General features: G+C 27.6%; 57 protein-coding genes and 1 pseudogene (1 of these 58 running past the window's edge). 41 read left to right on the plus strand and 17 right to left on the minus strand.

Annotated features, from left to right (window positions below; genetic code table 11):
• From X275_RS00305 to ruvC, 8 genes are all read right to left on the minus strand, one after another.
• On the minus strand, positions 1–1446 hold a 1446-nt coding region (locus tag X275_RS00305; protein WP_047267001.1), incomplete at its 3' end, for an AAA family ATPase.
• A 134-nt stretch (positions 1447–1580) separates the two neighbouring features.
• Positions 1581–2213, minus strand: a complete 633-nt coding sequence (locus X275_RS10920) for an HAD family hydrolase (protein WP_052913448.1) — start codon at positions 2211–2213, stop codon at positions 1581–1583.
• Between the two features lie 10 nt (positions 2214–2223).
• A complete protein-coding gene (locus tag X275_RS00315) occupies positions 2224–3426 on the minus strand; it encodes a hypothetical protein (protein ID WP_047267002.1) in 1203 nt (400 codons plus the stop codon).
• A gap of 21 nt (positions 3427–3447) precedes the next feature.
• The gene (locus X275_RS00320) at positions 3448–5178 is read right to left on the minus strand and encodes a penicillin-binding transpeptidase domain-containing protein (RefSeq protein ID WP_047267003.1); all 1731 of its coding nucleotides are present in this window, start codon (positions 5176–5178) and stop codon (positions 3448–3450) included.
• Positions 5159–5569: a hypothetical protein gene (locus X275_RS00325; RefSeq protein ID WP_047267004.1), complete on the minus strand. Its 411-nt coding sequence runs from the start codon at positions 5567–5569 to the stop codon at positions 5159–5161. Before X275_RS00325 ends, X275_RS00320 begins: the two co-directional genes overlap by 20 nt.
• Positions 5569–6249, minus strand: a complete 681-nt coding sequence (locus X275_RS00330; protein WP_047267005.1) for a hypothetical protein — start codon at positions 6247–6249, stop codon at positions 5569–5571. The genes X275_RS00325 and X275_RS00330 overlap by 1 nt, the downstream gene beginning before the upstream one ends.
• Position 6250: 1 nt before the next feature.
• Complete coding sequence (locus tag X275_RS00335; protein ID WP_047267006.1) at positions 6251–7261, minus strand: rod shape-determining protein; 1011 nt, start codon at positions 7259–7261, stop codon at positions 6251–6253.
• A gap of 74 nt (positions 7262–7335) precedes the next feature.
• A complete protein-coding gene (gene ruvC, locus X275_RS00340) occupies positions 7336–7812 on the minus strand; it encodes a crossover junction endodeoxyribonuclease RuvC (protein ID WP_047267007.1) in 477 nt (158 codons plus the stop codon).
• A 162-nt stretch (positions 7813–7974) separates the two neighbouring features.
• Between ruvC and X275_RS00345 the strand changes: the two genes are divergently transcribed.
• From X275_RS00345 to X275_RS00460, 24 genes are all read left to right on the plus strand, one after another.
• Positions 7975–9063, plus strand: coding sequence for an ABC transporter substrate-binding protein (locus X275_RS00345; RefSeq protein ID WP_047267008.1), 1089 nt, complete (start codon positions 7975–7977; stop codon positions 9061–9063).
• 5 nt (positions 9064–9068) lie between these two features.
• Positions 9069–11144: an ATP-binding response regulator gene (locus X275_RS00350; protein WP_047267009.1), complete on the plus strand. Its 2076-nt coding sequence runs from the start codon at positions 9069–9071 to the stop codon at positions 11142–11144.
• A 70-nt stretch (positions 11145–11214) separates the two neighbouring features.
• Complete coding sequence (locus X275_RS00355; protein ID WP_047267010.1) at positions 11215–12246, plus strand: HD-GYP domain-containing protein; 1032 nt, start codon at positions 11215–11217, stop codon at positions 12244–12246.
• A gap of 17 nt (positions 12247–12263) precedes the next feature.
• A complete protein-coding gene (locus X275_RS00360; RefSeq protein ID WP_047267011.1) occupies positions 12264–13640 on the plus strand; it encodes a fibronectin type III domain-containing protein in 1377 nt (458 codons plus the stop codon).
• Between the two features lie 191 nt (positions 13641–13831).
• Positions 13832–15265: an NAD(P)/FAD-dependent oxidoreductase gene (locus X275_RS00365; RefSeq protein WP_231588268.1), complete on the plus strand. Its 1434-nt coding sequence runs from the start codon at positions 13832–13834 to the stop codon at positions 15263–15265.
• Positions 15262–16482: an NAD(P)/FAD-dependent oxidoreductase gene (locus tag X275_RS00370; protein ID WP_047267013.1), complete on the plus strand. Its 1221-nt coding sequence runs from the start codon at positions 15262–15264 to the stop codon at positions 16480–16482. The genes X275_RS00365 and X275_RS00370 overlap by 4 nt, the downstream gene beginning before the upstream one ends.
• The gene (locus X275_RS00375; RefSeq protein ID WP_156168613.1) at positions 16457–16840 is read left to right on the plus strand and encodes a DUF1667 domain-containing protein; all 384 of its coding nucleotides are present in this window, start codon (positions 16457–16459) and stop codon (positions 16838–16840) included. The genes X275_RS00370 and X275_RS00375 overlap by 26 nt, the downstream gene beginning before the upstream one ends.
• A 3-nt stretch (positions 16841–16843) precedes the next feature.
• On the plus strand, positions 16844–18325 hold the full coding sequence (locus tag X275_RS00380; RefSeq protein ID WP_052913450.1) for a sensor histidine kinase: 1482 nt from the start codon (positions 16844–16846) through the stop codon (positions 18323–18325).
• An 8-nt stretch (positions 18326–18333) separates the two neighbouring features.
• Positions 18334–19239 (plus strand): HDOD domain-containing protein, encoded by a 906-nt coding sequence (locus tag X275_RS00385; protein WP_052913453.1) that lies wholly within the window; start codon positions 18334–18336, stop codon positions 19237–19239.
• A complete protein-coding gene (rbfA, locus tag X275_RS00390) occupies positions 19232–19600 on the plus strand; it encodes a 30S ribosome-binding factor RbfA (RefSeq protein WP_047267014.1) in 369 nt (122 codons plus the stop codon). Before X275_RS00385 ends, rbfA begins: the two co-directional genes overlap by 8 nt.
• Entirely contained in the window at positions 19593–20555 is a 963-nt protein-coding gene (gene truB / locus X275_RS00395) for a tRNA pseudouridine(55) synthase TruB (RefSeq protein WP_047267061.1), read from the plus strand. Before rbfA ends, truB begins: the two co-directional genes overlap by 8 nt.
• A 175-nt stretch (positions 20556–20730) precedes the next feature.
• Positions 20731–21249, plus strand: coding sequence for an AmmeMemoRadiSam system protein A (gene amrA / locus X275_RS00400; protein ID WP_047267015.1), 519 nt, complete (start codon positions 20731–20733; stop codon positions 21247–21249).
• 59 nt (positions 21250–21308) lie between these two features.
• A complete protein-coding gene (amrS, locus tag X275_RS00405) occupies positions 21309–22316 on the plus strand; it encodes an AmmeMemoRadiSam system radical SAM enzyme (RefSeq protein ID WP_047267016.1) in 1008 nt (335 codons plus the stop codon).
• Positions 22286–23326, plus strand: coding sequence for an FAD:protein FMN transferase (locus X275_RS00410; RefSeq protein ID WP_047267017.1), 1041 nt, complete (start codon positions 22286–22288; stop codon positions 23324–23326). The genes amrS and X275_RS00410 overlap by 31 nt, the downstream gene beginning before the upstream one ends.
• 16 nt (positions 23327–23342) lie before the next feature.
• Entirely contained in the window at positions 23343–23705 is a 363-nt protein-coding gene (locus X275_RS00415) for a NusG domain II-containing protein (RefSeq protein WP_047267018.1), read from the plus strand.
• Complete coding sequence (locus X275_RS00420; protein ID WP_047267019.1) at positions 23699–24196, plus strand: Gx transporter family protein; 498 nt, start codon at positions 23699–23701, stop codon at positions 24194–24196. The genes X275_RS00415 and X275_RS00420 overlap by 7 nt, the downstream gene beginning before the upstream one ends.
• Entirely contained in the window at positions 24193–24771 is a 579-nt protein-coding gene (locus X275_RS00425) for a nucleoside triphosphate pyrophosphatase (RefSeq protein WP_047267020.1), read from the plus strand. The genes X275_RS00420 and X275_RS00425 overlap by 4 nt, the downstream gene beginning before the upstream one ends.
• Entirely contained in the window at positions 24761–25429 is a 669-nt protein-coding gene (gene radC, locus X275_RS00430; RefSeq protein ID WP_047267021.1) for a RadC family protein, read from the plus strand. The genes X275_RS00425 and radC overlap by 11 nt, the downstream gene beginning before the upstream one ends.
• Positions 25422–26636, plus strand: a complete 1215-nt coding sequence (locus X275_RS00435) for a hypothetical protein (RefSeq protein WP_047267022.1) — start codon at positions 25422–25424, stop codon at positions 26634–26636. The genes radC and X275_RS00435 overlap by 8 nt, the downstream gene beginning before the upstream one ends.
• Positions 26633–27175 carry an HD domain-containing protein gene (locus X275_RS00440; RefSeq protein WP_047267023.1) on the plus strand — a complete coding sequence of 181 codons (543 nt, stop codon included), beginning with the start codon at positions 26633–26635 and terminating at the stop codon, positions 27173–27175. Before X275_RS00435 ends, X275_RS00440 begins: the two co-directional genes overlap by 4 nt.
• 84 nt (positions 27176–27259) lie before the next feature.
• The gene (locus X275_RS00445; protein ID WP_047267024.1) at positions 27260–27475 is read left to right on the plus strand and encodes a hypothetical protein; all 216 of its coding nucleotides are present in this window, start codon (positions 27260–27262) and stop codon (positions 27473–27475) included.
• Positions 27476–27519: 44 nt separating this feature from the next.
• Positions 27520–28344, plus strand: coding sequence for a PHP domain-containing protein (locus tag X275_RS00450; RefSeq protein WP_047267025.1), 825 nt, complete (start codon positions 27520–27522; stop codon positions 28342–28344).
• A 10-nt stretch (positions 28345–28354) separates the two neighbouring features.
• Positions 28355–29296: a cation diffusion facilitator family transporter gene (locus X275_RS00455; protein WP_052913457.1), complete on the plus strand. Its 942-nt coding sequence runs from the start codon at positions 28355–28357 to the stop codon at positions 29294–29296.
• On the plus strand, positions 29293–30366 hold the full coding sequence (locus X275_RS00460) for an alanine/ornithine racemase family PLP-dependent enzyme (RefSeq protein ID WP_047267026.1): 1074 nt from the start codon (positions 29293–29295) through the stop codon (positions 30364–30366). Before X275_RS00455 ends, X275_RS00460 begins: the two co-directional genes overlap by 4 nt.
• Before the next feature lie 30 nt (positions 30367–30396).
• Here the strand turns inward: X275_RS00460 and X275_RS00465 are convergent, their stop codons facing one another.
• The 6 genes and pseudogenes from X275_RS00465 to X275_RS00490 form a co-directional block, all read right to left on the minus strand.
• Positions 30397–30594 carry a cold-shock protein gene (locus X275_RS00465; RefSeq protein ID WP_047267027.1) on the minus strand — a complete coding sequence of 66 codons (198 nt, stop codon included), beginning with the start codon at positions 30592–30594 and terminating at the stop codon, positions 30397–30399.
• A gap of 144 nt (positions 30595–30738) precedes the next feature.
• Entirely contained in the window at positions 30739–30936 is a 198-nt protein-coding gene (locus X275_RS00470) for a cold shock domain-containing protein (RefSeq protein WP_047266801.1), read from the minus strand.
• A gap of 187 nt (positions 30937–31123) precedes the next feature.
• Positions 31124–32674 (minus strand): 5'-nucleotidase C-terminal domain-containing protein, encoded by a 1551-nt coding sequence (locus tag X275_RS00475; RefSeq protein WP_047267028.1) that lies wholly within the window; start codon positions 32672–32674, stop codon positions 31124–31126.
• Positions 32675–32702: 28 nt separating this feature from the next.
• On the minus strand, positions 32703–33590 hold the full coding sequence (locus X275_RS00480; protein ID WP_047267029.1) for a damage-control phosphatase ARMT1 family protein: 888 nt from the start codon (positions 33588–33590) through the stop codon (positions 32703–32705).
• A 95-nt stretch (positions 33591–33685) separates the two neighbouring features.
• A pseudogene (locus X275_RS11855) lies at positions 33686–34035 on the minus strand (RtcB family protein).
• A gap of 292 nt (positions 34036–34327) precedes the next feature.
• The gene (locus tag X275_RS00490) at positions 34328–34900 is read right to left on the minus strand and encodes an acetate uptake transporter (protein WP_047266797.1); all 573 of its coding nucleotides are present in this window, start codon (positions 34898–34900) and stop codon (positions 34328–34330) included.
• Between the two features lie 512 nt (positions 34901–35412).
• Between X275_RS00490 and deoC the strand changes: the two genes are divergently transcribed.
• From deoC to era, 14 genes are all read left to right on the plus strand, one after another.
• Positions 35413–36162 (plus strand): deoxyribose-phosphate aldolase, encoded by a 750-nt coding sequence (gene deoC, locus X275_RS00495; RefSeq protein WP_047267031.1) that lies wholly within the window; start codon positions 35413–35415, stop codon positions 36160–36162.
• Between the two features lie 100 nt (positions 36163–36262).
• The gene (locus X275_RS00500; RefSeq protein WP_047267032.1) at positions 36263–37384 is read left to right on the plus strand and encodes a type II secretion system F family protein; all 1122 of its coding nucleotides are present in this window, start codon (positions 36263–36265) and stop codon (positions 37382–37384) included.
• Positions 37381–37773 carry a hypothetical protein gene (locus X275_RS00505; RefSeq protein ID WP_047267033.1) on the plus strand — a complete coding sequence of 131 codons (393 nt, stop codon included), beginning with the start codon at positions 37381–37383 and terminating at the stop codon, positions 37771–37773. Before X275_RS00500 ends, X275_RS00505 begins: the two co-directional genes overlap by 4 nt.
• Positions 37767–38267, plus strand: a complete 501-nt coding sequence (locus tag X275_RS00510) for a hypothetical protein (protein ID WP_047267034.1) — start codon at positions 37767–37769, stop codon at positions 38265–38267. The genes X275_RS00505 and X275_RS00510 overlap by 7 nt, the downstream gene beginning before the upstream one ends.
• Positions 38261–38671, plus strand: a complete 411-nt coding sequence (locus tag X275_RS00515; protein WP_047267035.1) for a hypothetical protein — start codon at positions 38261–38263, stop codon at positions 38669–38671. Before X275_RS00510 ends, X275_RS00515 begins: the two co-directional genes overlap by 7 nt.
• Entirely contained in the window at positions 38668–39246 is a 579-nt protein-coding gene (locus X275_RS00520; protein ID WP_047267036.1) for a hypothetical protein, read from the plus strand. The genes X275_RS00515 and X275_RS00520 overlap by 4 nt, the downstream gene beginning before the upstream one ends.
• On the plus strand, positions 39243–41855 hold the full coding sequence (locus X275_RS00525) for a hypothetical protein (protein ID WP_047267037.1): 2613 nt from the start codon (positions 39243–39245) through the stop codon (positions 41853–41855). The genes X275_RS00520 and X275_RS00525 overlap by 4 nt, the downstream gene beginning before the upstream one ends.
• A 1-nt stretch (position 41856) precedes the next feature.
• Entirely contained in the window at positions 41857–42672 is an 816-nt protein-coding gene (amrB, locus tag X275_RS00530) for an AmmeMemoRadiSam system protein B (protein WP_047267038.1), read from the plus strand.
• 16 nt (positions 42673–42688) lie between these two features.
• Positions 42689–43030 carry an Asp23/Gls24 family envelope stress response protein gene (locus tag X275_RS00535; protein ID WP_047267039.1) on the plus strand — a complete coding sequence of 114 codons (342 nt, stop codon included), beginning with the start codon at positions 42689–42691 and terminating at the stop codon, positions 43028–43030.
• A gap of 13 nt (positions 43031–43043) precedes the next feature.
• Positions 43044–44696 (plus strand): DAK2 domain-containing protein, encoded by a 1653-nt coding sequence (locus X275_RS00540; protein WP_047267040.1) that lies wholly within the window; start codon positions 43044–43046, stop codon positions 44694–44696.
• A 12-nt stretch (positions 44697–44708) separates the two neighbouring features.
• A complete protein-coding gene (locus tag X275_RS00545) occupies positions 44709–45566 on the plus strand; it encodes a glycine--tRNA ligase subunit alpha (RefSeq protein WP_047267041.1) in 858 nt (285 codons plus the stop codon).
• Positions 45559–47592, plus strand: coding sequence for a glycine--tRNA ligase subunit beta (glyS, locus tag X275_RS00550; protein ID WP_047267042.1), 2034 nt, complete (start codon positions 45559–45561; stop codon positions 47590–47592). Before X275_RS00545 ends, glyS begins: the two co-directional genes overlap by 8 nt.
• A gap of 631 nt (positions 47593–48223) precedes the next feature.
• Entirely contained in the window at positions 48224–49345 is a 1122-nt protein-coding gene (locus X275_RS00555) for a TM0106 family RecB-like putative nuclease (RefSeq protein ID WP_047267043.1), read from the plus strand.
• Positions 49342–50244 carry a GTPase Era gene (gene era / locus X275_RS00560; protein WP_047266783.1) on the plus strand — a complete coding sequence of 301 codons (903 nt, stop codon included), beginning with the start codon at positions 49342–49344 and terminating at the stop codon, positions 50242–50244. Before X275_RS00555 ends, era begins: the two co-directional genes overlap by 4 nt.
• Before the next feature lie 284 nt (positions 50245–50528).
• Here era and X275_RS00565 read toward each other — a convergent pair whose 3' ends face one another.
• The 3 genes from X275_RS00565 to X275_RS10925 form a co-directional block, all read right to left on the minus strand.
• Positions 50529–51458, minus strand: a complete 930-nt coding sequence (locus X275_RS00565; protein ID WP_047266782.1) for a tyrosine-type recombinase/integrase — start codon at positions 51456–51458, stop codon at positions 50529–50531.
• Positions 51449–53812: a Lon protease family protein gene (locus X275_RS00570; protein ID WP_197072558.1), complete on the minus strand. Its 2364-nt coding sequence runs from the start codon at positions 53810–53812 to the stop codon at positions 51449–51451. Before X275_RS00570 ends, X275_RS00565 begins: the two co-directional genes overlap by 10 nt.
• A gap of 355 nt (positions 53813–54167) precedes the next feature.
• On the minus strand, positions 54168–54602 hold the full coding sequence (locus X275_RS10925; protein ID WP_052913459.1) for a type II secretion system protein: 435 nt from the start codon (positions 54600–54602) through the stop codon (positions 54168–54170).
• 408 nt (positions 54603–55010) lie between these two features.
• On the opposite strand from X275_RS10925, the gene galE reads away from it, so the two are divergent.
• From galE to X275_RS00590, 3 genes are all read left to right on the plus strand, one after another.
• Positions 55011–56021: a UDP-glucose 4-epimerase GalE gene (gene galE, locus X275_RS00580; protein WP_047267045.1), complete on the plus strand. Its 1011-nt coding sequence runs from the start codon at positions 55011–55013 to the stop codon at positions 56019–56021.
• Between the two features lie 121 nt (positions 56022–56142).
• Positions 56143–57396, plus strand: coding sequence for an exopolysaccharide biosynthesis polyprenyl glycosylphosphotransferase (locus tag X275_RS00585; RefSeq protein ID WP_197072559.1), 1254 nt, complete (start codon positions 56143–56145; stop codon positions 57394–57396).
• Positions 57397–57400: 4 nt separating this feature from the next.
• Positions 57401–57671 carry the beginning of a glycosyltransferase gene (locus X275_RS00590; RefSeq protein WP_047267046.1) on the plus strand. It continues 839 nt past the right edge of the window, so only the first 271 of its 1110 coding nucleotides appear in the window; it begins with the start codon at positions 57401–57403; the stop codon falls past the right edge of the window.

Below are 57671 nucleotides of genomic sequence, written 5' to 3' on the forward strand. Positions count from 1 at the left end.
ACTATACATTATCGCTTTTATGTATTTTTCATCTAATCCCATGAATATTCTGTTGTCCATTTTGCTCAATAGGTTTTCTATTTCTTTGGCAAAGCTTTTTATTTCTCCATCTGATAGTATTTTTCTTACTGCTATTTCTATTGGCTCTGGGTCTATGTATTCTGTTAGTTTTTCTTCTATGTATTCTGTGAAGTATTCTGAGAATATTTTTTTCATTGAGTAATTTGGTATTTTTAGATATGTTATTATTCCTTTTTTTTCAAATGTCATGAACCCAAGATAGAATAATAATGATTTTATATCTTTTATTTCTATCCTTTTCCCTGGATTGAACATTGTTGTGAGTTCTGTTAATTCTGTTTTTCCTGTTAATAGTATTTCATTTAATAGTTGCCCTATTATTTTTTTTGATGTTGTTTTTTCTCTTTCTTCTTGGGTTTCTTCTTTGTCTATTTTTACTCCAAGCAATTCTCCTAAGCTAAATAGATTCTGTACTTTTTTGTAATCACTCATTATGTTGTCATCTATTATTTTTTCTGGTGGTTTTTTTGTTCTTCCATATTGTATTATAAAATAAAATACCATGTCTGGGTTATATACTTTTGCTTTTACTTCTTTATTAAATCTATATCCATTATAATTTTCCTGCATTTCTTTTAATAATTTTTCTGAATATATGTCATAATATTCCAATAATTCTTTTACTTCTTCTTCTTTGAATCCAAGCATTTCATTGAATTCTGGTGCTAATGTTATATTCATTGTTACGTTAAATCCACTGGTTAATGAGTCCAGCATTATTGGACTTACACCTGTCATGAATAGTCTTTCTATTATTGTTTCTGTTCCTTTTTTTATTTCTTCGTAGAATTTTCTTACAAATCCATGTTTTATTACGCTATCTTTGAATAAATCAAGGTTAAAACTCAATAGTTCATTTGCAAAGTGATCATATTCGTCTATTAATAAGTATATTGGTTTATTTAATTTTTCTTTAGCGTCTGTTAAAAATGCCCTTATTATATCTGCAGGTTCTGTGTATTCTTTTTCTATTTTTAGTTTTATTTCATATCTGGTGTTGAAGTCATCCAGTGAAGATATTACATTATTTTTAAAACTACTTATTAATTTTTCTTTATTTTCTGTTTGTATTCCAGAAAAATTCATTTTTAAAATATAATAACTGTTTTTTAATGGTGTTGGATTTTTTCCTATGTATAAGTCTTTAAATAATTCTTCAAATTTCTCTGCATAATTGATATCATAATACTTTGAAAGTGTATCTAAAAACAATGTTTTTCCAAATTTTCTTGGCCTTAAAAACACTATATTTTTTTCATTTAATGATTCTAATTTTTCTATATATTGTGTTCTATCTATGTAATAATAATTCTGCATTATTACTCTTTCAAAGTTTTGTTCTCCATATGGTATTTTTTTTCTCATGGCTCACCTCCACATGACATACCTCCGGTAGGGCTTAGGATAAAATCATTTTATTTTAAAAAATAAATTCTTAAAATATTTGCAAAGCAAATATTTTCGCCTACGGCGGGTTATAGGATAAAGAATTAGGTATATTATTTTAGATTATCAATAATTGGAAGTATCTCTTTAATATTATGAACGATATAATCCGCATTTTTAACTTCTTCATCGCCAAAACCATAGGCACATCCTATAGAAATAAAACCATTCTCTTTTGCTGCTTCAATATCCTTGTGTCTATCACCAACCATTATAAAATTCTTATTACCATTTGAAATTAAGTTCAAAACATAATCTTTTTCTGCCCAATCATACATTTCAGCACAATGAGGAGAATCGATATATTTATTCAACCCTTTTTCAAGTAGGGCTGTCATATATTTTATATTACAATTAGAAAGGATGAATAATTTATGATTATCTTTTTTTAATGTTTCCAGAACCCCGAAAACACCATCGAAAAAAATAGTCTCTATATTTTCCTTTTTAATTATATCAATTTCATATAAATCGAGTAATTTAATGGCTTTATTTATAATATTTTTATCTTTAGTTTTTAAAAGTCCTTCAAAAATATCATCAATTGTATAACCAATATATTTTAATATTTCTTTTTTATTTATCTTATAGTTATAACCTAAATCTTTTAATACGTTTCTAATGGCAGGTAAGGCAATATTTTCAGTTTTTACGAGTGTTCCATCAAGATCAAAAACTATATTCATATTCTCCTCCTTATTTTTTGCTTCTGATAGTAATTTCAATTATTTGATTTCCCTGAATATAAATTGAAAGTCTATCTGAGTTTAGTGTTTTTTTAATTATATTTCCCGAAATTTTAATTATATTTAAAGATTGACCTGTTATATTTATTTTAGTTTTTTTATCTGAATTTATAGTTATCCTAAAAGTTCTTTCAGTGTATTTTTTGTTTCTAATGTCATTTAATATTTCAAGAGAAGCAGTTGAATTCCATGATTGTCCCAAATTTATATCAACATATTCATTTTCTTTAGTTTTTGGAAATTTTGAAGATTTATATATGTATTCATTATTATTTTTTTTGGTATATAAATAAACATTTCCCTGAATTAAAGGAATACCTAGGCCATTTTCCTTTGAGTTTTTAAATTCTCTGACGATATCAATATATCTGGATTCAAAAGAAGAAGAATAAAAATTCAGGTTTAAGTAATTAATATCTTCATAATTTTTTATAGTTCCTAATCTTTTGACTTTCGAAAAAACGCCGTCAAAAGAATTTATTTTTCCCAGATTAATAATTGCACTTTCACTTATTATTTCCGGAATATAACTTGAGGATTCAAGAGACAGAGATTTATACACTCTATTTTGTTGTTGCTGGGTGTTAAATTTATCATCGATTAAAAAAACATTATAATCATTTTCTAAAGTTTTTAAAGATCCATTTATATTATATGTAACAAATAAATCACCATTGGATTTAAGACTATAAGATAAATTCCAACTTAATGGCCTGGAAATTAAAACGGAACCTTTAATATTTTTAGCATATAATTCTTTATTATTTAATAGTAAGCTCAAGTTATCTTTATCCGTTTTGCACCACAGGTTAATATATTCATTGAAAAAATATATAAAACTAGGATTTAAAGCATCTTTTAAAATTAATGGTTTGGTATTAAGAATGGAAACTCTACTTCCAATAGAATTTTTTAGATCTTCATTTGTTCCTATAATTTTAAATTTAATATTTTCAATATTTAAAGGTACTATTTTATAAAATTCTGCATTTTCAACAAATATTACATTTTCTTTATCCTCTAAAGGTATGGTTAATTCATCAGTCCATGGATATTCAAGATGCATTATACCAATATTTCTGAAAATATAGAAATTTTGAGAGAAACTCATAATAAATAATATCATAAAAACAACAATAAAAAATTTTTTCATACCATCCCTCCAGTTTTTATGTTATTTCTTAGAAGGTTTATTTTTTTCTCCTAAATCTTTTTCAAACAAATATCTTTCAAGAGCTTTTCTTGCAATTGGTGCAGCAACCTCAGAACCATAACCGCCATTTTCAACAAAAGCAACAATGGATACTTCAGGATTATTTGCCGGCATAAATCCTGCAAACCATGAATGGGGAGATTTTCCACCAGTAACCTCTGCAGTTCCAGTTTTTCCTGCCACCAATCCTTTAAAATCCTTAAAAACATGGTATGCAGTTCCACCGTTCGAGCTATTGCCAGGAAATGTAGTAACTTCAATAAGTCCTTTTAAAATATTAAAATAATAAACAGGATTAATATTGTACGTAAAATTTAGTTTTTTTTCATAAACAACAGGTTTTTCATATATATTTTTTACATATTTATTTAGAACATGAAATTTATAATATTTTCCTTTAGTTGAAAGAATATTGTATAAACGCAAAATTCCAATAGGTGTGAATTGCATATATCCCTGTCCAATTGAAGTTAAAACTGTCTCACCTATAAACCAATCCTTTCCAAATGTCTCTTTTTTCCATATTCTATCTGGAAAAACAGAATTAATTTCTCCAGTTAAATCTATTCCAGTTTTATCATTTAATCTGAATAGTTTAGCATAAGAACTCATTGTATCTATTCCGAGATTTAGTCCAAGGTTATAATAATATAAATTACACGAAACTCTTAATGATTTTACAAGATCAGTAACACCATGACCAAAAATATTCCAATCGTAATACTCAGCAATAACATTACCTTGAGAATTTTTCAATTCAAATTTACCATCACAAACAATAGTTGCCTCTGGAGAAATACCTTCCTCAAGTCCAATTAAAGCAAAAAATGGTTTTATTACAGATCCAGGCGCATATACAGAAGAAATAGCTCTATTAATCAATGGTTGTTTTGTATCATAAATGATTTTTTTCCAATCCTGAATTGATAAACCACTTGAAAACAAATTTGGTTCAACAGATGGATAACTAACAAGAGCTAAAATACTTCCATCATTTGGATTTGACATTATAACGGCTCCAGGTTTTTTATACTTTTCCATTTCATCGTATATATATTTTTGTAAATTATAGTCAATAGTAAGATATAAATCCTTTCCTTTTATTGGATCAACCGTTTCTAAAATTTTATCTATTCTTCCACCTGGGGTAATTTTTACAATTTGATATCCAGGTTTTCCTTCAAGTATATTATTATAAAGTTTTTCAACACCATATAAAGGGACACCTTCCGAATTAACATATCCGATTATAGGATATATTGTATTATCTTTATACTTTCTTATATATTTTTCAGAAACTCTTATTCCTTTAATATTAGAAATTTGTTTTATATTAGCTGGAGTTAGTTTTATATTTAATTTTTTTTGAAATATTAATTTATCAATATATGTTTCTGGCGAATCTGTAATAGTTGAAAAAACGTTTTTTAATAATTGTAGGTCTTTTTCAGAAAAAGATTCATTAAAATTTTCAATAACATATATTTTTTCATTCCAGGCCAATAAAATACCATTTTTATCATATATATTACCTCTAATAGGATTCAAAGTTATAATTTTTGTACTTAGTTCTTCAACCTCTTTTTTATATTTTGAATTATGAAAAATTTGTATATACATAGCTCTTGAAATCAAAATAAAAAAAGATAAAAATATTATAGTAATAAATAATTTAAAGCGTGATTCGTTCATTTTCTCCCATCCTTCCAACAATAACAAAATGGGTAATAGAAAGAAGAATATATGATATTAACAAAACATAATAATTCTTATTAATAAAAACTAAAAAAAATAGTGGAATAAAAGTGCTGAAAAGACTTCTTAGATAGCTCTTTTCTAAAAACTCAAATATATGAAAAGAAAAAATTGTTAGAATAAAAAATACAATTGTCATTAATCCAATATCATATTTCGATGAAAAATATAAAATAGAATATAATAGAGCAAAAAAATACATTTTTTCTTTAAGTAAATATTGAACTACAAGAAAAACAACAGGAAAAACAAAAAATAAGATATCCCCCATCCATCTATCCCATGATGATGCAATTAAAGTCATAATGATAATATAAATATAATTCATTATTTCACCCCAAATTCGCTGAAAAATACGACAATAGAATTAATTTTATCGGGCTTTAAATAGTAAATAGTGTCGGATTTTTTATATACAACGCCTTTTAAAATCAAATTTTTATTAAACCAATTTGAATCGGAAATTAAAATAGAAACATTCTCTTTATTTTTAAATAATTCCAACCCTTCGGGAATATTAATTATAATATTTCCATTTCCGCTTTCTTTTATTAATAATTCTGTATTTTTATAAACTCCAAAAATTTCATGATTTCCCCAACCAAATTTTTGTATAATTTTCTCTTTTTTAAATGTATCATAAACAAATCCAAGAAGAATACCATCCTTTGTAAAGGATATCTCGCCCTTTTTGACTTTTTCATCGCTTTTTATATAATAATATTTTTCATCTTCATTTATGAAAATTCCAGGAATTAATTCAATGGATACTTCAAACTCCATATTTTTTATATATATAGATTTACTGTTTTTTGAAATAGCATTTTCCAGAGTTTTTAAATAATTTGCATTTTTTGTTAATAATAAATAATTATTTCTAATTTCAAAAAAAACAATATCCAGAGGATAGTTTGCTCTGGATATAATGTGATTAATATCAGGATAAAGCGTAGAAATTATAGAAATGAATAAAAGTATAATAGTATAAGATATAAATTTTCTAAACATATTATTTTTGTAATTTCGATAAATTTTCCAGTATTTTTACTTTGTCTAATACCATACCAGCACCTCTAGCAACAGCTGTTAAAGGGTCTTCTGCAACAATAACCTTGATTTTTGTTTCATATTCAATTAATTCTTTTAACCCTCTTAATAAAGCACCTCCACCGGACAAATAAATTCCTTTCATCACAATATCTGTTAATAATTCTGGGGGAGTTTCTTCAACTGTTAATTTAATTTGTTCGACAATCTTAAAAACAGGATTATCAATTGCTTCTCTTATTTCATATCCTTTTAATGTAATATTTCTTGGAAGACCAGATAAAATATCTCGACCTATAATTTCAATTTCTTCATTATCATATTCTTCATTTGGCCAGGTATTTCCGATTCTTTTTTTAATTCTTTCAGCAGTTCTTTCGCCAATTAAAAGGCCAGTTTTATCCTTTACATAACTTATTATAGCTTCATCAAGTTCATCGCCTGCAATTCTAATTGATTTTGAAAGAACAATATTCCCCAGAGAAATTACGGCAATTTCTGTTGTACCGCCACCAATATCTACAACCATACTTCCTGAAGGTTCTTCAACATTCAATCCAACTCCAATAGCCGTTGCCATGGATTCTTCAATTAAAAATGCTTTTCCAGCTCCGGCATCTAAAGTAGCTTTATGTAAAGCATTTCTTTCAACTTCAGTAGCATCAGTTGGAACGCCTACAACAACGGTTGGTTTAAGAAAAGTAAAAGAGCCAACAGAAGAGCTTATAAAATATTTCAACATAGCTAAAGCTGTATTATAATCAGCAATAACACCATCTTTTAAAGGTCTTACAGCTATAATATTTGCAGGAGTTTTTCCTATCATTCTTTTAGCTTCTTTACCAACTGTTAAAATTTCTTTTGTATCTTTTTCAATGGCAATAACAGATGGCTCATTAACAACAATGCCTTTTCCTTTTACATATACCAAAGTATTAGCAGTTCCTAAATCTATTCCTATATTTGATCTCATCTTTAAATCCTCCTGAAAAATTTTGTTTTAAAAATTATATCACATAATGTTTAATAAACAAAGAATATAAGATATTATTTTATGATTCTATAATTACCATGGCAAAAAGCAATAGCAAGTGCATCAGCTGCATCATCGGGAGTGGGATTTTTCTTCAAATTAAAAACAACCTTTAACATTCTTTGAATTTGTCCTTTTTCTGCACGACCATATCCGGTAATAGCCTGTTTTACTTGATACGGAGTATATTCAAAAATAGGTATATTATTTTTTTGTAAAGTGAGTAAGATTACTCCCCGAGCCTCCCCAACCTGAATAGCTGTTTTTACATTTTTGAAAAAAAACAGACTTTCAACAGCTGATTCGTCCGGACTGTATTTTGATATTAGATCATTTATTCCATCAAATATTTCCAACAATCTGGAATTTAAATCGGATTTTTTATTTGTTTCAATTACCCCAAAATCAACTAATTTAAAATTATTTCCATCTTTATCGATAATCCCAAATCCGATCCGTCCATATCCAGGGTCTATTCCTAAAATTCTCATATTTCACCTCTTGTTTTTTTATTTCTATTAGAATTATATCATGAAATAAAAAAACAACTAAATTTTTTCAGTAATTTTTTTTCGGATATATAATCCAAAAGCAACTTTTGTGTTATAATTAATTTAACAATGATTTTATTAAAAATTCAGGGGGAAAAGAGTATGAAAAAGAAATTGATTATGTTTTTCTTTGTGTTTTTTATAATAGTATTAATTATTTCATGTAATAAAGAACCTATAAAAGTAGGAGTTATTACAGCACTTTCAGGAAAATCATCATCGTCTGGAAAATCATTGATTAATGCATTAAATCTTTTTATAAAAGAAAATAATCTAAGAAATGAATTGGAGATAATTCCTTCTGATGATAGTTGGGATAATAATAATATGGAAAAAGCATATACATTTTTAAAAAATAAAAAGATTAAGTATATAATATTTGGAACAACATCAACATCTTTTAATAAAGTATATAGAAAACTAAAGGAAGATAATATTTTAGGTTTAGTTATATCTGCAACAGCACCAAAATTTAAGAATGAAAATGATAGAGTAATAAGAACCATTCAAGATACAGAAAAAGAGCAAAAATCCATTGCTGAATTTCTAAATAGTAGAAAAATAGACGATTTATATATAATATTAGACGTATCTAATCCAGAATATACAAAAATAGCTTTACAATATTTTTCCACTTATTTTAAAGGGAAAATTAATGTACTTTCAGTGAATTTTAAAGAAGAGAATTATCTCGATATAATAAAAAATAATTATAATCAAAAATATCAAAATGTATATATTATAGCCGGGTTAATAGGCGAAACAGGGTTAACAATACAGCAATTAAAAACTATAAATAAAAACGTTAATATTATTCTTGTTCCATGGACGAGAAGTAAAGGTCTTGAAATATCTACAGGAACCTATTTGAATAATGTGATTTTACCATCTCATTATCCGTTTAATTATTCTAATAATTTTAAAGATTTTTATGATAAATACTATAAAGAGTATCATGAAGATCCAGCATTGCATTCATATCTTGGATATGAAATTATACAAATATTTTATGAGGCATATAAAAAATCAAACAAATCACCAGAAAAAATAGAAAAATTTATTACAAATAACACATTTAAAACCATATTTGGAACAATAAAATTTGATAAATATGGAGAGACAGACAAACATATGTATTTTGGAATATATAAAAACAATAAATGGATAGATATAACCAATATTTTAAGGTGATTGTTATGAAAAATATAAAATTTAGCACATTTTTTGATATTTTCTTGATAATTGTATTTTTTATATTTCTTACAATAAGTAGTATATCTTCAAAAATATCTCTGAACATTTTAATAAATAATGAAATAAAAAAAGGAGAAAAATTAATGGAATTAACAGAGATAAGCGTTAAAGATTTAATTAATAGATGGATAGATATATTCGCAATAGATCTATATACAACACCGGAATTTTTAAATCTGAAATTGCAAAAGGCTGATGCAGTAAAAAGCGCTTATGTTTTTGATAATAATTTTATTATAACCGAAATAATAAAACAAGACGAAAAGTATTTGAAAAAAGGTTTTTCCGTAAATTATTTAAAAGATATATGTCAAAATATGTTAGTGAATGAATATAAAATATTACCATTTACATTTTCTGTTTTTTCCTTTTCTCCGGCAATAGCTATTGTTCTAAAATATAGCAATGATAGTTATTATATCTGGATTTTAAATGATGAATTTATAAAAAAAGAAATATTAAAATTTGTTCCAGAAAAAACCTATGTGCTTTTTTCAATAAAAGATACAGTTTTTTTAAATACAACACCTATAGATTTTTCCATGATAAATAATGAACAGGATATAAAAAAAATTTTGGGAAATCAATATATTATAACCAATAGATATTTTAAAATATTTGATGCAAACATTTATTATATAACATCATTAAAATATATAAAAGATAAATTAGGTTTATTAAATAAATATATACGTTATATAACACTGTTTTTATTAATATCATTTGTATTGATTTTTTTATTAAAAAGAGAGTTTATATCTGAAATGTCAGCCGTTTTAAATTGGGGAAGTAAGTGGAAACCAGAAAATGATATAAAAATATCAAAAAAAACTTTTTATGAAAATATCCAAATTTCAGAATCTTTTAAAAATTTGATGAGTAGAGTTAATGAAACGATAAAAGAATTAAAAGAAACACAGGAAGAATTAATACAAAGTCAGAAATTGGAAACAATAGGTATTATGGCAGGTGGTTTTGCACACGATTTTAATAATATACTCGCAGTATTAAAAACTGAAGTCGAGATGATGAAAGAATCCCAAGATTTTGATGAAATTAATGAGTCTATTCAAAATATAGAACTTGCAATAAAGAGAGCTAAAAATATAATTAAACAGATGCTTGTTTTTTCCAAGAAAGGAAAAACAAAGTATGAATATTTTAATTTTAAAGAATTTATTAATTCTACATTTAAACTGATAAAAAAGGGAGTTCCTCTAAACATAAATTTAGTGTTAAATAACTCAATTAATGAAGATATAAGTATTTACGGTAATTCCAATCAATTAATGCAGGTATTATTAAATATAATAACAAATGCTCGTGATGCTGTAAAATCGGTGGAAAAACCTAAAATTGAAATAAATACTTCTATAATAAAAAATAATGAAGACGCATTTTTACAAATTGAAATAAAAGATAATGGAGCGGGAATACCAGATGAAATAAGAGATAAAATATTTGATCCATTTTTTACTACAAAAGGAAAAGGTGGGACAGGACTTGGTCTTACGATAGTTTCAAAAATAATAAAAGATCATAATGGCAATATTAAAATATTTTCAAAATTCAATGAAGGAACTAATTTTGTTATTACACTACCTATTCAGTATAAGGATAAACCATTAAAAAATACTAAAGAAAAGTTGAAAAAAAGCAAGATTCAAAGTTTTAAAGTATTAATAGTTGACGATGAAAAAAGATTGAGAAAAAATATAAAAAAGTATCTTAATAAAAAAAAGTTTAAAATTATTGAAGCATCTTCTGTAGATGAGGCTATAGAAATAATAAAAAAAGATAATGAGATAGATTATATAATAACAGATTATATGATGCCAGAGAAAACAGGTGATTATTTAGTAAATTTTATAAATCAATACAATAAAGATATAAAAATAACAGTAATTACAGGATATTTATCAGATGAAGTAGAAAAGAAATTAAAAAAATATAATGTAAAAATAATATTAAAACCTTTTGAGTTTGAAGAACTATTATCAATATTCGATGAATATTAGTCATCGTATTTAATCTTTATCTGCATTAGCAATGTCTATATACTATAAGCTGGCTCTTGGGGGTGGTTTAATGTCTAAGTTAAAAGTATTAGTTGCAGATGATGAGGAGAGCGTAAGAAATAGTTTAGTTAGATTACTTAAAAGATGGGGTTATGATGTAATTCAAGCATCTGATGGAAGAGAAGTTCTTGATCTGATAATACATGGAGATTCATTTTTTTCTTTGGAAAATAATAATATTCCTAATTTTATTATATTAGATTTAAAAATGCCGGGAATAGATGGTTTTTCTGTTCTTGAGAAGATATCGAAAAGTTTTATTGAAAGAAAACCTTATATTATTGTATTGAGTGGTATTGAAGATACCGATAGCATTGTAAAAGCTCTGAATCTTGGTGCAGATGATTATATGACAAAGCCATTTGAAATACACGAATTGAAAGCCAGATTGAAAGCTGCTGAAAGGCATCATGTTCTTGAAATAAAAGATTCATTTATATTAATGCTTACAAAGATAACTGAATTTAAATCTTTCGAAACAGGAAAACATATAGAAAGAGTTCAAAAATTTACAGTATTATTGGCAAAAGAATATTTTAAAATAAAAAATATGGGAAATAATATTTCATTTTTATATGAATTATATCATGCATCTCCATTACATGATATAGGAAAATTATTGATAACAGATAAAATATTGTCCAAGCCCGGCCCTTTATCCTATGAAGAATTTGAAATAATGAAAAAGCACACAATATATGGAGCAAAAATGATAGAAGATGCAATGAAGAAAAGCTTTGATTTTGCACATTTTAAAATTATATATGAAGTGGTAAAATTTCATCATGAAAGATGGGATGGGAAAGGTTATCCTGATGGTTTAATTAAAGAAGAAATTCCATTATCTGCAAGATTAGTTTCATTATGTGATACATATGATGCGATTACTTCAGATAGAGTATACAAAAAAGCTCAAAGTCATGAATTTGCAATAAGCGAAATAAGAAAAGGAAAAGGAACACAATTTGATCCTGATGTTGTAGATGCTTTTTTAAATATAGAATCAAATTTTTTGAAATTAAAAAATTTGATTAATGGTTAAAATATTTGGAGGTTAAAATGAAAAAAATAATAGAGATATTTTTATTAATAATATTTATATCTTTAATATCCACAGCATTTTCTAATATAATATGGGAAATAAGTCCATACAACTTTGAAGTAATAGACTATAATAAAAATTTGACCTTATCGTGGAGTTTAGATAAAAAAGCGAACTATTATAGCATATATTTTGGAGAGAATAAAAAAAACTTAAAATTAATATATAATGGTGAGAAAACTGAATATACAATAAAAGAATTAAAACCCAATAAAAATTATTATTGGAAAATAAAAGTTTATACAGATAATGAAATTATAGAATCAGAAATATTTAAATTTTATCTTCAATTAAAAAAACCAGAAATAAAAGATGTATTTCCAAATTTTCAATACAATATAGATTCAAAAAATGTAAAATTTAGTTGGAAAATAGATTATTCTATAAAATATAATATTGAATTTATTTTATACAAAAACGATATCAAAGTTATTGATAAGCAGATAAATACAAATACATATATTATGAATCTATCTCCAGGTACAAAATATAAGTGGTATTTGAAACTAAAGGATAAATTTAATAACAAATATATATTTGGACCATATATATTTTCAACAAAGCCACATGAATTCATTATGAGTATTAAAAACAGAATCTATAAAATAAAAACATATGGAGATTATATAGAAAAAACTTTATTATATAATTCTGAATATAAAATTGAAAAAATTCAAAAATATGAAAATTTTATTATATTAAAAACAAAAAATGGTATAGATATTATACATAAAACAGGAAGAGTTACTTCTAAAATTGACATTAAAAATATATTGGATTTTTTCGTAGAAAAAAAAGATAAAGAATTATTATTATACATAGTAGATGGAGAATCTCTTAGAGTTTTTGATATAACAAATCCATATTATCCATTCTTAAAAAAGCGTATTATAGGAAAGTTTGCATCAATTTCAGCAAATGAAAATTCAATAATATTATTGATGAAAAGTAAGATACTATTAATGAATAAAAAATTCAAAATATATTATCAAAAAAATCTGGAAAAACCAAAAAAAATAATATATAATGATAATAAAACACTTATTATCTTATCCGCAGATAAACTAATAAAATTTAATTATAAAAATAATATATTATATTTTGATAGAGAATTGAATTTTTCTGGAATAATTGATTACAGCGTATATAAAAAGAAAATAGCTTTTTTGACTATAAATAATGAAATATATATATATGATACAGACTTTCACTTGATTAATTATAGATATTTTACAGAAAAAATAGAAAAAATAAAACTTTATACAGATTATATTTATAAAATATCCGAAGAATTAAAAATTATAGATATAGTGTGTCTAAAAAGTTTCAAATGAAACGAAGACTCGAAGATTGCCCTTAAAATTATGAATGAAAGCCGTCAAAATTACATGGATGTAATTTTGAGCGAAACAATACACGATGTATTGTTTGAGCGACGGCTGAGAATGAATAATTTTAAGGATTAGCAATCGAGCTGTCTGAGTGAATTTGGCTTTTTGGACGTCCTAATTATAGATATGAAGGAGTGATTAATTTGATTGCTGTAATAGGAGGGGGAATTGTAGGCACGCTTATAGCCAGAGAATTGAATAAATATGTAGAAGACGTATGGCTTTTCGAGGCAAAAACGAATTTTGGAATGGGTGTAACAAAATCCAATTCTGCAATATTACATGGAGGATATGATGATCCACCAGGAAGCTTGAGAGCTCAATTATGTTACAAAGGAAATCAATTATATACTCAATTACAGAAAGATTTGAATTTTGATTTGAAAAGAGTAGGTTCTCATGTTGTTGCCATTGAAGATGAAGAAACAAAATATATATACAACCTCCTTAAAAAGGCGGAAAAAAATGGTGTAAAAGAGATTCGAATTATTGAGAAATTGGAATTACTAGAAATGGAAAAAAACATAAATCCTAAAGCAAAAAGATCGTTGTTTTGTGAAATAGCAGGTATTTTTGATCCATGGATAGTAGCAATACAAGCAGCTAAATCTGTAAGGGTTAATGGTGGAAGAACTTTAATAAAAAAAAGATTGGTAGAAGTTGAAAAGAAAAATGGTAAGTTTTTATTGAAATTTCAGGATAAATCAGAATATTTTGCAGATTTAGTTATAAATGCAGCAGGATTATATGCCGATGAAATAGCTAAAATGTTTGGTGATGAAGTTCCTGAAATATTTCCAGTAAAAGGTGAATACTTTTTACTATCAAAAGACTATCAATATGTTAATTCTGTAATATTTCCTGTACCAACTGGAATTTCAAAAGGATGTCTTGTATTGCCAACAGTTGATGGAGGATATTTGGTAGGTCCTAATGCAAATAGAGTAGTATCGAAAAACGATACCGCTACAACGAAAGATGGATTAAATGAAATAAGAGAAAAAGGAATGAAATTAGTACCCAATCTTAATTTTAGGAGACATCTTGTAAAAACATTTGCAGGATTAAGACCTGAAACAGATAAAAAAGATTTTTATATTAACGTTGGAAAAAGTGGAGCTATACATGTTTCAGGAATAAGATCGCCGGGTTTGACTGCTGCTCCCGCAATAGCTGAATATGTAGTTGAATATTTAATACAGGAAAAAATAGGCTTGAATCTGTATAAAAGGGAAAATTATATATCAAAAATTGAAAGAACACCGCATTTGGTTCATATTGAAAGGGAAAAATGGAATGAGATAATACAACAAAATCCTGATGCAGGAGAAATGGTGTGTCATTGTAATAAGGTTACAAAAAAAGAAATAATAGATGCCATTAATAATGGAGCAAAAACGTTAGATGATATTAAGTTTATGACAAGAGCATCTTTTGGGGAATGCCAAGGAGGTTTTTGTACAGCAAAGATTTTAAAGATACTGGCAGAATATACCAACAGAGATCCAAGAGAAATAACTCAAAATGAAGATGGAACATGGATTGTGAATGCGAAGGTGAGAATATGAAATATAAAACAGATGTAGTTGTAATTGGTGGTGGTGCTGCTGGAATGGCAGCGGCATATAGAGCTAAAAAAGAGGGAGTAAACGTTATATTATTGGAAAGAGATGAAGACACCGGTGGTGTTTTAAATCAGTGTATACACAACGGTTTTGGTCTTCAATATTTTAAACGTGATTTAACAGGTCCTGAATTCAAAGAACTTGCAAAAGAAAAGCTTGAAGATATAGAAATATTATATGGTACTTATGTATTGGAAGTAAAAAAAGACAAAAAAATAATTTTTGTGGATAGAAGGGGAATACATGAAATTGAAATGAAAGCTTTGGTTATGGCAACTGGAGCAAGAGAAAGACATTTTAATTCATTACCTGTTCCTGGAAAAAGAATAACTGGTGTATTTACAGCAGGACTTGCACAGCGATTTATAAATCTTGAAAACTTAAAACCAGGTAGTAAAGCTGTAATTCTAGGTTCTGGAGATATAGGATTGATAATGGCAAGAAGATTAACCTTAGAAGGTATAAAAGTAGAAGCTGTTCTAGAAATTATGCCATATCCAGGTGGATTAGAGAGAAATATTCAACAATGTTTGACTGATTTCAACATACCATTATATTTATCTCATACTGTAACAGCTATTGAAGGAGATAGAAGACTGGAAAAAGTAATAGCTGCACAAGTTGATTATAAATGGGATCCAATACCAGGTACAGAAAAAGAGTTTGAAGTTGATACATTAATAACATCTGTAGGACTTATTCCACAAACAAAACCTGTAGATTTTGTTGAAGCTGATCCAGGATTTCTTGTTTCAAATACAAATCAAACAAGTGAAGAATGGATATTTGCAGCTGGTAATTGTACTGTAATATTTGACCTGGTTGATTATGTTGCAAAAGAAGGAGAAAAAGCTGGGAAATATGCAGCATTATATGCAAAGGGAGAATATAAAAAGGGGAAAAAAGTTAAAGTAAGAAAAGGTGAAAATATAGGAATTATTCATCCGTTATATATTGATCCAACCCAGGAATCAACTTTATATATAAGAGTATCAAAGGTTTTTGATAGAGCCAGTATAAAGGTAGAGCCGCTTGGGATAGAAGTAATAGAAAATGAAGCAAGACCTCCCGAAATGGTTGTAATAAAGATAAAACCTTTTGATGAAAATATAAATGAAATAGAGGTGATGGCAGATGAGCTCATCTCAAAACTTGGTTAAAGAACTTACATGTGTAAGATGTCCCTTAGGTTGTAAAGTTAAAATCGAATACACAAAAGAACTAAAAATATTGGAAGTTTCTGGAAACAAATGCCCCAGAGGTAGAGAGTATGCTATTCAAGAAATAAGTGACCCACATAGAATTTTAGTAACAAGTGTAAAAGTAAAAAATGGGAAATATTTGCTGGCCTCTGTAAAAACATCTGAAGCTATACCATTGAGATTATTTGATGAAGCTATGAAAATAATAGAAAAATTAGAAGTTGAAGCTCCTGTTAAAAAAGGCGATGTTATAATGAATAATTTTCTAAATACTAAGGCTAACCTTATTATTACCCGAAGTGTTGAAAGGTTGTGAAAAATGGCATCAAAAGATATAATACCCAAAAATATGGTGATTGAAACATATTCCAAAATTTCCGACCTTGTAATGGAATTAAGTTCTTTAAACAATTTATCTCAGCTTGAAAAGTCTATACATTCTATAGTGAATAGAGTTGTACCAATAAATGAAGAATTTTTTTTAAAACCGCATAATAGTGATTATATTGAGATTAATGAAAAGGAAATATCAGATGAAATCAAAGATTTAGCTGTTTGGGCAGCTAAATCTTTAAAAATTTCTATTTTCACATTAGAAAATGGAGAAAATGCATTGATATTACCTTTTTCAAAATCTCAAAAGTTGTTGTTATTATATATATGTAAAACAGATGTTGAAGAAATATCAAATGAAATAATGCTCTTTTTAAATATTATGAGTTTTTTAACAGCAACAATTATTGAAAATCTTGAATTATATGAAGAAATTTTAAAAACAAATGAAGAAGTGGAAAAGAATAGAGATTTTTTAAATCAGATTTTAAATTCTATGATTAGTGGATTAGCAGTATTTAATCATGAATATAAAAAGATTTTTACCAACTCAAATTTTGATAATTTTGAAAAAGAATACGGTGAAGAATTAATAAAATTTATAAAAAATGAATTGATAAATTTAGAAATTGCAGGAGAAAAAATCACGAAAGAATTTGAATTTAAAGAGCATTTTTTATCACTTGATTTTTTAAAAACTAATAATGAAAATTATCTGGTCATTATCTCTGATATTACTGGTACAAAGGAATTAGAACGATTAAAAAAATTAGATCAGATGAAAACAGAATTTTTATCAACTGTATCTCATGAATTGAGAACACCTCTTGCTGCAATAAAAGCTTATTCTGAATCAATTGTTGATAGTCTTGAAATACTTGATATGGAAACGCTTAAAGATTTTATGGAGACAATATTAAATGAAGCAAACCATCTTCAAAATTTACTTGATGAGATACTTGATTTTTCAAGATTAGAAATGAAGACAATAAATATAAAAAAAGAAGAATTTTCCATAAATGATTTAATTGAAGAGATATATTTGTCGAATAAAAATAAAGCTGAAATAAATGGAGTAAAAATGTATAGAGTTTTACCAAAAGAAAAGATAATTGTAAACTTAGATAGAACAAGATTAAAACAAATTCTGTCTAATCTAATAGATAATGCGATAAAGTATTCTGATAAGAGAAAAGATATGAGATTTATAAAAATAACGGTAAAAGATGAAAAAGATAAAGTATTGATATTAGTAGAAGATAATGGTATAGGTATAGCTAAAGAGCATCATGAAAAAATATTTGAAAAATTCTATAGAGTTGATTCATCATTAACCTATGAAATTTCTGGAACAGGAATAGGCTTATCTGTTGTTAAAGAATTAGTTGAAATTCAGGGCGGAAAAATATGGTTGAAAAGTGTTGAAGGTAAAGGAACAAGGTTTTATATAGAGTTTAAAAAAGGATAGTGATAATTATGGCACCATCAATGAAAGAAATAATAAAAAAAATCTCTGAATTACCAACACCAGATTTTATATTAAAACGAATAATGGATATAGCTTCAAATCCTTCATCAAATACTAAAGAACTTGAGGGGGCAGTTTTACAATCTCCACCATTGGTAGCAAAAATATTGAAATTAAGTAATTCAGCATATTATGCATTACCAAGAAAAATAACAAAAGTATCACAGGCAATAAATATATTGGGTTTTAAAACGGTCAGAAATTTGGCTTTAGGAATATTTGTTGCAGATTCTTTTTTTAGAAGAGAATTTGATTTTCTCGACTCAAAAAAATTCTGGCAACATAGTATAGCTGTTGCCATAGCATCGGAACAGCTTGCACAGATAATTAATTATCCAGATAAAGAAGAGATTTTTTTAAGCGGGATGTTACATGATCTTGGTAAAATGGTAATGGGTATAATAACTCCTGAAACAGTAGAGATGATATTAAATGTTGCAGAGTATAAGAAAGTTTCATTTTCAAAAGCAGAAGATATGTTAAATGTAATGACACATCAAACACTTGGCAAAATATTATTTGAAAATTGGAATTTGGCTGAAAATGTAATATATACAGCAGAATTTCATGATACACCTGAAAAACTCCAGATAGATTCATTTTCAATGAATGTATATATAGTACATCTTGCAAATATGGCTATAAATTCCATATATTATGGATATTCTGGATGTTATGATATCCCTGTCCCATCAGATGTTGTATGGAACAAATTTGATATGACCTCAAAGAAATTTTTGAATTATTTAAATAATTTAGAAAAAAAATTAAGCGAATCAAATGACTTTATAAATCTTGATGCATTTATAGAAGGTTCAGAAGAAGATTCAGAGGAGGAGAATAAGGATGGCTAAAGAATTTAGAAAAGAAATGATTGAATCAGAGATATTAAAATTAATAAACATGAATATAAATAATTTGAGAGATCCAAAGCTACAGGGTAAAATAATATCAATAACAAGGGTAGAATTGTCACGCGATAAATCATTTGCAGACATATATGTTTCAGTGTTAAATGAAGAAATTGATGAAATAATAAATGTATTAACAAAAGCAAAAGGTTTTTTCAGAAATCTAATAGCTAAAAATATAAGAATGTATAAAGTTCCAGAAATAAGATTTCATAAAGATAAAGGATTGGAGGAAAGTATAAAAATACATAAGCTTTTAAATGAAATATCGAAAAAAACGGATAAAGGTGAAAATAATGAATGATGGTTTTTTATTGGTAGATAAACCTGCAGGTATTACCTCGCATGATGTTGTAGATATAATAAGAAAACGTTTCTCTACAAAAAAAGTAGGACATTCAGGAACACTTGATCCTTTCGCCACAGGGTTGTTGATTTTGGGAATTAATAAAGGAACAAAATTATTGGAATACCTTCAGCATCAAAACAAAAAGTATTATGTAAAAGCAAAATTAGGAATAATCACTGATACATATGATATAACAGGTGAAATAAAAGAAAAATATAATCCTGAAAAAATACATATAGAAAAGTTAAAAGAAATTATATTATCCTTTAAAGGAAAGTATATGCAGGTTCCACCTATGTATTCAGCAAGGAAATACAATGGAAAAAAATTATATGAACTTGCACGTGAAGGGAAAATAATCAAGATGCCACCAAAAGAAGTGGAAATTTACAGTATAGAAAACATCAAAATTTCTGAAAATGGGACATTTGAATTTGAATGTGAGGTATCATCTGGAACATATATAAGGTCATTAATAATGGATATAGGTTATAAATCTGGAATAGGCGCTGTAACTATGGAGCTGAGAAGATTAAAAATAGGTAAATTCAAAATAGAAGATAGCGTAAAACTTGATGATATTTCAGATATAATTCCTCTTTTTGAAATGCTTTCATTTCCATCTGTATTATTAAATGAAAAGGGAATTCAAAGGGCATTAAACGGTAATCATATATTTTTAGAACATGTTGAAAAATATGAAGAATTTAAAAAAGGAGAATTTATTTCGCTGATAGATAAAGAAAAAAATTTAATAGCAGTAGCAATTGCTGAAAGAAATTCAAAATTTTTAAATACTCTGGAAAAACATGGCAAAAATGAGCGTGTGTTTAAAATAAAAAAAGTATTATATCATATAGAATGTCTAAAAAGTCAAATTCACTCAGGCAGCTCGATTGCTAATCCTTAAAATTATTCATTCTCAGCCGTCGCATCGATTTTTCATCCATGAAAAAGCTTCACTCAAAAAAACGTCCTGTTTTTTTGACGGCTTCCATTCATAATTTTAAGGGCAATCTTCGAGCCTTCATTTCATTTTAGACTTTTTAGACAGCCTATATAATATTTAAAAAGCGGGTGATAAGATGGAGGGTAATCATCCTTATGTGAAATGGGCGATAGAGTGTATAGAAAATTTTGTTAAACATGGACAAAAAATAGAATTAAAAGAAGATTTACCAGAAGAATTGCTTACAAGAAAAGCTGCGTGTTTTGTTACATTGCATAAATTAAATGGAGAATTACGTGGTTGTATAGGAACAATAGAACCGGTATATGAAAACCTGGCGATAGAAATAAGAGAAAATGGAATAGCTGCAGCTACACGGGATTATAGATTTTCACCTGTAACAGTGGAGGAATTAAATAGTCTCATGATAAATGTCGATGTATTAAGTGAGCCAGAATATGTGGAATCAATAGATGAATTAGATCCAGAAATTTACGGAATAATTGTTGTTAGTGGTTGGAAGAAAGGAGTATTACTTCCGGCTATAGATGGTGTTGATACTGTTGAAGAACAATTAAGAATAGCAAAATTAAAAGCTGGAATATACTCAGAACCATATGACATATATAAATTTACAGTAGAAAGATACTTTTAGCAGGTAGCGCAGAGCGAAAGCGCGAGCCCACCGCAGGTGTGTAATACTCGGGTGAAAGTATGAAAAAAAATCCTATTAAAAAAGCTCAGTTTTATGAAAAATATAAAAATAATATAGTAAAATGTTCGTTATGTCCTCATAATTGTATAATAAAAGAAAATTCTACAGGCATTTGTGGAGTGAGAAAAAATATTGTTGGAGTTTTATATACATTAAATTATGGAGAAATAACAGCTTTAAATATTGATCCAATAGAAAAAAAGCCATTATTTCATTATTATCCAGGAAAAAAAGTATTTTCCATAGGTACATGGGGTTGTAACTTTAAATGTGCATTCTGTCAAAATTTTGAAATTTCACAAATACATCCATATAGTATATATAAAATATCCCCTGAAGAATTGGTAGATATAGTTGTGAAAAAAAATATGGATATGGTTGCATTTACATATTCAGAGCCCATTGTATGGTATGAGTATGTATATGATACAGCTAAAAAATTAAAAGAAAATAATATCAAAACAATTCTCATAACAAATGGATATATAAACAGAGAACCTTTATTAAAATTATTGCCTTATATAGATGCAGTAAATATAGATTTGAAAGGTTTTAATGATGAATTTTATAAAAAAATAATTGGTGGAAAAAAAGAGCCGGTAATGGAAAATATAAAAATACTCATAAAAAACAAAATACATACAGAAGTGACAACATTAGTTGTAACTGAAGGTAATGATAATAAAATGGAATTGGAAGATTTATTTAAATGGTTAGGTGAAATCTCAAAAGATATACCACTACATTTAAGCAGATATTATCCTATATACAAATATAATAAACCTTCCACTGATATTCTTTTTTTAAAGGAATTATATCAAATAGCAAGAAAACACCTGAATTATGTTTATTTAGGTAATGTTTGGGATAAAAGCTACGAATCCACATATTGTCCAAAATGCGGAAACTTAATAATAAAAAGAGAAGGATATAATATAAAAATACAGAATATAGATGACAAAGGAAGGTGCAAACATTGCTTAAAAGAAATACCGATATTTTTTTAAAAAACAAAAGCATATTATACTTTTCAATATTGATTATAGCTATAGTATTAACCATATTTTTAATATTTCATAAACCTTTGCCAAAGTATTACGAAAAAAAGGATTTTGCATTAGGGACATGGGTTAATGTTGTAGTTGCAAGCAGTAAAATAGATTCCGAAAGATTAGCAGATATAGCTTTTGATGAGATGAAGCGAATAGAAAGGAAATTCAGCAAAAATATTGAAGGTAGTGTAATTTTCAAATTAAATAAAGAAAGAAGTATTATTGCAGATAAAGAGACATTGTTTTTAATTAAAGCTGCGATAAATTATGCGGATTTAACAGGAAGTGCTTTTGATCCGACAGTTGGTGCAATAATAAAATTATGGGGATTTGATGATATAAATAAAGAAAAAAGGGTTCCTACACAGGATGAAATAAATAATGTTCTTGATGGAGTGAGCTATAAATTTATTAAAATAGATGGAAACAAAATAACTTTATTAAATGGAAAAACTCAAATCGATTTAGGCGGTATTGCTAAAGGATATGCAGTTGATATGGCAATTAGAAAAATCAAAGATCTTGATAAAAATGCAACAGGGTTTATAGATGCCGGTGGAGATATAGGAATAATTGGTCCTAAATTTGGAAGATTTGCGTGGTCTATAGGAATAAGGGACCCAGATAAAGGACCTTATGATATAAAAGAAAAGGTATATTTAAAAGAAGGGGCTATAGTAACTTCTGGAAATTATGAAAGGTTTTTTATAAAAGATGGAGTAAGATATCATCATTTAATAGACCCAAAGACAGGGTATCCTGTTAACTATTATAAAAGTGTTACTATAATCTCTGATAACGCAATGAAAGCTGATGCAATGGCAACAGCTATATTTATACTTGGTGACAAACTAATAGGACTAAATTCAATGACCAGGTATGGAATACAAATTTACGGCATAACATCTGATGATAAAATCATTAAAACAACAGGATTTGACTATTATCTAAAAGAAGAAAAATAAAATTGGAGAGAAAAAAATGAAAAAGGATATAATATTTGTTTTAATTATATTAATAATAGTTTCTGGAATTATGATCTTGCAAAATATGTTAAAAAATGATTTGAAAGGTGTAGAAGTTTATTTAGAAGGAAAAGAATTATTTAAAATAACAAAACCAGGAACATATGCTGTTTATGATAATAAAGGTGATTATAAATTGAAAGTAGTTTATAACGGTGAGAAAGTAAGGGTTATAGAATCAGATTGTTCATTAAAACTTTGCGAACATACTGGTTGGGTGGATAATGCATCGCAGGAAATTATATGTCTTCCTAACAAAGTTGTTGTAAAACCAATCGGAAAAGAAAAAGATACAGGAGTTGATATAATTTCATGGTAAAAAACAACCTTCCAAGATTAGCAATATTAACCGCATTATCTTCAGCAGTTTATTATATAGAAACTCTTGTTCCTTTTCCGATACCTTTACCAGGAGCACGATGGGGATTTTCGAATTTTGCAATATTATATTCTTTGAATTATGATGGAATATTGATAAATGGCCTTTATATAGCTATTTTTAAAAATATTTTGGGATCATTACTCTCAGGTAAATTCTTAAGTCCAACATTTTTTATGGGAATATCCGGAAGTTTGGTTGCAACATTAATTATGTATGTTGCAATAAAAACGAAAATATTTGGTATAATAGGAATTAGTGAATCAGGAGCGATATTCAATAATTTAACCCAGGTTATAATAGGCTGGTTATTCATTGTAAAATCAGTGGGGATATTTTGGTATCTTCCTCAAATGGTATTATTTGGAACATTTTCTGCAATGGCAAATGCTTTTGTAGTAAAATCAGCATTTAGGAGTGTAAACAAATGAAAATAATATTGGGTTCATCATCACCAAGAAGAAAAGAAATATTGTCAAAATTGGGATTATCATTTGAAATAAGAGTGTCAAATATAGAAGAATACAGTGAAAAAGATAATCCAATTGAATATGTTAAAGAATTAAGCCTTAAAAAATCGAAAGATATAAAAATATATGAAAATGAACTATTGATAACCGCAGATACAATTGTGGCTTTTAAAAATAAAATATTGGGAAAACCTGGAAATAAAAAGGATGCATATAATATTTTGAATATGCTTTCAGGACAAAAACATGAAGTAATAACAGGAATAACCTTTCGAACATTATCAGAAATACATACAACATATGATATAACAGAGGTTTTTTTTCATAAATTACCAGAAGAAATGATAAAATATTATATAGATAATTATTTACCATTGGATAAAGCAGGAAGTTATGGAATTCAGGATTTTGGTGGAGTCTTTGTAGAAAAAATAAATGGAGATTATTATAATGTTATGGGGTTACCATTAAATAAAATATTTTGGTATTTATATGAAAAACATCTATATAAAAAAGGAGTTTTTAATGAATACTGAATTACCAAGAGAAAAGTTATTAAAATATGGTCCAAAAAATTTGACTATTGATGAATTATTAGCTATAATAATAAGAAAGGGAACAAAAGAGAAAAATGTATTTGAAATTTCAAAAGAGATTTCAAATGAATATTCTCTAAAAGACCTGTTTTTTATGAATATAGAAGATTTATGCAAAATAAATGGTGTTGGTGAGGTTACAGCAATAACGTTAAAAGCGGTTTTTGAACTTGGAATAAGATTTCACAAAAAAGCATTGGAAAAAGAAAATTTAAAATTAGATTCTCCGGATAAAGTATATGAATTATTATATGATGAAATGATTTTTTTCGATAAAGAAGTAGTAAAATGCATATCATTAAACAGCAAGCTAAACCCTATCTCTATAGACACAATTAGTATTGGCACGGTAAATAGTTCTATTTTACATCCAAGGGATATTTTCAAAACAGCAATAAAAAACAATGCAGTATCAATTTTGATAGTTCATAATCATCCATCTGGAGATAGTGAGCCAAGCATTATGGATTATGAAATAACGAATAAACTCGAAAAAAGTGGAGAATTGCTTGGAATAAAATTATCAGATCATGTTATAATTGGAAAGTCAGAATATTACAGTTTTAAAATGGGAAGAAAGGTGATTAGAAATGGATAATATGCCTGACAACTTAAAAGCTTTAATGAAATTAAAAAAGAAATTTGAAAAGGATTTAAGAAAAAAAGGAATTAATATTGAAAAGAAAAAACAGAAAACTGTAGAGCGGGCAAAAATAGAAATAAAATACATATCTGTGCCTATTGATGATGTTCAGACAATATTTGATCTAAATCTTTACGATTTCAAAAACAACAATTTAGAACTGGCACGGCATATAGAAAAATTACTTGCAAATAAACCAAAAAGCTCTTATGTAAATCAGGTTGCAGTGGTGCATTTATTAAGAGAAGAATTTGATGAGGTTAAAGAACTAATAGATAATCCATCATTTCCTGAGGATTATTTTAATCTTGGTATGGCCAAATTCTTTCTTAAAGAAAAGGATGCATATGATTTTGCAGAAACGGCAGTAAAGAGATTTCCCAACAACAAATACACAAATTTATTGCTTGCAATGAATGCTGTGTATAATGGTCATTATATTAAAGCGTATAAAGCAATTGAAGAAGCAGCAAGAAGCTCAAACGATCCGTTGCTTTATTTCGTAATCCATTTATACAATAAAGATTATGTAAAAGCAAAAGAATATTTAAGTAAAGTATTTTTACAAGGTAAAGTAAAATACGTCGCTTCTATATATCAAGGATATCTTCACTATTTATCCCAGGAAGGCGATAAGCTCTATCAAATGAGAAAAAATTTTGAAAACAATATTCCATGTGCCAATTGTTTATTAAGATACTCGAAAATGAAAGCAAATGTACCTCCAGATTATTGTAAATACTGGAAGGTGTTGGAAGCTTTTGAATATGAAACATCTGGAAGATTTGAAACAGAAATGAAATTACCAGAACAATCCATAATTAGTTTCTTAGGTTTTTATAATTATAATAATGAAGAAATGGCAAATAAAAGTTTTGAAGAAATTTCAGAAATGTTTGGTGAGGTTAGAATAGTATTTTTCCCAAATGATTCTCATGTAAAAGGATTAAAAACATTTACAATGGAACCAATAAAAAATGGAAAAGTAGCAAAATTATATGGGCCGGGTGTTTTCCAGAAACTAAAAAATATAATTCAAAGATTAGAGTCAAAAGAAGGAGTACGATATGATTTTGCAATAGATTTACCATTTTATGAAGGTATAAAAATGCTATTTGGATGGAGGACCTGTCAGTTATATTATGGAGGGAATGAGGAATGACAAGAGATGATGCTATAAAATTATTAAAAAAACATGTAAAAAATGATAATTTAATTAAACATTGTATAGCGGTTGGTGCTATAATGAAAGGTCTTGCAACTGAATTGGGTGAAAACAGTGAGAGATGGGAAATAATAGGTATATTGCATGATTTGGATTATGAATATACAAAAGACAATCCAGAAAAGCATGCTAAAAAAACAGTGGAACTTTTAGAAAATGAATTAAGTGAAGAAGAAAAAAATGCAATACTGGCACATAACGAACACGCAGAACTTAATTCGAAATTAGATTATTCATTATATTCAGCAGATCCGATATCTGGTCTTATAATAGCAGCAGTATTGGTAAGACCTGAAAAAAAGATAGAAGGATTAAAAGTAAAATCATTAAAAAAGAAATTCAAAGATAAATCATTTGCAGCTGGTGCAAATAGAGAAAACATAAGAAAAATAGAAGAAATAGGAATAGAATTAAATAGATTTTTTGAAATATCTATAGAATCGATGAAGCAAATTGCTGATGAACTTGGATTATAATATGACTTTTTAGACAATATAATATTAAAAAAATTGTGTATATAGTCGATATATAATATGACATAACCTTAAGAAGGTGATAATATGATTAATCCTGTAAGTGGTGTTTCATATCAATATACACCTCAGGTAATTTCGAGGCAACCGAGAGCAGCGATATCATCATCAGTACAGCAAACATCAAAAGATTTCGAAAAACTTCTAAATGCAATAGTCTACAAACAGGATGGGTTAACTAGAAAATTAGTCAGAATTGTTGGGGAAATGTATAGTGGTCAAAAGCTTGATATTCTCGCTTAATGCGGGCAGTTTGCCCGCATTAAATTATTATAGGGAGGTTATTTATGTTACTGGATTTACACTCGCACTCCACTTTTTCAGATGGGACATATACACCAGAAGAATTAATTTTAAAAGCTAAAGAAAAAAAATTAGAACTGTATTCTATAACAGATCATGATAATATTAATGCCCAGAAGGAAGCTATATTTTATGCAGAAAAACATAAAGTTAATTATATAACAGGACTTGAAATTAGCTGCAAATTTAAAAATATGTTTGATATATTGGGATATAGAATAGATTTAGATAATGACGCATTAAACAAAACATTGGAAAAGGTTCAGATATTCAGGAAAAACAGAAATAAATTGATGATTGAACGTTTAAACAGTCTTGGTTTTAATATCACATTAGAAGAAGTGGAAGAAGAAGCAAAAGGAGACGTTATTGGAAGACCACATTTTGCCAGAGTATTACTAAAAAAAGGATATGTAAAAGATAGAGATGAAGCATTTGATAAATATCTGGGAGATGGAAAAATAGGGTATGTACCAAAAGAAAAAATAGATCCTAAAGAAGCTGTAAAATTGATAAAGAATGCTGGAGGTTTTCCTGTAATTGCTCATCCGAAATCTTTAAAATTATCTTATACTGAATTAAAAAAAGTTATTTTAGAATTAAAAAAATATGGATTATGGGGAATAGAAGTATATTATTCAAATCATACAGTTTCAGAAATAAAAATGTTCAGGGAAATAGCTGTTGAAACAGGATTATACATAACAGCTGGAAGTGACTTTCATGGTTTAAATAAACCAGATACAGATTTAGGAATAAAAGTTGAAGATAAATTGCTGAAAAAATCCATTAATATACTGCTCACATAGGAGTGAAAATATGGATTATATAAAAAGAGAAAAATTATCTACCAAATCATCGTTGATTTCGATAATTACAAATGCATTGCTGGCAATATTAAAAATATTAATAGGATTTTTTACTAATAGTATGGCAATTCTGGCAGATGGATTTGACACAGCAACAGATATTTTAACTTCATTTATGACATTAATTGCCGGTAAGATTTCAAATCGTCCTCCAGACATTGAACATCCATATGGTCACGAAAGAGCAGAAACTATTGCAACAAAAGTTGTTTCGCTTGTTATTATATATGCAGGATTTGAAGTTTTTATAAATTCACTAAAAAGACTAATAAACAAGGAAATCATCATAGAAAATATAATTTATGTTGTTATAGTGGCATTTATCTCTGTAATTACAAAATATATTTTATACAAATATAGATTATCAATTGGAAAAAAAATAAATAGTAATGCTATTATTGCTGATGCATTAAATATGAGAAATGATATATTGACCTCATCATCTGTTTTAATTGGAATAGGAATATTATATTTTACAAAAATATGGTGGTTGGATCCACTAATTGCAATAGGCGTTTCATTTATGATATTCAAAACAGGTTTTGAACAATTTATGGAATCATCCAATGAATTTATGGAAAGCTCACAAGAATTAAAAAAAATATATAATGATGTTATAATTGAAGCAGAAAAATTAAAATGTGCCAGAAACCCTCATAAAGTACGTGCAAGAAAGTTTGGGCATAAAATTTTTGTAGATATGCATTTAGAACTTCCACCAGATATGACAGTAAAAAAAGCCAATGAAATATGTGCAAAACTTGAAAAAAACATAAAGAATAGAAATAATGATATTAGAGATATAGTAATACATATAGAACCATATGGAAATGCAGAAAAAGAATGTTTTGGTCTTTCGGCAGAAAATATAAAAGATTTAAAGGGGGAATGATCTTGTATCCTGTACTTCATATCTATCCTGACAGAATAGAACATAATGCAAAAAATTTAAAGAAACTTTGTGATAGTGGAAAAATTAAAATTACAGGAGTTACAAAAGTAGTTTCTGGAAATATTGAAGTAGCTCAAGCAATGCTAAAAGCAGGAATAACCTCAATAGGTGATTCAAGAATTCAAAACATAATACATATGAAAAAAAATGGGATTAATGCTGAATTTATAATGCTGAGGATCCCCATGAAATCTGAATTGGAATTGGTTGTTGAAAATGTAGATATTACACTTGTATCTGAATTAAAAACGGTGGAGTGGCTAAATGAAATTGCAAAAGAAAAAAACAAAATTCAAGATATAGTATATATGGTTGATGTAGGGGATTTGAGAGAAGGAGTATGGTATGAAAATGCGGTAAGTGAAATAGTTTCAGCTCAAAAATTTAGCAACATATGCTTAAAAGGAATTGGTACAAACCTTGGATGTTTTGGAGGAGTATTGCCGAGTATTGAAAATATGAATATATTATTGGAAATTAAAAATGAAATAGAAGAAATATTAAACAGAAAACTGGAAATAATTTCTGGTGGAAATAGTGCAGCATTACCATTAATAGAAAGTGGGAAATTACCAGAAGGAATTAATCATTTTAGATTGGGAGAATCTATAATTTGTGGAACTGATGTGACAAATAATAGAAACGTACCCGGAAACAGGCAGGATACAGTTATATTAGAAGCACAAATAATTGAACTAAAAGAAAAACCATCGGTACCGGTGGGAGAAATAGGGTTTGATGCATTTGGAAGAAAACCTGTTTTTGAAGATAAAGGAAAAAGATTAAAAGCCATACTGGCTATAGGAGAACAAGACATATCGCCAGATGGATTAATACCTCTTGATGAAAAAATTGAGGTGCTTCATTCAAGCAGCGATCATACCATTGTAGATTTAACTGAATCGGATAATCAATATAAACTTGGGGATACAATAAAATTTAAAATGAGCTACGGAAGTTTATTAAAAGCAATTACAAGCAAATATGTTGAAAAGAAAATTGAAAAATAAAAAAGCCCCATTTCGGGGCTTATTGGTTTATTAGATAGCTTTAACGTTTTTAGCCTGTAATCCTTTTTCGTTTTCTTCAATTTCGTATTCTACATCCTGACCTTCTTCTAAAGTCTTAAATCCGTCCATAGCAATTGCTGTGAAATGAACGAATACGTCCTGTCCGTCTTCACCAGAAATGAAACCATAACCTTTTTTTGCATCAAACCATTTAACTTTACCTTTCATACTTTCCTCCATGTTCCTACCGAGTTACCCATTGCAACTACGGATGTGATTCTTTTCCCTTAAGGGACACATTAATTATATACCTTTTTTTTATAAATGTCAACCATAAATTAAAAGCCCCATTTCGGGGCTTGATTGGTTTTATTAGAGAGTAGTTACATTAACTGCCTGTAACCCTTTATCGTTTTCTTGAATATCATATTCTACATCCTGACCTTCTTCTAAAGTCTTAAATCCGTCCATAGCTAAAGCTGTAAAATGAACAAATACGTCATTTCCATCTTCACCAGAAATAAAACCATAACCTTTTTTTGCGTCAAACCATTTAACTTTTCCTCTCATGTTTTCCTCCATGTTTCTCCGTGTTACCCTTTGTAACTACGTGTGATTTCTCTTATAGTATATACCTTTATTATTACAAACAAACACTTTAATTATTACAGTCTGACAACAAAAGATTTTTAACAAAATATTTATAATAAATCGCCAAAAAAATAACCCCTTCTGTTTTTAGAAGGGGTTATAATTACTATTTCTCAACAACAACTCTCTTTGTATTATCGTAATTTTCAATAGTTCCTAAACTCTGAATATATTCTTTAACAACATCGGCTAATACAAAACCTGTATCGTATCCTTTTAGTCCTTTTAACATTTTATAACCGTCTCCACCACCGGCAATATAATTATTTGCAGCAACTCTATATTTTGCATTTAAATCAATAGGTTTGCCATTTACCATTACATCAACAGGTTTTTTATCTTTAATCTTATAAGTTACACCTGCAACGTGTAACCATGCACCTTTACCTGCAGGAATTGTTGCGGCATATTCTAATACTTTCATTAAATCAGCACCAGTCATTTCAAAAACATATGTTGTATTTCCAAATGGTAAAACTGTTAATATATCTCTATATGTAATTTTTCCTGGTTGAATAGAAGCTCTGATTCCGCCACCGTTTTGTAAAGCAATATCAGCACCTGTTTTCCAGATTAATGCATCTGTAATTAAGTGACCAAGATTTGTATCTCCGCTTCTTACATGTGCTCTTTCACCATCTAATAATATTTTTGTTTCTCCAATAACCTTATTCAATTCTTCTGAACCTAAAGAATAATAATAATCAGCAATCATTTTTATAAATGGATCTTCAGGAATAGGTTCTGTTACATACGCATATTTTGCTTTTCCGTTTTCATCTTTTCCGAGATATTTTTTCATGTTTATAGGAATTGGAGCCCATTCATAATCTACGATTTTACCATTTTCAACCCATAAATCCAATCTTCCTAAGTATTTTCCCCATTCTCCAGCCTGGACAACTATAGTTTTATTTATATATGCAGCTTTATCCATTAATGTATGAGAATGACCATCAATAATAACATCTATACCTTTTACATCTTTAGCTAATTGGTCAGAAGTTGTATATTCAACGCCTAATGGTTGGTATTCACCATCATAACCCAAATGACCGAGAACAACAATAATATCAGCTTTCTTTTTTAATTCTGGCAAGTATTTTTTAACTGTTTCTTCAACATTTAAAAATTTACCACCATTTAAATGAATAGGTTCTAATACCTGTGTTTGTTCAGTTGTAACCCCGAGGATAGCAACCTTAATTCCACCAACATTTTTTATAATATATGGTTTAAATAACTGTCTTCCATCTTTTGTAACGAAATTAGCTGATAAAAATGGAAAACCTGCATATCTTTGTTGCATAAATGTTGTTTCAAGTGGATTATCGAATTCGTGATTACCTAAAGCCATAGCATCAACACCCATGTAATGTAAAGTTACAAAATCTGGAACAGCATCAAGTTGATCTGATTCAGGAACACCAGTGTTAACATCTCCAGCATGTAAAAACAATACATTTGAATTTACTTCTCTTTCTCTATTAACCAATGTTGCAATTCTTGCAAATCCCCCAATATCAGGATTGTGATACTCGCTATAAGGCCATACATGACCATGTGTGTCATTCATGTGAAAAATAACAATGTGTGTTGGAGCTGCAAAAATAGCTACCGTCAAAAGAGTTAATAAAACTACCAAAAACTTCTTCATCATCTTACCCCCTTTAAATAAATATATACTATTTTACAAACAATCTTTTCCTTGAAAAGATTAAATCTCCGATGTTAACCCCTAAATCTCTCGAAACAACCGGACATTTAGCCATCAAAACAAAGTAAATATTTTCATTTTCTTCGCTTAATCCTTCAAAATTCCCCTGACCTTTAGAAATTATTATATCTGCTTGCTTATAAGCAATCATAAATTCCTGATTTACATTGCTTAAAAGCGTTCCTGGTATCTTGCTTCCAGAAGAAATTATTTCAGAAGAAACTTCATCTAAGCCTATCTCTTTCGCATCTTCAAGTGTAACATCATTTATTATGGGTGCTCCTCTAACAACAGAAACTACGTGTAAATCAGGAAATTCTTCTTTAATTAACTTAATAAATAATTTATCCAGAACAATCTCACCAGCATTATCGTGTATATAAAGTAAGATTTTTGAATTTTCTAATGATTCATAAAAACTCTCAAAATCATCTAAAGCAAATTTTTTTATTTTCAAAATATTTTCCAATTCCCATTCCAACTCACCAAAAGAATTTTTAACACCATAATCTATAACATTTCCCAGAGCTGATAATTTTGCGGCATTTTTAAGTGGATTATCTGAATCTTTCAAAAAAAGATACATTTCATCAAAAACATCCAGAAAAGTTTCGTTTGATTGTTTTTTTTCTTCTTTAAAATAATCTGTAGTACCCGTATATTCGCTTAACTTATCGTATATTATTCTTGCCATTTCAATGGGTTTTTTTCCATAATCCGAATATTTTAACATATCAAGCGATATATTTTTCATAATTTCAAATTTTTCTCTTTCAGTATAATTCTTAAAATCTTTATTAATTATACTTTTTATTTGATCTATGATACATACAATACATTCATATTTAGCATACATATATATTACCCCCGTGTTTTATTTCTATAATTAAATTATAGAAATAAAACTTTACAGTTTTAAATATTTAACTTGAATATACCTTTTAGATTTTATTAACCCTTTACAACAGCAACAGGAATTAATTCCACAACTTTTCTTGATATTTTTGTACTTTCTATAATATTTATAACATCTTCAATGCTCTTATAAACTTCGGAGGCTTCTTCGAAAATAGTACTTTTTTTCGACCAGCATCATGAGCAGATGAACAAAACGCTATATTCATTTCAGTTCCAGATAGAATAAAAGAAGCTAATCCCATATTTCTAGGGATAATTACAGGTTGATTATTAAAATCCGTGTATATAATTTTACCGCTATCTTCAATATTATTCAAATCTTCTGGTATTCCATAATCATTATTAATAGCCCAATAAGCCCCTTTTTCTATAATATTCTTCATTTCTTTTACAGAAAATTTAAATAAAGTTCTCGTTTTTAATTTTTAAATTCTTCAGACATAAGAACTTTCTTTAATTATTTTCATAAAAGTCACCTCAAATAAATTATAACATATTTAAAGCAAAATAGGCATCATTATAATAAAAAAAGTGGCTTACGCCATATCAGTTTGTCGACAAAAAATTTTTATACTTAAAAATAACTTTGCCTACAAACTGAGTAGCGCTTGCCACACTATATGATGTCTAAAAAGTCAAACAAGCAAAAACTCAAATATCAAAATTTCTGTTTTTTTATAATGGCAAAACTGTTTTACCTAATTTTTCATTCAACACTTCACCCATAGCAGTATAAATTGCAGATGCTCCACAAAAAATACCTTCCCATCCAGCTATAACTTTAATTAAAGCATTTCCTGTAAAATCTCCAATTGCAAGTAAGAAAAAAAGTACCGTTAAACTACCAAAAACAACTTGAAGAGATTTGTTTCCGTTTAATGTTCCAAAAAACATAAATAAAGTAAATATACCCCACATCAAAAGATAAAAAGCTACAGCTGTTGAAGAGGCTGCATTACCCAGTCCCATTTTCGGTAATGTCCATATACCAACCAAAGACATCCAGAATAAACCATAAGATGTAAACGCCGTTGCTCCAAAAGTATTATTTTTCTTCATTTCAAAAATACCTGCAATAACCTGTGCAATTCCACCATAAAATATTCCCATAGCCATAATCATAACGTTTAATTCAAAAATACCGGCATTATGCAGATTCAGCAAAACAGTTGTCATTCCAAACCCCATCAATCCAAGAGGTGCGGGATTCGCTAATTTCTCAGAAACACTAACGTTTTTTATTTCCATATATTCTCCTCCTATAAAAAAATTTTAAAATCTAAAAACCCTCGCTATTCTAATAAATAAATATTAATTTTAAGTGAAACATATCTTACAAAAAACCGGGATATCTATGTAAGGTTCTATACTTTTTCCAATTCTTCTCTTTTTACCAGTATTTTTAATGCTAAATTTGCGTTTGAGCGACTTTACTTTTTGGACATCGTAATATCATTAAATTTTTTGACACTTAATATAAATATGATATAATATGTTCGTTATAAAAATATATCTCAAATAACATTAAGACTGTCTAAAAAGTCAAATTCACTCAGGCAGCTCGATTGCTTATCCTTAAAATTATTCATTCTCAGCCGTCGCTCAAACAATACATCGTGTATTGTTTCGCTCAAAATCACATCCATGTAATTTTGACGGCTTCCATTCATAATTTTAAGGGCAATCTTCGAGCCTTCGTTTCATTTGAGACTTTTTGGACACCCTTATAACATTATCAAAATAAAAAGAGGTGATTTTATATGGAATTAAGAGATTTAATTCAAGCGGAAATAGAAAGATACAACAAAGATTTTAAAATTATAGAAAAAGATATAGTTTTAAAACCACAAGATGTTGCTCGATATATAGACCATACCATTTTAAAAGCAACGACAACACCAGAAGATATCAAAAGAATATGTAAAGAAGCTAAAGAATATAAATTCTTTTCTGTTTGTGTAAATCCAGCTTATGTTCCACTTGCAAAAGAGGAATTAAAAGATTCTGATGTAAAAGTTGCTACAGTTATAGGATTTCCTTTGGGTGCAAATGCCATTGATGTAAAAGCTTATGAAACAGATATAGCTTTAAATGATGGTGCAGATGAATTTGATATGGTTATAAACGTTGGAATGTTAAAAAGTAAAGAATACAAATATGTTTATGATGAAATAAAAGCAGTTGTTGAAGCTGCTCAGGGAAAAACCGTAAAGGTTATTATAGAAACATGTTATCTAACAACTGAAGAAAAAATTGCAGCATGTGTTATATCAAAAGAAGCTGGCGCTCATTTTGTTAAAACATCTACAGGTTTTGGTACAGGTGGAGCAACAGTTGAAGATGTAGCTTTAATGAAATTTGTTGTTGGAAATAAATTAAAAGTTAAAGCTTCTGGTGGAGTTAGAAGTTTTGAAGATGCTGAAAAGATGATAAAAGCTGGTGCAGAAAGAATTGGAGCCAGTTCAGGAGTTAAAATCGTAAGTGGTGAAAAATCAGAATCTGATTATTAAAAAAAACCGGATTTATCCGGTTTTTTTTAATATTTTTTAATTTGTAAGAACTCAAAATTTATGATAAAATATAAATAAATTGTTTAAAAAAGGTGATAAAATGAAACTTTTTTATTTCCAAGGTAAAAATTTTAGTATATCAATAAATGGTTATATAGTAGGTAAAAATGATATAGATGCGCTTAAAAATATAGATAAATCCATAGAAATAGAAAAGTTTGAATACGTAAAAAAAATAAATTTCAGAAAATTAAATACAAAAGAACATTTTAAACTAATAAAAATGCTGAAGGCGTTTATATCATCTGGACTGCAATTTTTTGATGCAATATTGTTTATAAGGGAAAATCAGGAAGTTTCACAAAAAATAAAAATAGCCTTGGACTTATTGATAAACAACATAAAAATTGGCATGCCATACAAAAATGCTATGGATTCTAACACCTATTTTGATTATGAATTTAGAAAATCATTGTCAAAAGCATCTGATAATAATGAAATGTTAAAAATATTGAAAAGACTTGAAAATGTATATGAAAATAGAATAAAAAACACACAGGAGATAAAAAATTTATTATCTTATCCTATTCTGCTCTTTTCAGGGGTAATCAGTTTGTTATTATTTTTACAATTTATGATTATTCCAATATTTAAAAGTACATTCAATACCAGTTTTAATTTTAACATATCATGGTTTCTGGTAGGTGTTATATCAAGCATAACAGCAACATTAATATTATTATTAAAAAACAAAAGAAAATTTGATAGTATATTGTATAAAATTCCAATAATAAAAAAAATATACAGAAAATATGCTTTACTGGAATTTGTTGAAACAACATTAATATTCGTTGAAAGTGGGTATACAACTTATGAGGCATTTGAAAAGAGTTCAGAAATTTTGTCATCAAAGAAAATAAAAGAAGATATAATACACATCTTAAACAAACTTGAAGAAGGGAATGATATCATAGATATTCTCCAGAAAACCAATTTAAATGAATTGCTTTTTAGCATTTCACTATCAAGGGATTTAAGCGATTTAAAACAACCCTTTAAAATATTAGAAACAGAATTAAATTTTGAAATAAATCAAATAATACACCGAATAAAAAAGCTTTTAGAGCCAGTGTTGATAATGGTTATATCTTTAATAATATTAGAGGTGGCATATGGGTTTTATGGTGGAATATTCAATACAATAAATAATATAGGGCTATGAAAAAGGGATTTATATTATATGAAATGTTAATATTAATATTAATCGAAAGCATTATGTTCATCAGTTTTGCCATAGTTATAAAAACCTCTTTTTTTGATGATATAAAAAAGAGAATAGACTTTATTGAAATGATGAATTATTTTGTGCAGATAAAATATCATTCAATAAATTTTGAAGATCAAAGCACAAAAATAGTAATATCAAATAAAAGTTATTTTGATGGAATAATATATAAAGAAATACCGTATAAAACACAGGATTATACAAAAATTTTCAACTTTTACAATCTCATATTAAAAAGTCCAGGAAATACATTAAGAATAAAAGATGCAAATTTAGTAATCCTTCCTATAACCTCGTCATTTAGATGGAGTGGTATAGAATGGTGACAAAAATCTACTATAACAAAAAATTTATTCATAAATACAAAAACAGTAAGTTTAAAAACATAAAAATAAATATAGTTGATTATTATGGAATAATAAAAGAATTCACCGGGAAAAAAGAATTGGATAAATATATAATAAAAAATTCCAGAGATAATAACATCTCAACTCAAAAAGTGAAATACATAAAATTAAAAGAAAACATATATTATCTTTATATAACCAAATTCACGAATAAATATAGATATTCGCTGTTATTTGACTATACAATCCCATTAAATTATTTATTATGGAGTACATTAAAAAATAACACAGATGAATTTATAACCTTTAGTGGAAATCAAAATAATATAGTATTTCAAAAATCATCATCGAGTTACATATATGGAATATATATAGACGAACCAATTGGAGAAAAAATAAATCTGGAAACCTTTTTTGAAAAAGAATCCATAACAAATACAATAAAAGGATTAGAAAGGGAATTAAAATGGTAGTATTCAAATCAAATGTCAGATATATACTAAATATAATTTCATATATACTGTTGATATTTTCCATAATAATACTAACAATATCATATTTTAAATACCAGAATAGAATATATTTAAAAAAAATTGAACAAATAAAAATAAATCAAAATATAATAGCCACCTATAAAACAAAAATTGACACGGCAAAAAGAGCAAATGAGAAAATATATAAATTTTTGGATTTTTTAGAACAGATAAAAGCACCGGTATATATACAATCCATAGAATACACCCCTTCAACACTAAGTGCAACAATACTAATAGAAATAATAGATGGACTAAAAATAGTCTCGCCATATCAGATAAAAGAAATAGGAACCCTTGATTTATTATACAAACAATATAAAATACTGGAGCTAAAAAAATGATATACAGATATGCAATATCAATAATATTAATAATTCTCTCAATAATAATCTTAACTCAAAAACCCGAAAATAAAAAAGAGAATATAATTCCATATTTTTCAGTTTCAGATATAAAAGAAGAATATATAAATCCAGAAATAAAATCAGAAGAAATAAATGAAATATTATCAAAATTAAAAGCGGAAAAAGGTGTGATTATAGAAAAGATTAAAATAGATTCTAATTATAACTTTGATTCAAATACATATTATTCAATATACATAAAAAGGAATATACCCACAAATACTAAAATAATAAAAAATTATGAGTTAAAAAAATACAAAATATTTGATTTTTTAAAAATAGATCTGGAAAAATTATGGCAAAATGCATCAGATGCACCAAGTCCGGAATTTTTTCAATTTTCTGGTGTAATAACAAAAGAAAATCAAAAAAAAGCATATATATATTTTAATGGAGTTTTAAAAGAAATAAATGAAAACATGCAGCTGGGAAATTACAGTGTATTAAAAATATTCAACAATGGTGTATTATTATTTGATAGAAATAAAAAACAATTTGAGGTGCTCAGATGAAAAAAATAACCTTAATAATATTTATACTATATTCCTTGGTAATTTTTTCATATCAAATAAAAATAGATTATATAGACAACAAAAATATTATAGAAGTTACAGGAGTTTCAACAGATACAAGAGTTTTTCAAAACAATACAAAAACAGATTATAAAATACAATTTAAAAATGTCAAATTTGAAGAAAAAGAGTATATATTACCAAAAGGTCCGATAAAACTAATAAAACAATATGATAATATAATAGAAATTATAATGCTATTTCCAACGCAACTAAACATTGACAAAACAAATATTGATAAAACAAATATTAAAACATCAAATAAAATAAAAATAAAAATAACAGCAGAAGGGAAAAAACGATTAAATGATGAAATATTTCAGTTTAAAAAAATAAAAGCGAAAGATTTGCTTGAAATACTACTAAAAGAACTTGGGTTTAATCAATATTATTTAACCGAAATGCCTGATAAAGATATATCTTTAAATATAAAAAACTTTTATCCTGAAGATTTATTCAGATTAATTATAGATTCTACAGGCATATATTATAATTATATAGGTAAAAATAATATATACATATCGAAAAACCCATTATATAAAAACAATTATCCAATTATAAATTCAAAATACGAAAATAATGAAGATTTATATGAAGTAATACAGACTGATATAAATATATCCAGTCTTGTGAAACTTATAGATATACAATATACCAGAATATATGAAGGGTTATATATTCTAAAAGGCGATAAAAATAAAATAGAAATGATAAAAAAAATAATAGCAAAAATACCAATAAAAAAAACCATGTCAGAAGAAACAAAAAAGGTAACTGTAGAAAAAGAGAAAGTATATAAAGTATTTGAATATAAAATCCCTCAAAAAAACATAATAAAATTATTCAATATAGAATATACTGAGATATCTGATAATATAATATTATTAAAAGGTTTTAAAGAAGATATAAAACTTTTTGAAGAATATTACTTTCAGGCATATACACTTTATGAAAAACAAAAAATAGGAAAGTCAAATAAAACAGATATTAAACAAATGAATTTACAACAAATAGAATCGCAGGCCACAATTACAGTAGTGAAAACAAAACTACCAATAGAAAAATTATCGAATATTTTAAGTTTAGAAATAAGCAAGTTAACAGACGAAATATATATTATAAAAGGAAAAAATAATAATATAGATATACTGAGTAATATAATATCAAAAATTCCTCAACCACAGGTAAATAAAATTAATAAAAAAGATAACATAAAAAACATAGAAACAGATGAAAAAATTGAAATAATAGAATCAAATTTAGATTTATATCCATTTAATAAAATTTTTAAAAATATTATAATCCAAAAGATAGAAAAAAATTATATAATAAAAGGAACACCACAGGCAATAAATACAATAAAAGAATTTAATAAAAAATACAATGTTACTCTAACAAATGATGCCACCAAAAATGGCATTACCAATAAAATAATAACTGATAGTGCAACGGTGACCAATGACTATTACATTGCAATAAAAAATGATGAAATTGAATATTTTGAAAAAATATCAAAAAGTATAAATATAACCTATAAAATAATATATGAAAACGAAACAGGAAAGATTATAAAAATCACAGCAAACGAAAAGCAAAATGAAAAGTTTAAAAAAATATGGACATTAAAAGAAAAAATAAAAGAAGAAAAAACAATAAAAAAACCAGAAACCATCGATAAAAACAATATTAATAGTAACAATAAAAACAAAATTGAAGAATATGAAACGCTATATAAATTGGTTGAAAATTATGCTCTGAAAAACAATATATCGTTAATCAATAATGAAAAGTTAAAAGATATAAAAATATACAATAATAAAGTTCAAAACATAGAAGACTTATTATTAAAAAATGGATATTATATTGAAAAAGGAAAAGATATTATAATAGTAAAAGAAAAAATTCCAGAAATAATTTCCATAGAAATTGCAATAGTGGATTCATCAGTATTAGAAGAAACGATAAAAAATATAGAATCAAAAATATCATCAAAAAGTATAATAGATTCAATAAATCAGGGAATAATAAATCCTCAATTATATAAAGAAATACTGGATACCGCAATAAAAAGTAAAAATATTGATTCAAAAGCAAATACCAAACTGGTATCAAAGCCGAGAGTTATATTAAAATCTGGAACAAAAGCGATTTTTAAATCAGTATACAGAATTCCTGTAATACAGGAAAATTCCATAAAATATATAGAGAGTGGATTAAATCTGGAAATATCTGGAAAATATATAGAAAACAAAGACCTCATAGATTTAAATATAAGTCTAAAAGTAGGCGAACCAGAAAAATCATCGGTATCAAATTATAATGCGGAAAATTCAAGAGAAATAAATACAAAAATGATATTGAAAAACAATTATGTTAGTATAATAGGCGGTTTAAAAATAATGAAAGAAGAGAAATTGAATTCCGGTATTCCACTGTTAAAAGATTTGCCCATAATAGGCTTTTTATTCAAAACAAATGAACAAAGAAATAGAGAATATGATTTGAATCTGTTTATATGGCCCAAAACAGTAAATTATGGGGGCGATTAATATGAAAAGATACCCTGTTGTGGCAGGGACGTTTTATCCAGAGAATAAAAAAGAATTACTTGAAATGATAAGTGGATATTTTCCAGATAATAATAATCTGGATGATAATAAAGAAAAAAATTATATTAAACCAATGGGATTAATATCACCACATGCTGGATATATATTTTCTGGAAAAACAGCTTCATATGGATATTATGAAATCTTCAAAAAAGGTAAAATAAAATCTGTTATAATAATTGGACCTAATCATACAGGTATAGGTCCAAATATTTCTGTCTATCCAGAAGGGACATGGATTACACCACTTGGAGAGCTAAAAGTAGATAAAATGGCGAAGACAATAGTAGAAAAATTAGAAATATCAGGAGATTATTCCGCACATCAATATGAGCATTCAATAGAAGTACAACTGCCTTTTTTACAATATTTGTATGGAAATACATTTAAAATAGTACCCATTATTCTTGGTGATCAAAGCTTATACACATCTAAAAAATTAGCAGAGGTATTAAACGAATTAATGGAAGATGGTATATTAATAATAGCATCAAGTGATCTGAATCATTATGAAAATCATGAAATAACCATGAAAAAAGGAGAAATGCTAATAAATGCGATACAGAGAAAAAATCCACAATTATTATACGAAAAAGTAAAACAATATAGTATTACTGCATGTGGATACGGATGCATAAATACATTACTATACATGAATTTTGAAAAAGTAAAAATACTAAATCATACAACAAGCGCTACTGCTTTTGGTGATTATGACAGAACCGTTGGATATTTATCTGCATTATTGGAAAAATAAAATTGGAGGTGTAATCATGATAGTTGAAACTGAACTTGGAAAGGTAACCATAAAACCAGAAGTATTTAATGAAATAGTGTATAGAGCAGCATTAGAATCATATGGTACAGTTGATATAGGTAAAGGTGGATTTCTAAATAAATTAACCTCAATGCTTCAAAAACCACAAGAAAAAGGTGTTGAAGTAATAGAAGAAAATAACAGAGTTATAATAAACCTATATATTTATATGGAATATGGATTGCCTTTAAAAAGAGTTGCATCAAATGCACAGGAAAATGTATATCATAGAATAAAGGAAGCCTTGGGGGATGTCGATGTAGTTGTAAATGTAAAAGTCGTGGGAATAAAATCATAAAGAGGTGAATACAATGACAGAATTAAATGCAAAAGACTTTTATGTGGCATTCAAAAAGGCGGCCGAAACATTATTGGTAAACAAAGATGAAATAAATGCATTAAATGTATTTCCTGTTCCTGATGGAGATACAGGTTCAAATATGTCCTCAGGAATGCTTGAAGCATGTGAATGGCTTGACAAAGTTAAAAATAAGGACAAATTAAAGGATATAATGAAAAATATGAGAGACGGATTATTAATGGGAGCAAGAGGAAATTCCGGAGTTATACTTTCTCAAATATTCAGAGGTTTTACTGAAACACTTGAAGATAAAGAAACAGTAACAACAAAAGATTTTATAGAAGCATTAAAAAACGCAAAAGAAGTTGCATACCATGCTGTAATAAAACCAGTAGAAGGAACAATGCTCACATTAATAAGAAAAGTTGCTGAAAGAGCAGAAAATGAATTATCTGAAATAAAAGATTTTGAAGAATTTCTGGACAAATTATATGAAATTTCCGAAGAAGTGGTTGAAGAAACACCAAAATATCTAAAAAAATTAAGAGATGCTAATGTTGTAGATGCTGGAGCAAAAGGTGTTAGCTATATAATAAAAGGATTCAGAGACGCAATAAAAGGCGATACAACAATAAATCTAAAAGAAATAGAAGGTGCATCAGCAGAGCAGATAAAAGAAATAGCATATGAAGAAATAAAATTTCAATATTGTACAGAATGTGTATTAAAATTAAATAACTCAGAAATATCAAAAGAAGAAATAGACAAAATAAGGGCATTCTTAGAAGAACTCGGTGATTCAATCGTATTAGTTCATCAGGGAGAATTTCTGAAAACACATGTTCATACCAATAGACCAGGTAAGGTATTCGAAGAATTCATAAATTATGGCGAATTATATAAAGTAAAAGTAGACAATATGAAAGTTCAACACGAACACGTTGTAGAAACAGCTAACGCAGTAACCTCATCAGAAGAAGAGCCAATTTACGAAACAAATAATGAAAATTGGGGCATAATAACAGTATCGCCTGGTGAAGGAATAACAAAAATATTTAAAAGTCTTGGTGTAGATAAGGTTATTTTTGGTGGACAAACAATGAATCCGAGCGTAAAGGATTTTATGGAGGCTATAGAAACATTGCCTCAAAAAAAGATATTAATATTGCCAAATAATCCTAATATTATATTAACAGCAGAAAAAGTTGCAGATATGGTAAAAGACAAAGAAATACTTGTAATAAAAACAAAATATATACAGGAAGGAATTTCAGCTTTATTAGCTTTTGATGATAATATGACCTATGAAGAATTAAAAGAGGCAATAGAATCAGAAATATCTTCAATAGTGCCAATACAGGTAACCTATGCTATAAGAGATTCGGAAATTGCTGAAGAGAAAATAAAAAAAGATGAATACCTTGTATTTGTCGGCAAAGAATTAAAAGCGCATAGTTTTGATTTAACAGAGGCTGTAATAAAAGTGTTAAAAGAAAAAATCAATGATGGATATGAAATAATGACCATATTCTATGGTCAAGATATAGAATTAAAAACAGTGGAATTAATTGCAAATGAATTAATGGAAGATTTTCCGGACCTTGAAGTGGAAATTCACAATGGGTCACAACCACATTATCCATTATTAATTTCACTCGAATAGGGAGGAATTGACTTGTATATACAGGATTTAATATTAAAATTAGATAAATTTTGGTCAGAATATGGTTGCGTAATAGACCAACCATACGACATGGAAATGGGTGCAGGCACATATCACCCATCGACATTTTTTAAAACACTCGGTAAAGAACCATATAACATAGCCTTTGTTCAACCAAGCAGAAGACCTACAGATGGAAGATATGGTGAAAATCCTAACAGAATGCAGAGATTCCACCAATATCAGGTAATATTAAAACCATCTCCCAAAAACTCTCAGGAAATATATTTAGAATCATTAAAAGCGATAGGGATTGATCCTTTAGAACATGATATAAGATTTATAGAAGATAATTGGGAATCACCAACATTAGGTGCTTGGGGAATAGGATGGGAAGTATGGCTTGACGGAATGGAAATAACTCAATTTACGTATTTTCAACAAATGGGAGGAATTTCATTAAAACCTATATCACTTGAAATAACATATGGAATAGAAAGGCTTGCGATGTATTTGCAGGGAAAAGATAATGTATATGAAACCATGTGGAATAAAGATGTACCATATGGCAAATTATTTAAAGAAAACGAAAGGCAATTTTCCATATTCAATTTTGAAAAAGCAAATATAAAGACATTATATAACTTGTTTGAAACATACAAAAATGAGTTTGAATCACTAATAAAAGAAAAATTATATTTACCGGCATACGATTATCTTGTAAAAGCGGCACATGCATTTAATCTGCTTGATGCAAGAAATGCCATAAGTGTAAATGAACGTCAAAAATACATATTAATCATAAGAGACATGGCGAGAAAAACTGCCCGCACATATTTAGAAGAGATTGGGGGCGAAGGCAATGAATAAATCATTACTAGAAATAGGAGTTGAAGAATTACCATCAAGTGAATATGAAAATATAATAAAACAATTATATACATATACAGAAGAAGAATTAAAATCAAGAAACATATCCTATTCCAAATTACAGGTGTTCATAGCGCCAAGAAGATTTGGAATATTATTAGAGGGACTGCCTGAAAAAGAACCGGATAGAACAATAGAAAGAAAAGGTCCCGCAAAAAAAGTTGCTTTTGATGAAAATGGTAATCCAGCCAGACCATACCAAGGATTTTTAAACTCATTAAAAGGTGAAAATTATGAAATAAAAGAAAAAGAAATAAAAGGCAATATATATATGTTTGCAAAAATAAAAAAAGAAGGTAAAAAAATATCTGAAACTCTATCGGAGATATATCCATCAATAATAAAAAAATTAAGATTTAAAAAACCAATGAGATGGGGTAATGGTGATTATGAATTTATAAGGCCAGTACACTGGGTAGTGGCATTGTTGAATTATGATATAGTAGACTTCGAATTGTTTGGAATAAACACATCGAGAAAAACATTTGGACACAGATTCCTTGGAAAAGGTGAAATATCCATAAACCATCCGGAAAATTATTTTAATGAATTAAGAGAAAACTTTGTAATAGCAGATTATACAGAAAGAAAAGAAAGAGTAGAAAAAGAAATAGAAGCAATTTCAACAAATAACGAACTAAAAATCGAAAAAGATGAGGAATTAATAAATGAAATAACACAACTAACCGAATATCCAACAGCAGTATTGGGATCATTTAATGAAGAATATCTGGATTTGCCAGAAGAAGTAATAAAAATTACAGTAAAACATCATCAAAGAAGTTTCGTAGCAAAAAAAGAAAATAAAATAACAAATTATTACGTTGCATTTCAAGACGGATTAAGCGAAGAAAAAAACGTTACAAATGGATATTCAAGAGTTATAAATGCAAGGCTTGATGATGCAAAATTCTATTATAAAGAAGACCTGAATACAGATGAAGAAACATATCTATCCAAATTAAATGAAATAACCTATCAAGCAGGTCTTGGAACATATTTAGACAAAGTGAAAGCGTTAAAAGAAATATCAAAAATAATAGCAGAAAAACTCAACTACAAAAACCAAAATCTATTAAAAGCAGCAGAACTCTCTAAAATAGATATTCCCACACATATAGTATATGAATTTCCTGAACTTCAAGGAACAATGGGAAGAATATATCTAAAGCACAAAGGTTATAAAGAAGATATATACATGGTTCCAGAAGAACATTATAGACCAATTGAAGAAAATGATGAATTGCCATCAGATTTGAACTCATTAATAATATCATTATCAGACAAATTATATGATATAATTGGTTTCTTTGGAATCAAAAAAATACCAACTGGTTCAAAAGACCCATTTGCACTTAGAAGAAAAGCATATGGGGTTTTAAGGATAATAATAGAAAACAATTGGGATATAGACCTAAATGAAATAATGAAAGAAATTGCAAAAATTATAAATATTGAATATCTCGAAAAAGAAATCGCAGATTTCTTTAAAGGTAGATTTGAAACATATCTATCTAAAAAAGGAATATCAACCGATGTAATAAATACAGTAACAATAAACTGGAATAAACCACTACGCGCATTAATATCAGCTCAAGCTTTAAATAAAGTAGTATACTCTGAAAACTTTAAAACATTCATAAAAACATTTCAAAGAGTACAGAATATATCCAGAAAACACGACTCTTTAAAATATGAAGGAAGATTATTTAAAGAAGAAGCAGAAAAACAATTATTCGATGAATACCTCACAGTAAAAAGCAAGATGGAAGAAAAAATAGAACATCTGGATTATGAAAGTGCAATAGAAGAATTATTAAAATTAAAAAGTGCAATAGACAATTACTTTGATAATGTTTTTGTTATGGATAAAGACGAAAGTATAAGAATAAACAGATTGGGATTTTTAAAAAACATAGCCAATTTATTCCTTGAATTTGGTGATATTGAAAAGTTGTATAGTTAATGATTTTGAAAATAAAAGTAATTATTGATTTTTAATTATTAATTTTTAATTATACGATGTCTAAAAAGTCAAATTCACTCAGGCAGCTCGATTGCTTATCCTTAAAATTATTCATTCTCAGCCGTCGCTCAGATTTTTCATCCATGAAAAAGCTTCACTCAAAAAAACATCCTGTTTTTTTGACGGCTTCCATTCATAATTTTAAGGGCAATCTTCGAGCCTTCATTTCATTTGAGACTTTTTAGACACCTATTTAAATTTAATTACTATTATAAATTATTGATTTTTAAATTATATTCAAATTAGACTTTTTAGACATTCCATTATGTTCACGTAAATTGATAATTTCAGAAAATAATACTCTCACGTTATTTTTTTGAGATTATTAGATTTTTTTAATTTTATATGTAGCGAAGGCTTGAAAATTCCCGAATGGAAGGATTACGTGAGCCGTCAAAATCACAAGGATGTGATTTTGAGCGCAGCCGAGCACGGATGCGAGTCTAAGCGACGGCGGCAAGTAATCCTGTAATGAGGAAAAGAATTTTCCGCCTGAGTGAATATAAAATAAAAAAATCTAATATAAAAAATATAAAAATTAAAAACGCAGATAGAAGCGGAGCTGGAATTTATGAAAATGGATTTATTAAATTACAGAAACATAAAAAAGTGCAAACATTTTGTTCCAATTTACAAAAGACCAACAAAATACTTCGAAATTAACTATGAAGGAATAACAATAGTAGCCAGCTATGATGAATACGACAATAGAAGAAAAACAGCAAAGATATCCAGAGAATCAAGAAAATTAAAATTAAACCATATATATCATATAATAGCTGTATATCTATACTTTCGAAAAAATGGAAAAGATGTCAGGGGAATAGAAGTAACCCTTGAAAATAAAGTCCATTATTTTTCTGAAAGATGGATAGAAAGAAAAATGCCATTATTAAAAAAAGAAATAGAATATTTTAAAACACCTCAGGAAAAAACACCAGGAAATCACTGTAAATTCTGTAAAATAAAGGTTCAATGTCACAGAGAATTACTAAAAAAAGGGGACATATCCATAGTTCCTGGCATATCAACAAGCTATCTGAAATTATTAAAAGATATAAATATCAACCCTATAAAAGCAGTAGAAGCAAATAAAATAGAACAGGTACCACCACAATTCAGAAAACCATTATATAATCTTAAATCATTACTTGAAAACAAACCAATAATAATAAACAAATTTGACATACCAAAAAAATACATAGTATATGATGTTGAAACATATAGAGACCTTGATTTCCTACACGGAATATTAATAAAAAACAAATATAAAGCATTTTTAAATTTGGAAAATATAGATGATAACCTTGAGAGATTTTTAAAATTCATAGATTCAACAAAAGATATAATAGTTCATTATGATGTTTATGACATAAAAAGACTTCAAATGATAACAAAAAACATATCACATCTATATAAATATCTCTACAAAATCGAAGACAGGTCATATGACTTATACGAAAAAATACAGAAAAATATAGCGATTCCAGTAACATCATATTCATTAAAAGACATAAGCAAATATTTTGGCTACAAATGGAGAACAGATTTAAACGGATATGCCATATTTATAGAGTACAAAAATTACTTAAAAGGACATAAAGAAAGTCTGGAAAAAATAATAAAATACAACGAAGATGATTGCAGGGCAACAGCAATGATAATGGAAAAATTAAGGGAGTTGATGAAATGAAAAGTGGATTTGTAGCAGTAGCAGGAAAACCAAATGTTGGGAAATCCACATTAATAAATGCGATAATGAAAAGAAAAGTGGTTATAGTGTCAGATAAACCACAAACCACAAGAAATAGGGTAAATTGCATATTGAATACACCAGATGCACAGATAGTATTGGTGGATACACCGGGGATACATAAACCATTACATAAATTTGGAGAATATATGGTAAAAATAGCAATAAACGCATTAAAAGGGCAGGATTTAATACTCTTTTTAATAGATCCAATAGATATGGTTAGAGAATCAGACCTGAACATAGCCAGAATAATAAAAGAATCCGGTATCCCCACAATACTGATAATAAACAAAGTAGATGCAGCAACACAAAATCAAATAGAAGAAGCAGAAAAAAGAATAAAAACAGTACTTGACGAAAAATCAAATGTCATAGCAGAATTCAAAATTTCAGCATTAACAGGTAAAAACATATCAGAATTACTTGAAAAAATAATAGAAGTATTACCAGAAGGGCCACAATATTTTCCTGAAGACATGACAACAGACAGGCCGTTAGCATTTATGATATCAGAATTAATAAGGGAAAAAATATTCCATTTAACCTCAGAAGAAATACCGCATTCTACAGCAGTAGTGGTGGAAGAAATAACAAATAAAGAAAACCTTATATATATCAGAGCAGAAATATATATTGAAAGACAATCGCAAAAAGGTATAATCATAGGGCAAAAAGGAAGAATGATAAAAAAAATAGGAATGCTCGCAAGAAAGGATATAGAAATGCTACTTGATGACAGAGTTTATCTTGATTTATATGTAAAAGTAAAAGACAAATGGAGACAAAAAGATTCGATAATATTAAATACAATAGGACTGAAAAACGACCTGGAATAAAAAAAGAATTTTTTGGATCGTGTATAATTAAAATAAAAAATATAATAAATATATAATCTAAATATTTCAAAAAATAATATGAGAGAAAGCTTGAAATTTCCTGAAAAATTTTGAATGAAGTCGGTCAAAATCACATGGATGTGATTTTGAGTGAAACCGAGCACGGATGCGAGTTTGAACGACCGGCGGGAATGAAAAATTTTGAAGATTAGAAATTTCACCGCTTGATCGAATATTATTTTGAGAAATATTTAATAGTAAAAAAATAACTATACTATTTCTATTTATTCATTAAAATCAATAAGTTCATCCGCTTCAAGTGCAACAGAAGTTGCTTCATGATAATAAATCTGTGTTGTAGAAATATTCTTATGTCCTGCAATCTGTTTCGCAGCTTCTATGCCATGGTTTAAAGCTATTTTTGTAATAACAGTATGTCTGAATGAATGTGCAGACAACTTTTTTCCGCCTCTAAAATCCTTCAAACCCAACTCATTAAAATATTTATCAATAATCATCTGAATAGCTCTTTCCGTTAAAGCATTTCCATATGAATTCTTTGAAAGTGAAATAAATAAAGGATCATTTGGTTTAACCTTTTTTATCTTATTCCTTTCTTTTAAATAATCATTTATCGCTTCATATACATCCTTATGAAGTGAAATTATAGAATCCTTTCCAACATGACCTTTGGATTTATAATGCAGTAAAACCTTATTATTTCTTTTTACAATATCTCTTATTTTTATCCTCGTTAAAGAATATGTTCTTATACCTGTATATGCGAGCAATTTTATTATTGCCATATTTCTTTTTCCAGACAAATTTGACGTATCAATAGTTTGAAAAATCTCTCTTATCTCATCGTCTGTTAATATATCCTTTTGATGTCCAAAAGGTCTTTTGGCTCCTTTTACATTCCTTGCAATATTTGCATATAATCCTCTGTCTTCTAAAAAAGCAAAAAAACGCCTTATACCTGATAGGTATAAATTTACAGTATATGGACTTTTTTCCTTTAATAAAAAGGTTTTCCACATTTTAACTGTTTTTGGTGTTGGCTTTGATACATTGCGTTTTCTCAAATAATTTAAAAAATATTTTATAGACTTTGTATATTGTTTTTTTGTCTCATCAGTCACATCATCGAGTTCTTCAAGAAATTCAATGAGAATCTCATCAAATTTATTTATCTCTTTTCTTTCTATTTCCACAGCCAAAACCTCTTTTTAGTGGGATGTAATTTCTTTAAATACCTTATTCCTTCCAATACCCTATAATTTACCGTATCCTTTTCATAATTCCCAAATTCATCTGTTTTCCCAGCTTTTTTATCCATCATTATATCTATCGCATCATCTACATTTTTTACAACATATATATGAAATTTATTATTTTTAATAGCTTCTTCAATTTCATGATTCAACACAATATTTTTAACATTTTGATATGGAATTACTACGCCATGTTTCGAGTTTAATCCCTTAATTTTACATACATTATAAAAACCTTCTATCTTTTCTATTATTCCACCAACAGGCTGTATATTCCCATTCTGATCAATAGAACCTGTTACAGCAAAATTTTGCTTTATTGGAACAGCTGATATTGCAGATATCAACGCCAAAACCTCTGCAAGAGATGCACTGTCTCCTTCGAGTATAGAATACACTTGTTCAAAACTTATTGAGGCAGAAAATACCATGTTTTCATCAAGATGATACTTTGAATAAAAATAATTTTCTATAATATACGTTGATTTCCTGTGTATTTTTCCGCTCATATCAGAATCCCTTTGAATATCGAGCAATCCCGCCTGCTTTGCCGAGAAAACTTTAGCTGTTATCTTTACAGGCACTCCAAAGGATAACGTATCTACCTCCATAACCGTTAAACCATTTATCTGACCGATTTTCATACCATCTGTCTCCAAAATCAATTGCCCATCTTTTATTGAATCCATTATTTTATCCCTGTATAAAGAGAACATGTTTTCATGTTTTTTAATAGCTTCTTTTACAGCATTGCCATCAACATATGGTATAGTATCACTATATCTATCAGAAATATAATTTGATTCAAGTATAATGTTCTTTAATAATCCAAATTTTGCAGAAAGCTTATCATTTCTTCCATTAATTCGACATGAATACTTTATCAATTCTTCTATTGCCTTTTTCGTAAAATCTCTTAAATTATTTTCCTTTATTATATTTTTTACAAACTGTGCAAAATAATCAGCATTTTCCTTATTTAAATCGATTTCCGTATCAAAAGGTACCTTTATATTAAATAATTTTTTAAAATCGGGATCATAAGCATATAACATTTCATACATCCACTCTTCTCCTATTAAAATTACCTTTATATCAAGTGGAATAGGGTCTGGCTCCAGAGTATGAACAACACTTAATCCCATTTTCCCCTCTAAATTCTCTATCTTCACTTCCCTATTCATCAAAGCATTTTTTAACGCTTCCCATACATATGGATTTCTCATAACCTTTTCAGCATCAAGAATTAAATATCCACCATTAGCCTTATGTAGCATCCCTGGCTTTATCATCATAAAATCTGTTTTTAATACACCCATTTGCGAAATATACTCAATCTTCCCTATTAATGAAGAATAAGTTGGATCCGTTGCTTCTATTACAGGAGCTCCACTTATTGATGAATTGTCGATTATAATATTTACAGAATATTTCTTTCTATAATATTTTAATATATTTTCATCGGATAAAATTTCTGGAAAGTTTTCTGACAGGTCGTTTTTTATATCATTTAAATATTCAACCACATCAGAATTTCCATTATACTTTTTTATAAGATTCTCAAATATTCCAGATATTGTAAATAAAGCCCAATATTTTTCAAGATTTCTCAATTGTTCACGATAACTTTTATCAGTTTCTGTTATTTTTATCATAGCTTTTTCCATCAATTGCCTTAAAATAGGAGTTTTTTCTTCATACTTACTTTTTATATCTTCTGGTAATTTTTCATACTCCTCATCCGTTAGCTCTTTACCTTCATATACTGGTATAGTTACAGCACCGTCGGATGTAAATTGTAGCTTAAAACTCAAACTTTCCACTTGTTTTTTCAAATCTTCCCATATTTTTTTTCTTTCATTTAAATATTCCTGCTCTAATTGTGTCCTTTTTTGTGAAAAGTCCTCACCTTCAAGTCCTTTTTTTATAGCATTAAAAGCCATTTCTATGGTTTCTTCAAGCTCGTTTTTAAAAATTTTAGCCTCTCCAGATTTCAATGAAATGGCTTTTGGCCTCATCGAATTCTTAAAATTATAAACATAAATATAATCCTTTGGTGTTTTTTTATTTGTTGAATATTGTGCCAAAATATTTTTAGCAAAAGTCCTCCTGCCTGTATTTACTGGACCTGTTATAAAAATATTATGTGTTTTCTGTTCTATTTCAAGGCCCATTAAAATAGATTCGTATGCTCTTTTCTGACCAAAATATTGTGTTATTGGCTTTAAACTCTCTGTAGTTTCAAAATTCAATTGTGGCATATTAATCTTAAAATCTTCTAATTTTAATTTCAACATTTCACCTCCGTACTCGCCTGCGGCGGGTTATTGGATAAAAAACATTATAAAACCATTATGCTAAAATTATATCACACAATAGTAATGAAATAGTGTGTCCAATTAGTAAAGCAAGCGAAAACTCGCGGATTGTCCGAAAAAATAGCGAATGAAACCGGTCAATTTTGCATGGATGCAAAATTGAGTGAAGCCGAACATGGATGTGAGTCTGATACGACCGGCGAGAATGAGCTATTTTTGAGGATTAACAATCAAGGTTTGAGCGACTTTACTTTTTGGACATCGTATAATAATAAAAGGATATAGCAAATCACTATATCCTTTATTATTATTGGCATATGTTTTTATAATATTAAAAAATAACCTTTAAAACTGGATATTTTTTAGTATCAGAAGGTGTATCATCAAGTGAAGAAAAATCTGTATTAGAACCACTCCATTTTAAAGTAGCATCCAAATTTTCAAGAGAATCAGCCTTATCGAATTCATTGGTATAAAACACATAAACAACATTGCTGTTAACACTAAAATCAATACCGTCAACAGAGTTCTCAAGATAATTTCCAGCAATTAAAGCGTTGATATCGGTTGGCAAAGAATCCTCATTGTAATAATACTGAATAACAGAATTTTCCAGAACCTTCATATCGTTTATAATCTTTGTCATCTTCGCCTTCATTACAACATTATTTACCATAGGAACAGCAAATGCTCCCAGAATAGCAATAACCGCCAGTACAATAAGCACTTCATACAAAGAAAATCCAGCTTTATTTTTCAAAGCCATCCCCATACCCCCTTATATTAAATTTTTAAGACGTCTAAAAAGTCTCAAATGAAACGAAGACTCGAAGATTGCCCTTAAAATTATGAATGAAAGCCGTCAAAATTACATGGAAGTAATTTTGAGCGAAACAATACACGATGTATTGTTTGAGCGACGGCAGAGAAAGAATAATTTTAAGGATTAGCAATCAAGCTGTCTGAGTGAATTTGACTTTTTAGACATCGTATTAAATTTTTATAAAACAATAATATTATATCATGAAACGAGAAAAATGACAATGAAAAATCTAAATAATTTAATTTTTTATATATTAAAGTAAATAATGTTATGTTATAATATATTTTATCTAAAAAGTATTATATTACAATAATTTAAGAATAGAAAAAGAAAAATGACGGAGGTGGAATTGTGGCGATATTAATAACAGGTGGAGCAGGGTATATAGGTTCTCATGCATGTATAGAATTTTTAAATGCAGGATATAAAATTGTAGTTTTAGATAATTTTTCAAATAGCAAACCAGAGGTTTTAAATAGAATAAAAGAAATAACAGGAAAAGATTTCAAATTCTATGAAATAGATTTATTAAACAAAAAAGATGTAGAAAAAATATTTGATGAAAATCAAATAGATGCAGTAATACATTTTGCAGGTTTAAAGGCTGTTGGCGAATCTGTAGCAATACCTTTGAAATATTATCATAACAACATAACTGGAACTTTAAATCTATTGGAAATAATGAAGGAAAAAAATGTAAAAAAAATAGTTTTCAGTTCATCAGCAACAGTATATGGTAATCCTGAAAAAGTTCCAATAACAGAAGATGCACCATTATCAGCAACAAACCCATATGGAAGAACAAAGTTATTCATAGAAGAAATATTAAAAGATTTATACATATCAGATAATGAATGGAGCATAGCATTATTAAGATACTTTAATCCAATAGGAGCACATGAATCAGGAAAAATTGGCGAAGATCCAAATGGTATACCAAACAATTTAATGCCATACATTACGCAGGTAGCAGTTGGGAAAAGAGAAAAATTATATGTATTTGGGAACGATTATAATACTCATGATGGAACAGGAGTGAGAGATTATATACATGTTGTGGATTTAGTAATTGGACATATAAAAGCATTGGAAAAAATAATGAATGAAGAAGGTGTAAAAGTATATAATCTTGGAACCGGCGTAGGATATAGCGTTTTAGATGTAGTAAAAGCATTTGAAAAAGCAAATAACATAAAAATACCTTATGAAATAACAAATAGAAGACCTGGTGATGTAGATCAAATATATGCAGATCCAACAAAGGCTTTAAAAGAATTAGGATGGAAAGCAGAAAGAAATTTAGTCGATATGTGCAGAGATTCATGGAACTGGCAAAAGAATAATCCTAATGGTTATGATTAATGAGAACCAACTGGTTCTCGTTTTTTTGCTAAATTTAACAATTTCTTATTTTACTATAAAAACAAAATGTGAAATTTGTGCTATAATTAGATTTGAAAGAAAATACAGTTGGAGGCATGAAATGAAAATAAATTCAAATTTTTTAAAATTAATTGATTATATATTTTTAATGGTTTTTAATTTATATATAACTCAAAACATATATATATCATTTATATTTTCAACATTAATATATCTTGGAATTTACGCATTTAGAACATATGATTTTGAAAATATAGAGAGCTGGAATGATACAATAATTAGAGTTTTTGCTGGTATGATGTTGGGATTTATAGTTATTTTATCCTTTTATGCGATATTTGATAAATATATTTCGAAAGAATATTTTCTTGATAATTTTTTGTTTAATATAATTGTGCTTCCTTTGGTACATAAAATTAGTTATTATATGTTAATAAAAAATATAACACCAAAAAAATATATAGTGATAGGCAAAAAAGAAGAATGGTATAAATTAATGAATGAAATAGAGAAAAAAAGTCTTGGGAAATTGCAATTTGTTGAATATATAAATCCCTCGCCAGTCAAATTAAAAAAATTAATTAAAGTATATGATGGTGTATTAGTAGCAGATCCTAAATTAGAAAAATTAGTAATTGATGAAATAAATGAATTTAAAGAGAATGGCATAAAAGTTGAGTATTTACCAGTGATTGTAGAGAGATTTTTAAAGAGGATACCTATACAGGTTGCTGAAAAATTTAAATCACACTATGAAGTGGCTTTTAGCGAAATAAAAGAATCACCAGCAAAAAGAATTGTTGATATATTTATATCGTTAATAGCATTAATTATATTATCTCCAGTTTTTTTGTTAATTAGTATAGCAATATTTATTGAAAATGGCAAACCTATAATATTCAAGCAAAAAAGAATTGGCAAAGATGAAAAAGAGTTTGTGTTGATAAAATTTAGAAGTATGTATAATAATAAAAATAAAGCAGAAAAATTTGCTGATAAAGAAAGAAATAGAATAATGAAATCTGGTAAAATAATTAGGCCAATAAGACTTGATGAAATACCCCAGTTTATTAATATTTTGAAAGGTGAAATGTCGTTTGTTGGTCCAAGACCAGAACAACCAGGATTTGTAAAACAATTTAATGAGTTAATTCCTTTTTATGAATTTAGACATAAAGTGAAGCCCGGATTAACAGGCTGGGCTCAAATTAATTATAAATACCCAACCACATTAGAAGAAACAAAAATAAAAACAAGTTATGATTTATATTATGTAAAAAATAGAACAACGCTTTTAGATTTAAAAATAATAATGCAAACAATAGAAGCAATATTTTGGAAGAAAGGAATATAATTGTATGCTATTAAATGTTGTAAAGATGTTCCCGCCAGAAATGGGTGGTGTTGAAGTAGTAGCAAAAGAAATTTCAAAAATAGGGAAGCAATATTTTAAAGAGTCATTTGTAATAACTTTCAATAATGAAAATAAATTTATTATTGAAAATATTGATGGAGTAAAAGTTTATAGGTTAAAGACGATTTTAAGAAAAGACCCAGTAAGAATATCTTTTCAATATAATAGCTATTTAAAAAAAATTTCCAAAGAGGTAAGAAAAATAATTTTTCATT

It is taken from the genome of Marinitoga sp. 1197 (assembly GCF_001021165.1).
Taxonomy (GTDB): Bacteria; Thermotogota; Thermotogae; order Petrotogales; family Petrotogaceae; genus Marinitoga.

Excerpts from the sequence above, each read along its gene's own strand:
- X275_RS10920 (WP_052913448.1), bottom strand. The coding sequence starts at position 2,213 with ATGAATATAGTTTTTGATCTTGATGGAACACTCGTAAAAACTGAAAAT.
- X275_RS00315 (WP_047267002.1), bottom strand. The coding sequence starts at position 3,426 with ATGAAAAAATTTTTTATTGTTGTTTTTATGATATTATTTATTATGAGT.
- X275_RS00320 (WP_047267003.1), bottom strand. The coding sequence starts at position 5,178 with ATGAACGAATCACGCTTTAAATTATTTATTACTATAATATTTTTATCT.
- X275_RS00325 (WP_047267004.1), bottom strand. The coding sequence starts at position 5,569 with ATGAATTATATTTATATTATCATTATGACTTTAATTGCATCATCATGG.
- X275_RS00330 (WP_047267005.1), bottom strand. The coding sequence starts at position 6,249 with ATGTTTAGAAAATTTATATCTTATACTATTATACTTTTATTCATTTCT.
- X275_RS00335 (WP_047267006.1), bottom strand. The coding sequence starts at position 7,261 with ATGAGATCAAATATAGGAATAGATTTAGGAACTGCTAATACTTTGGTA.
- ruvC (WP_047267007.1), bottom strand. The coding sequence starts at position 7,812 with ATGAGAATTTTAGGAATAGACCCTGGATATGGACGGATCGGATTTGGG.
- X275_RS00345 (WP_047267008.1), top strand. The coding sequence starts at position 7,975 with ATGAAAAAGAAATTGATTATGTTTTTCTTTGTGTTTTTTATAATAGTA.
- X275_RS00350 (WP_047267009.1), top strand. The coding sequence starts at position 9,069 with ATGAAAAATATAAAATTTAGCACATTTTTTGATATTTTCTTGATAATT.
- X275_RS00355 (WP_047267010.1), top strand. The coding sequence starts at position 11,215 with ATGTCTAAGTTAAAAGTATTAGTTGCAGATGATGAGGAGAGCGTAAGA.
- X275_RS00360 (WP_047267011.1), top strand. The coding sequence starts at position 12,264 with ATGAAAAAAATAATAGAGATATTTTTATTAATAATATTTATATCTTTA.
- X275_RS00370 (WP_047267013.1), top strand. The coding sequence starts at position 15,262 with ATGAAATATAAAACAGATGTAGTTGTAATTGGTGGTGGTGCTGCTGGA.
- X275_RS00375 (WP_156168613.1), top strand. The coding sequence starts at position 16,457 with ATGAGCTCATCTCAAAACTTGGTTAAAGAACTTACATGTGTAAGATGT.
- X275_RS00380 (WP_052913450.1), top strand. The coding sequence starts at position 16,844 with ATGGCATCAAAAGATATAATACCCAAAAATATGGTGATTGAAACATAT.
- X275_RS00385 (WP_052913453.1), top strand. The coding sequence starts at position 18,334 with ATGGCACCATCAATGAAAGAAATAATAAAAAAAATCTCTGAATTACCA.
- rbfA (WP_047267014.1), top strand. The coding sequence starts at position 19,232 with ATGGCTAAAGAATTTAGAAAAGAAATGATTGAATCAGAGATATTAAAA.
- truB (WP_047267061.1), top strand. The coding sequence starts at position 19,593 with ATGAATGATGGTTTTTTATTGGTAGATAAACCTGCAGGTATTACCTCG.
- amrA (WP_047267015.1), top strand. The coding sequence starts at position 20,731 with ATGGAGGGTAATCATCCTTATGTGAAATGGGCGATAGAGTGTATAGAA.
- amrS (WP_047267016.1), top strand. The coding sequence starts at position 21,309 with ATGAAAAAAAATCCTATTAAAAAAGCTCAGTTTTATGAAAAATATAAA.
- X275_RS00415 (WP_047267018.1), top strand. The coding sequence starts at position 23,343 with ATGAAAAAGGATATAATATTTGTTTTAATTATATTAATAATAGTTTCT.
- X275_RS00420 (WP_047267019.1), top strand. The coding sequence starts at position 23,699 with ATGGTAAAAAACAACCTTCCAAGATTAGCAATATTAACCGCATTATCT.
- X275_RS00425 (WP_047267020.1), top strand. The coding sequence starts at position 24,193 with ATGAAAATAATATTGGGTTCATCATCACCAAGAAGAAAAGAAATATTG.
- radC (WP_047267021.1), top strand. The coding sequence starts at position 24,761 with ATGAATACTGAATTACCAAGAGAAAAGTTATTAAAATATGGTCCAAAA.
- X275_RS00435 (WP_047267022.1), top strand. The coding sequence starts at position 25,422 with ATGGATAATATGCCTGACAACTTAAAAGCTTTAATGAAATTAAAAAAG.
- X275_RS00440 (WP_047267023.1), top strand. The coding sequence starts at position 26,633 with ATGACAAGAGATGATGCTATAAAATTATTAAAAAAACATGTAAAAAAT.
- X275_RS00445 (WP_047267024.1), top strand. The coding sequence starts at position 27,260 with ATGATTAATCCTGTAAGTGGTGTTTCATATCAATATACACCTCAGGTA.
- X275_RS00450 (WP_047267025.1), top strand. The coding sequence starts at position 27,520 with ATGTTACTGGATTTACACTCGCACTCCACTTTTTCAGATGGGACATAT.
- X275_RS00455 (WP_052913457.1), top strand. The coding sequence starts at position 28,355 with ATGGATTATATAAAAAGAGAAAAATTATCTACCAAATCATCGTTGATT.
- X275_RS00460 (WP_047267026.1), top strand. The coding sequence starts at position 29,293 with ATGATCTTGTATCCTGTACTTCATATCTATCCTGACAGAATAGAACAT.
- X275_RS00465 (WP_047267027.1), bottom strand. The coding sequence starts at position 30,594 with ATGAAAGGTAAAGTTAAATGGTTTGATGCAAAAAAAGGTTATGGTTTC.
- X275_RS00470 (WP_047266801.1), bottom strand. The coding sequence starts at position 30,936 with ATGAGAGGAAAAGTTAAATGGTTTGACGCAAAAAAAGGTTATGGTTTT.
- X275_RS00475 (WP_047267028.1), bottom strand. The coding sequence starts at position 32,674 with ATGAAGAAGTTTTTGGTAGTTTTATTAACTCTTTTGACGGTAGCTATT.
- X275_RS00480 (WP_047267029.1), bottom strand. The coding sequence starts at position 33,590 with ATGTATGCTAAATATGAATGTATTGTATGTATCATAGATCAAATAAAA.
- X275_RS00490 (WP_047266797.1), bottom strand. The coding sequence starts at position 34,900 with ATGGAAATAAAAAACGTTAGTGTTTCTGAGAAATTAGCGAATCCCGCA.
- deoC (WP_047267031.1), top strand. The coding sequence starts at position 35,413 with ATGGAATTAAGAGATTTAATTCAAGCGGAAATAGAAAGATACAACAAA.
- X275_RS00500 (WP_047267032.1), top strand. The coding sequence starts at position 36,263 with ATGAAACTTTTTTATTTCCAAGGTAAAAATTTTAGTATATCAATAAAT.
- X275_RS00505 (WP_047267033.1), top strand. The coding sequence starts at position 37,381 with ATGAAAAAGGGATTTATATTATATGAAATGTTAATATTAATATTAATC.
- X275_RS00510 (WP_047267034.1), top strand. The coding sequence starts at position 37,767 with ATGGTGACAAAAATCTACTATAACAAAAAATTTATTCATAAATACAAA.
- X275_RS00515 (WP_047267035.1), top strand. The coding sequence starts at position 38,261 with ATGGTAGTATTCAAATCAAATGTCAGATATATACTAAATATAATTTCA.
- X275_RS00520 (WP_047267036.1), top strand. The coding sequence starts at position 38,668 with ATGATATACAGATATGCAATATCAATAATATTAATAATTCTCTCAATA.
- X275_RS00525 (WP_047267037.1), top strand. The coding sequence starts at position 39,243 with ATGAAAAAAATAACCTTAATAATATTTATACTATATTCCTTGGTAATT.
- amrB (WP_047267038.1), top strand. The coding sequence starts at position 41,857 with ATGAAAAGATACCCTGTTGTGGCAGGGACGTTTTATCCAGAGAATAAA.
- X275_RS00535 (WP_047267039.1), top strand. The coding sequence starts at position 42,689 with ATGATAGTTGAAACTGAACTTGGAAAGGTAACCATAAAACCAGAAGTA.
- X275_RS00540 (WP_047267040.1), top strand. The coding sequence starts at position 43,044 with ATGACAGAATTAAATGCAAAAGACTTTTATGTGGCATTCAAAAAGGCG.
- glyS (WP_047267042.1), top strand. The coding sequence starts at position 45,559 with ATGAATAAATCATTACTAGAAATAGGAGTTGAAGAATTACCATCAAGT.
- X275_RS00555 (WP_047267043.1), top strand. The coding sequence starts at position 48,224 with ATGAAAATGGATTTATTAAATTACAGAAACATAAAAAAGTGCAAACAT.
- era (WP_047266783.1), top strand. The coding sequence starts at position 49,342 with ATGAAAAGTGGATTTGTAGCAGTAGCAGGAAAACCAAATGTTGGGAAA.
- X275_RS10925 (WP_052913459.1), bottom strand. The coding sequence starts at position 54,602 with ATGGCTTTGAAAAATAAAGCTGGATTTTCTTTGTATGAAGTGCTTATT.
- X275_RS00585 (WP_197072559.1), top strand. The coding sequence starts at position 56,143 with ATGAAAATAAATTCAAATTTTTTAAAATTAATTGATTATATATTTTTA.